28 protein-coding genes and 1 pseudogene are annotated in these 57,671 nt (G+C 64.5%); 13 read left to right on the top strand and 16 right to left on the bottom strand.

What is annotated here, in order from left to right; all coding sequences use genetic code 11:
* Positions 1 to 30 precede the first annotated feature (30 nt).
* Positions 31 to 543 carry a type VI secretion system contractile sheath small subunit gene (gene tssB / locus AC07WS_RS10340; RefSeq protein WP_494728970.1) on the bottom strand — a complete coding sequence of 171 codons (513 nt, stop codon included), beginning with the start codon at positions 541 to 543 and terminating at the stop codon, positions 31 to 33.
* Between the two features lie 90 nt (positions 544 to 633).
* On the bottom strand, positions 634 to 1,611 hold the full coding sequence (locus AC07WS_RS10335) for a type VI secretion system protein TssA (RefSeq protein WP_494728969.1): 978 nt from the start codon (positions 1,609 to 1,611) through the stop codon (positions 634 to 636).
* Positions 1,612 to 1,958: 347 nt separating this feature from the next.
* Here AC07WS_RS10335 and AC07WS_RS10330 point away from each other — a divergent pair, with 347 nt between their 5' ends.
* From AC07WS_RS10330 to AC07WS_RS10315, 4 genes are all read left to right on the top strand, one after another.
* On the top strand, positions 1,959 to 4,022 hold the full coding sequence (locus AC07WS_RS10330; RefSeq protein ID WP_494728968.1) for an SUMF1/EgtB/PvdO family nonheme iron enzyme: 2,064 nt from the start codon (positions 1,959 to 1,961) through the stop codon (positions 4,020 to 4,022).
* Between the two features lie 30 nt (positions 4,023 to 4,052).
* A complete protein-coding gene (locus AC07WS_RS10325) occupies positions 4,053 to 4,697 on the top strand; it encodes a hypothetical protein (protein ID WP_494728967.1) in 645 nt (214 codons plus the stop codon).
* A gap of 145 nt (positions 4,698 to 4,842) precedes the next feature.
* On the top strand, positions 4,843 to 6,180 hold the full coding sequence (locus tag AC07WS_RS10320) for an MFS transporter (protein WP_494728966.1): 1,338 nt from the start codon (positions 4,843 to 4,845) through the stop codon (positions 6,178 to 6,180).
* A gap of 13 nt (positions 6,181 to 6,193) precedes the next feature.
* A complete protein-coding gene (locus AC07WS_RS10315) occupies positions 6,194 to 8,557 on the top strand; it encodes a GH36-type glycosyl hydrolase domain-containing protein (RefSeq protein WP_494728965.1) in 2,364 nt (787 codons plus the stop codon).
* A gap of 30 nt (positions 8,558 to 8,587) precedes the next feature.
* On the opposite strand, the gene AC07WS_RS10310 is transcribed toward AC07WS_RS10315, so the two are convergent.
* From AC07WS_RS10310 to AC07WS_RS10295, 4 genes are all read right to left on the bottom strand, one after another.
* On the bottom strand, positions 8,588 to 9,472 hold the full coding sequence (locus AC07WS_RS10310; protein WP_494728964.1) for an alpha/beta hydrolase: 885 nt from the start codon (positions 9,470 to 9,472) through the stop codon (positions 8,588 to 8,590).
* Positions 9,462 to 12,503, bottom strand: coding sequence for a glycosyl hydrolase family 28-related protein (locus AC07WS_RS10305; RefSeq protein ID WP_494728963.1), 3,042 nt, complete (start codon positions 12,501 to 12,503; stop codon positions 9,462 to 9,464). Before AC07WS_RS10305 ends, AC07WS_RS10310 begins: the two co-directional genes overlap by 11 nt.
* A 34-nt stretch (positions 12,504 to 12,537) precedes the next feature.
* Positions 12,538 to 15,513: a TonB-dependent receptor plug domain-containing protein gene (locus AC07WS_RS10300; RefSeq protein WP_494728962.1), complete on the bottom strand. Its 2,976-nt coding sequence runs from the start codon at positions 15,511 to 15,513 to the stop codon at positions 12,538 to 12,540.
* Positions 15,514 to 15,632: 119 nt separating this feature from the next.
* The gene (locus tag AC07WS_RS10295) at positions 15,633 to 16,139 is read right to left on the bottom strand and encodes a gluconokinase (RefSeq protein WP_494728961.1); all 507 of its coding nucleotides are present in this window, start codon (positions 16,137 to 16,139) and stop codon (positions 15,633 to 15,635) included.
* A 538-nt stretch (positions 16,140 to 16,677) separates the two neighbouring features.
* On the opposite strand from AC07WS_RS10295, the gene AC07WS_RS10290 reads away from it, so the two are divergent.
* Complete coding sequence (locus AC07WS_RS10290; protein WP_494728960.1) at positions 16,678 to 17,898, top strand: FAD-dependent oxidoreductase; 1,221 nt, start codon at positions 16,678 to 16,680, stop codon at positions 17,896 to 17,898.
* Positions 17,899 to 17,929: 31 nt separating this feature from the next.
* Positions 17,930 to 19,651: a flavin monoamine oxidase family protein gene (locus AC07WS_RS10285; RefSeq protein ID WP_494728959.1), complete on the top strand. Its 1,722-nt coding sequence runs from the start codon at positions 17,930 to 17,932 to the stop codon at positions 19,649 to 19,651.
* A 298-nt stretch (positions 19,652 to 19,949) separates the two neighbouring features.
* Here the strand turns inward: AC07WS_RS10285 and AC07WS_RS10280 are convergent, their stop codons facing one another.
* Positions 19,950 to 20,756 (bottom strand): DUF4118 domain-containing protein, encoded by an 807-nt coding sequence (locus tag AC07WS_RS10280; RefSeq protein WP_494728958.1) that lies wholly within the window; start codon positions 20,754 to 20,756, stop codon positions 19,950 to 19,952.
* Here AC07WS_RS10280 and AC07WS_RS10275 point away from each other — a divergent pair.
* Positions 20,755 to 21,633 (top strand): alpha/beta hydrolase, encoded by an 879-nt coding sequence (locus AC07WS_RS10275; protein WP_494728957.1) that lies wholly within the window; start codon positions 20,755 to 20,757, stop codon positions 21,631 to 21,633. The genes AC07WS_RS10280 and AC07WS_RS10275 overlap by 2 nt on opposite strands.
* A gap of 79 nt (positions 21,634 to 21,712) precedes the next feature.
* Here AC07WS_RS10275 and AC07WS_RS10270 read toward each other — a convergent pair whose 3' ends face one another.
* From AC07WS_RS10270 to AC07WS_RS10255, 4 genes are read right to left on the bottom strand one after another with little or no spacing between them, the layout of a single operon-like run.
* Positions 21,713 to 24,802, bottom strand: a complete 3,090-nt coding sequence (locus tag AC07WS_RS10270) for an efflux RND transporter permease subunit (protein ID WP_494728956.1) — start codon at positions 24,800 to 24,802, stop codon at positions 21,713 to 21,715.
* A complete protein-coding gene (locus tag AC07WS_RS10265; RefSeq protein WP_494728955.1) occupies positions 24,792 to 25,949 on the bottom strand; it encodes an efflux RND transporter periplasmic adaptor subunit in 1,158 nt (385 codons plus the stop codon). The genes AC07WS_RS10270 and AC07WS_RS10265 overlap by 11 nt, the downstream gene beginning before the upstream one ends.
* Entirely contained in the window at positions 25,946 to 27,223 is a 1,278-nt protein-coding gene (locus AC07WS_RS10260) for a TolC family protein (protein WP_494728954.1), read from the bottom strand. Before AC07WS_RS10260 ends, AC07WS_RS10265 begins: the two co-directional genes overlap by 4 nt.
* Before the next feature lie 35 nt (positions 27,224 to 27,258).
* Complete coding sequence (locus AC07WS_RS10255) at positions 27,259 to 27,624, bottom strand: hypothetical protein (RefSeq protein ID WP_494728953.1); 366 nt, start codon at positions 27,622 to 27,624, stop codon at positions 27,259 to 27,261.
* A gap of 204 nt (positions 27,625 to 27,828) precedes the next feature.
* Between AC07WS_RS10255 and AC07WS_RS10250 the strand changes: the two genes are divergently transcribed.
* Positions 27,829 to 29,346, top strand: coding sequence for an alkaline phosphatase family protein (locus AC07WS_RS10250; protein ID WP_494728952.1), 1,518 nt, complete (start codon positions 27,829 to 27,831; stop codon positions 29,344 to 29,346).
* Between the two features lie 22 nt (positions 29,347 to 29,368).
* On the opposite strand, the gene AC07WS_RS10245 is transcribed toward AC07WS_RS10250, so the two are convergent.
* Genes AC07WS_RS10245 through AC07WS_RS10235 form a run of 3 tightly spaced genes read right to left on the bottom strand, consistent with a single transcriptional unit; the run spans position 29,369 to position 34,838 of the window.
* Positions 29,369 to 32,410 carry an efflux RND transporter permease subunit gene (locus AC07WS_RS10245; RefSeq protein WP_494728951.1) on the bottom strand — a complete coding sequence of 1,014 codons (3,042 nt, stop codon included), beginning with the start codon at positions 32,408 to 32,410 and terminating at the stop codon, positions 29,369 to 29,371.
* The gene (locus tag AC07WS_RS10240; protein ID WP_494728950.1) at positions 32,407 to 33,480 is read right to left on the bottom strand and encodes an efflux RND transporter periplasmic adaptor subunit; all 1,074 of its coding nucleotides are present in this window, start codon (positions 33,478 to 33,480) and stop codon (positions 32,407 to 32,409) included. The genes AC07WS_RS10245 and AC07WS_RS10240 overlap by 4 nt, the downstream gene beginning before the upstream one ends.
* Positions 33,477 to 34,838, bottom strand: a complete 1,362-nt coding sequence (locus AC07WS_RS10235) for a TolC family protein (protein ID WP_494728949.1) — start codon at positions 34,836 to 34,838, stop codon at positions 33,477 to 33,479. Before AC07WS_RS10235 ends, AC07WS_RS10240 begins: the two co-directional genes overlap by 4 nt.
* 247 nt (positions 34,839 to 35,085) lie before the next feature.
* On the opposite strand from AC07WS_RS10235, the gene AC07WS_RS10230 reads away from it, so the two are divergent.
* Both AC07WS_RS10230 and AC07WS_RS10225 read left to right on the top strand, forming a co-directional pair.
* Positions 35,086 to 35,613 carry a glycine zipper 2TM domain-containing protein gene (locus tag AC07WS_RS10230; protein WP_494728948.1) on the top strand — a complete coding sequence of 176 codons (528 nt, stop codon included), beginning with the start codon at positions 35,086 to 35,088 and terminating at the stop codon, positions 35,611 to 35,613.
* Positions 35,614 to 35,658: 45 nt separating this feature from the next.
* Positions 35,659 to 36,027 carry a YXWGXW repeat-containing protein gene (locus AC07WS_RS10225; RefSeq protein ID WP_494728947.1) on the top strand — a complete coding sequence of 123 codons (369 nt, stop codon included), beginning with the start codon at positions 35,659 to 35,661 and terminating at the stop codon, positions 36,025 to 36,027.
* Between the two features lie 86 nt (positions 36,028 to 36,113).
* On the opposite strand, the gene AC07WS_RS10220 is transcribed toward AC07WS_RS10225, so the two are convergent.
* Positions 36,114 to 38,477 (bottom strand): S53 family peptidase, encoded by a 2,364-nt coding sequence (locus AC07WS_RS10220; protein WP_494728946.1) that lies wholly within the window; start codon positions 38,475 to 38,477, stop codon positions 36,114 to 36,116.
* Positions 38,478 to 38,722: 245 nt separating this feature from the next.
* Between AC07WS_RS10220 and AC07WS_RS10215 the strand changes: the two genes are divergently transcribed.
* Complete coding sequence (locus AC07WS_RS10215; protein ID WP_494728945.1) at positions 38,723 to 55,927, top strand: DUF4214 domain-containing protein; 17,205 nt, start codon at positions 38,723 to 38,725, stop codon at positions 55,925 to 55,927.
* Complete coding sequence (locus AC07WS_RS10210) at positions 55,917 to 56,525, top strand: immunity protein Imm33 domain-containing protein (protein ID WP_494728944.1); 609 nt, start codon at positions 55,917 to 55,919, stop codon at positions 56,523 to 56,525. Before AC07WS_RS10215 ends, AC07WS_RS10210 begins: the two co-directional genes overlap by 11 nt.
* 388 nt (positions 56,526 to 56,913) lie before the next feature.
* Here AC07WS_RS10210 and AC07WS_RS10205 read toward each other — a convergent pair.
* Positions 56,914 to 57,051: pseudogene (locus tag AC07WS_RS10205) on the bottom strand (helix-turn-helix domain-containing protein); the annotation flags it as partial.
* Between the two features lie 266 nt (positions 57,052 to 57,317).
* Here AC07WS_RS10205 and AC07WS_RS10200 point away from each other — a divergent pair.
* The coding region (locus tag AC07WS_RS10200; protein ID WP_494728943.1) for a transposase at positions 57,318 to 57,671 on the top strand (354 nt) is incomplete at its 3' end.

Genomic DNA, 57,671 nt, shown 5'->3' with positions numbered 1-57,671 from the left:
CGGTAAATGATGGCGTGATTGATGGCGTGTTCAGCTTGCCCTGTCCTCGTCTGGCTTGGCACTGGCGGCCAGCGACTTGAGCAAGGCCGGATCGCTCAACACCTTCGCGATCAGTTCCTCGGCGCCGGACTTCCCGTCCATATAGGTCATCAGGTTGGACAGTTGCTGGCGCGCCTGCAGCAGCTTGTTGAGCGCATCCGTGTTGCGCGCCACCGCGCCCGGCGAAAAGTCGTCCATTTTGTCGAAGCTGATATCGACGCTGATGTTGCCTTCCCCGGTCAGGGTGTTGGGCACCTGGAAGGCCACGCGCGGCTTGATGGCCTTCATCCGGCTGTTGAAGTTGTCCGCGTCGATGTCGAGGAACTTGCGTTCATCCACCGGTGCCAGCGGCTCCACCGGCTTGCCGGACAAGTCTGCAAGCACGCCCATTACGAACGGCAACTGTATCTTCTTCTCGGCACCATACAGTTCCACGTCGTACTCGATCTGCACGCGCGGCGCGCGGTTACGGGCGATGAATTTCTGACTGCTGTCTTTTGCCATGACCTACTCCCACAAAGAAAGCCTACACACCGGGTGCCCGCGAAGCACTCCGCCGATTTTCTGTCAGTCCGATAGCCGCTTCTCTCCCGGCTAGCTGTGCTTGACGCCTGCTATATCCTGTATCCGGCCCAGGCTGTCTGGAGCGAGGTCCTGGATGATTTCTACAAAGCTCTTGTTCATGAGCCGCTGTGCGCGGCGTATCAGCAGCGGCGCCGGGTTTCCCGGTTCCGTTCTTTCAAAGAATACGCAGATCTTTTCCAGCTGCCGGATGGCATCCTCGCGATCGCGGATTTCGCCCGCCACGGCGGCCGCTTCCGCCGTGGGCTCGCCGGCGGCCGGCGCGCCGCCTCCCATGGCCTCGTCGTGAGCCTGGAGCACGGATTTCAGCATCTCCCGCAAGCCGGCCAGGTCCACGGCAAGGCCCTGTCCAACCTTATCCAGCAGCAGCGAGCGGATGGCATCGATGCACTCGATGCCGGATCGGGCGGCATCGAACACGCCGCCTTCTTTCGATGCCGAGATGGCGATCGCCGCCGATATCTGTGCCAACGACGGCGTCGTTTCGCCGCTCACCGCCTTGTACTTCCCCATGCCGATCATCAGGTCGCGCACGCTGACCCGCCCCATCGGGCCAGCCGGTACGATCAGGGCATTGCGCACATCCGCCAGCAGCGCCCCGCTGTCGCCCAGCGCCGCGAGTGTGTTCATGCGCACGGCGGGATCGTGCTCGCCTTCGATTTCAAGCCGCGGATGCACTTCATTCCAATAGCGTTCAAGCATGGCGCGCACCAGGGACAGCCCCGCGTTCAGGCCGACAATGCCTTCGGTGCGGACCAGGGCGCGCGTCAGCAATGCTGCGACGCGCAGGTCCTTCGTGCGCGAAAAGAGGCTCAGTGACTTGTGTTTGAGTTCCGGCCAATCGGGCGCTTCGGCAGGCACCACCTGGTCGCCTAGCCTTTGTTCTGCCTTGCCCGCTGCAATGCGCTCGAGTTCCTGGTATAGGGGATCGTATTCAAGGTATGGTCCGCACGGAGGACGTTCCGGCACTTCAGCCAGCAACTCATTCATATCAAGCACGCAGCAACCCTCCACGTTCAATCGATACGACCCCGATGATTCGGTGCTGTCACGATGCGTAGTTCTGCGCGCAACAGGCATGACGTCTTCCACAATTTTATCTCCAGAATATCAGTCAAATCTCTCGCATTGTAACCGTGCGCGGGGTTGAAATTTCCTCCGGAAAAAATCTTGGTGACTTTCAATACGCCCTTATAGATACTACGTTCCTGCCACGCACCGCTTGAATATTTTCCCGCACGAGATGCGCCACGAATCGTTATACTTCGGCATACAGAGCATGAGTCAATCGACAGCAGGCGATACCTGTTAAGTTTACTTTCCCAGCCAGAACACACATGAGCGCCCCGTCCTTCAGCGACAACGACCAGACCGTGCTAAGGCCCGGCCGCGCTTCACCGCACGCACTCGCTGCGGGCACACTGCTGGCGGAATTCGAAATCAGAAGTGTGGTTGGCCAAGGCGGCTTTGGCATCGTCTACCGGGCCTACGACCACTCGCTGGGGCGCGAGGTCGCACTGAAGGAATACATGCCGGTATCCTTTGCCGGCCGCCAACACGACACCCACGTGACTCTCCTGTCCGAGCACTACGCCGAGGCATTCAGGATCGGCCTGCAAAGCTTTGTCAAAGAGGCGCAGCTGCTCGCCAAATTCGATCATCCATCGCTGGTCAAGGTGTACCGCTTCTGGGAAGCCAATGGCACCGCCTACATGGCCATGCCTTTCTACGACGCGCCGACTTTCAAGCAGCTGCTCAAACGCGAGCGCGCCGCGTTCGCCGAGGAGGCATGGCTGAAACGATTTCTCGGCCAGATACTGGACGCCTTGCAGGTGCTGCACGACAAGCGCTGCTATCACCGCGACATCGCCCCGGACAATATCCTGATGCTCGAAGGCCGCACGCCCTTGCTGCTCGATTTTGGCGCCGCGCGCCACATCATCGGCGACGTGACGCAAACCCTGACCGTCATCCTCAAGCCCGGCTACGCGCCCATAGAGCAGTATGGCGACATGAACCACATCAGCCACGGCCCGTGGACCGATTTGTATGCCTTGGCGGCGGTGACGTATTACATCATCACCGACTCCGTGCCGCCGGCCGCCATGGCCCGCGTCATCTCCGATTCGCTGGTTCCGCTGGCGGTGAGCGCCAAGGACCGCTATAGCGCGCCGTTTCTGGAAGCGCTCGACGCGGCGCTGAACCTGAAGCCCGAACACCGGCCGCAGAGCATCAGCCAGTTCCGCGCCATGCTGGGACTGGAAGCTCCGCCCCCGGACGGCCCGGTGACGACGCCATTGGTCCGCCCGCCGATTGCCGATGCAACGCAAGCCGCCGTAAATAGAACGCTGCAAGTTTCCGGCCGCGCGACGCAGCCAGGGCCTGGCGCACACGTCACCGATTCCGAAGTTACCATCCCCCTGATGGCGCAGCCAACGGCGGCGGCGACGCCAGACGGCACCGGCATCCCCCCCGTTGCGGCGGAAAGAAGGTCACCGGACTGGCGGCGCCTGGCGAAGATTTCGGTTGCCGCCACGGTACTGGCATTGATGGCGGCGGCGCTGCTCTGGCCATCGTCCAAGCCGCGGCCGGTGCCGCAAGTTGCGGTCAATGAGCTGCCGCCGGCCAGGCCCGCCCACGTCCCCTTGCCCGCGGCCGTCGTCCCTGCGCCGGCTGCATGTCCGATTAAATCTGGCGATGGCAGGCCAGCCTGTCCGGTCATGGTGGACATCCCGGCCGGCAGTTACCGCATGGGCGCGATGCCCGGCGATACCCGCGCCGCCAGCGAGGAGTTCGGTGCGGTCACCGAAAAAATCGCCGCGTTCAGCATAGCCGCACACGAAGTCACGGTCGAACAATGGCAGTTATGTGTTGCCGATGGCGCCTGCCCGACCGTCAAAAAAGCGCCCGCAACCGCGTCAGGCAAGCTGCCGGTCACGCAGGTAAACTGGGATGCCGCCCAACAATTCGTCAAATGGCTTTCCGCAAAGACCGGTGTGCGCTACCGCCTTCCTACCGAGGCCGAGTGGGAATACGCCGCGCGCGGAGCCGCAGGGACGGCCTATCCGTGGGGCGATGCCATCGGACAGGATCACGCGCACTGCGGGCAATGCGGCAGCCATCTCCCGATCGCCGGGCCCGCGCCTGTCGGCAGTTTCAAGGACAACCAAGGCTTGTACGATATGGTGGGCAACGTCTATGAATGGGTCGACGACTGCTGGTATGGCAGCCACGCCGACGCGCCCACGAAGCGCGACGCGAACGAGAACGCCGCCTGCAGGAAGAAGGTGCAGAAGGGAGGAGCTTACGATTCGACCGAAGCGGACGTGCGCCCCTCCGCCCGCACCTGGGACGACCGCGCCAATGCCGATGCACGCGTCGGTTTCCGGGTCGCGCGCTAACACTGGAAATCCGTTTCAGAAAGGCCCCGCATGAAACGCAGATATGACACCCTCGCCAGCTTGCTGATTGCAGCCCTCGCTGCCTGCTCGCATATGGAGCCCGCCCCTCCGGCTACGCCCGCACAGCCTGCAGGCGCCGTGCAGACGACGCCGGCAGCCGCGCCATCCACGCTTGAACCCAAGCCGGAGCCCAGCGCCAGGGAGCTGGAAGAGGAATCCCAGCGCCTGCTGTCCCTGCAAAAGAGCTACTTCAACATCTTCCGCATCGACGAAGCCAATATCGGCCTCACTCCCAGGCCAAATGCGATCGGGGTCTTCGACTTGCAGAGGCCGCCGCACGGCGCGCGGATACGGCTGACGGTTTCCCTGCAACCGAAGAAGCCTGTGCGCTTATCGGTCGGAACCTATATGGTGACGCTGGATACGGTCGTGGATTACATCGAAGTCCAGGTCTGCCAGTCGGCCTCATGTGCCGGCAAGCGGCAACGCATCGTTCGCTCGCTGCCAAAAGTACTCCCGGTTCAAATCTCCCCGCAGAACCAGTACTTCGGCGGCAAGGACTTTTCACTGGCGGAGCCGACGAGCGCCGAAGGCAAGGACAAGAGCTACAAGAGCCTGTACCAGGATGTGGTCATTACCGTGAAGCGGATCTCTGTCACGCCAGGTCCGGCATAGTGCGGGCCTGTCTGCATTGGCCTGCTGCTGCGGCGCAACATCAAATCTTGTTTACAAATCCCGCCAAAAGTCTACACTGTGGCCAATCTTGGTAGCGCTAACATCGGCTGGGTAATATGGGCACACACAGGTGGCAGATACGACCGTGAACAAACAACTGACCTGGCGCGAAAAGATCAGCTATGGCATTGCCGATATGGGCTTCAATTTCTATTGGACCAATATCGCCACCTTCCTGCTGATTTTCTACACCGACGTCTTCGGCATCTCGGCCGCCGCCGCCGCGTCGATGGTGTTCACGATTAAAATCGTCAACGCTTTCACCGACCCGCTGATTGGCGCTATAGCCGACCGCACCAACACCCGCTTCGGCAAGTTCCGCCCCTACCTGATATGGCTACCGCTGCCGCTGGCCGGCGCCGCCTTCCTGACCTACACCACGCCCGACCTGTCCGAGGGCGGCAAGATCGTCTGGGCCTACGGCACCTATCTGCTGATGATGGTCTGCTACACCTGCATCAACATTCCGTACAACGCCTTGTCCGGTGTGCTGTCGGCCGATCCGCAGGAGCGCTCAACCGTCAACGGGCTGCGCTTCATCTTCGCCTTTGCCGGCGGCACCTTGGTGACGGCGGCCACGCCGGCGCTGGTACGCTGGCTGGGCCACGGCGACGACAAACTGGGCTGGCAGCTGACGATGCTGGTGTGGGGCGCGCTGGCGTCCGCGCTGTTTGTGACGACCTTCCTCAACACGCGCGAACGCGTGGCGCCCGCGCCCACGCAGCAGTCCAACGTCTGGCAGGACATCCGCGACCTGTCGCGCAACCGGCCATGGGTGGCGCTGTTCTTCCTGGCGCTGATCATCATGATCACCATCACGCTGCGCACCACCAGCGCGGCCTACTACTTCAAGTACGTGGTCGGCCGGCCGGAGCTGATGCAGGGCTTCATCCCCGCCTACATGATCTCGGCGGCTGTCGGCGCCTCGCTGACGCCGTTCCTGACGCGCTTCATCGACAAGCGCAAGCTGATGATGATTTTGATGAGCACCACCGCCCTGCTGTCGCTGGCCTTCTTCTTCGTTCAGAAGGACCAGGTCACGCTGATGTTCGCGCTGCAGATCGCGACGGGCCTGGTGCTGGGGCCGAAATCGCCGCTGGCGTTCTCCATGTATGCCGACACCGCCGACTACAACGAATGGCGCACCGGCCGCCGCGCCACCGCGATGACCTTCGCCGCCGCCACCTTCTCGCAAAAGCTGGGCACCGCCGTGGCGGTGGCCGTCATCGGCTGGTTGTTCACCCGGCTGGGCTACGTGGCCAACGTGGCGCAGACGTCCGGCTCGCAGGCCGGCATCGTGTGGTTGATGTCCTTCATTCCGGCGGCGTTCGCGGTGTGCGCGGTGGCCGTCATGTTCTTCTATAACCTCGACAACACCAAGCTGGCTCAGATCCAGGCGGATCTGGATGCGCGCAAATCTTAAACGGAGAGTTTCAATGTTAGGCCCTACCCACGACGGCGACCGCTACGAACTGACCAGCCCGACGGCGATGCCGCGCGCGGCCGGCTTCCTGTGGAACCAGAAGATGATGATACAAGTGACCTGCCGCGGCTACGCCACCGCGCAGTTCATGCAGCCGGAGCCGGCCAAGTATGCCTACGCGCCCAACCTGGAGGCCAAGACCTTCATGCAGCCGGAGCAGAACTACTACGCCCATCATCCGGGCCGCTTCTTCTACATCAAGGACGAGGAAACCGGCCAACTGTTCTCGGCGCCGTACGAGCCGGTGCGCGCGCCGGTGGACCGCTACAATTTCTCGGTCGGCAAGAGCGACCTGTCGTGGACCATCGAGCACCTGGGCGTGCGGGTCGAGCTCAATCTGAGCCTGCCGGTGGAGGACGTGGTGGAACTGTGGTCGCTGCGCGTGACCAACCTGTCAGGCCGGCCGCGCAGGCTGAGCGTCTACCCCTACTTCCCGATCGGCTACATGTCGTGGATGAACCAGTCCGGCGAATACCGTGCGGACCTGGGCGGCGTGGTGGCCAGCTGCGTCACGCCGTATCAAAAGGTGGCCGACTACTTCAAGCAGAAGGACTTCAAGGACAAGACCTACTTCCTGTGCGAGGAAGCGCCGGTGGCGTGGGAAGTCCGGCAGATGGCGTTCGAGGGCGAAGGCGGCCTGCACCATCCAAGCGCGCTGCAGGATGAACAGCTGGGCAACAGCGACGCCCGCTACGAAACGCCGACCGCCGTGGTGCAGTACCGCCTGGCGTTGGCCGACACGGAGGCGCACGACTACCGCTTCATCTTCGGCCCGGCATTCGACGACGCCGAGATCCGCGCCGTGCGCGAAAAATATCTCGGCGCCGCCGCCTTCGCCACCGCCCGCGCCGACTACGCCCGCTACATCGCTGGCGGACGCGGATGCCTGCGGATCGAAACGCCGGACAAGGAACTGGACAACTTCGTCAACCACTGGCTGCCGCGCCAGGTGTTCTACCACGGCGACGTCAATCGCCTGAGTACCGATCCGCAAACCCGCAACTACCTGCAGGACAACATGGGCATGAGCTTCATCAAGCCCGGCGTCATGCGCAACGCCTTCCTTCACGCGCTGTCGCAGCAGGAAGCCAGCGGCGCCATGCCGGACGGGATACTGCTGGCCGAGGGGGCGGAGCTCAAATACATCAACCAGGTGCCGCACACCGACCATTGCGTGTGGCTGCCGGTCGCGCTGAAGGTCTACCTCGACGAAACCAACGACTATGACATTCTTGACGTGGTCGTGGCCGGCCACGAGGACGGCATCGCCCTCACCGTCGCCGAACGCGTGAGCAGCGCCATGGACTGGCTGCTGCAGGCGCGCGACCATCGCGGCCTGAGCTACATCGCCCAGGGAGACTGGTGCGATCCGATGAACATGGTCGGCTACAAGGGACGCGGCGTGTCCGGCTGGTTGACCGTGGCCACCGCCTACGCGCTGAACTTGTGGGCGGAGATTTGCGAGCAGCGCGGCGACGCCAGCCGTTTCCGCGCCGGCGCCAAGGCCGTCAACCTCGCCGCCAACGAGCACCTGTGGGACGGCGACTGGTACGCGCGCGGCATCACCGACGACGATGTCCGCTTCGGCATCCGCCAGGATGCGGAGGGCCGCATCTGGCTCAATCCGCAGGCGTGGGCTATCCTCGGCGGCACGGCCAGCGGGGAGCAGCGCGCATCGATGCTGGCGCAGGTGGAGCAGCAGTTGGCTACGCCGTACGGCGTGGCCATGTTCGCGCCGCCGTACAGCGCCATGCGCGACGACGTGGGGCGCGTCACGCAGAAGCATCCCGGTTCGGCGGAGAACGGCGCGGTGTACAACCACGCCGCCGTGTTCTACATCTACAGCCTGTACACCATCGGCGAGAGCGACCGCGCCTACCAGCTGCTGCGCCAGATGATACCCGGCCCGAGCGAAGCCGATTACCTGCAGCGCGGCCAGCTGCCGGTGTTCATTCCGAATTACTATCGCGGCGCCTACCACCAGTACCCGCGTACCGCAGGCCGTTCCAGCCAGTTGTTCAACACCGGCACCGTGTCGTGGGCCTACCGCTGCTTCATCGAAGGCCTGTGCGGCCTGCGCGGCGACGGCGACGCCTTGCTGGTGCGTCCGCAGCTGCCGCGGGAATGGGACGGCATCAAGGTCACGCGTGAATTTCGCGGCGCGACGTTCAAGGTGTCCATACAACGCTCCGACGTCGAGGAAATTCAGGTCTGGCGGGAAGGCCAGCGTTTGCCGGATGGCCGCGTGACCGGTATCGTTGCGGGCGGAGTGTATGCGTTGCAGGTATTGATTCCGCGCCGCGGGGCCGCAACGTAGGCGAAGTCCGCAAGCGCTTCGAACGGCGAGCTATCGCGCCGGCGACGGCACGCCCTGCGGCGCCTGGCCGCCGTGCGGTATCAGCCAACCGCCATCGGCCAGCCAGTCGGCCAGGCGATCCGGCCAGTGCACGTCGGACAGGCGCTCCGAACGCTGGCCCATGTTGAAGGCGTGGTCGGTCTCCGCATACATGTGCAGCTCGGCCGACACGCCCGCCGCCACCAGTTGCTGATACAGGGCGATGGCCGGCGGCGCGCAGCACTTGTCCAACGATCCCGCAACGATGAAGGCCGGCGGCGCGTTCTGCACGGCCTTGGCCGGCACGCCCAGCGGGCCGGGATAGACCAGCACCTGGAAGTCCGGCCGAGCGCTCAGTTTATCGACCTCGTCCGCAGTGCCCGCCGGCGCGGGCACCGGATTGTCGGCCACCAGCGACACCAGTTCGCCACCGGCCGAGAAACCCATGATGCCGAGCCGGTTCGGATCGATCCTGTACTCCGCCGCATGCGCCCTCACCCAGCGCACCGCGCGCCGCAGGTCGGCAGCCGCATCGTTCTCGATGCTGTAGGTCGAACCCTGATCGCGCGCGAGCCGATACTTCAACACGAAGGCGGTGACGCCGGAACGGTTCAGCGACCTGGCCGCCACCAGTCCTTCGTTATTCCACACCAGCATGCGATGGCCGCCGCCAGGCACCACGATCACGGCGGCACCGTTGGCGTGGCGCGGATCGGCCTCGACCACGGTCAGCGACGGATCGTGGATGTTGCTGATATAGGTGTTCTGCACGGTCTCGGCTTCGTTGCGACGCTGCTCCGAGCCCGGCGCGCCATGGGGCCACAGTTGAACGGTCTGCTGCGCCCCCGCCTGCGCGCACAGCAACAGCAGCCCCAGGCCGAATTTGTTAATGCCCATTGAAGCCTCCCGCTGCGTAAAGGGTATGGTGAGTCAGGATGAACAGCGTGCCATCGCCGTCGCCGCCGAAGATCAATTGCAGTGGACGTTCCGGCACATCGATGCGGCCGACTTCCTTGCCGTCCGGCGCGTAGACGAACACCTGGCCATTGGCGACATAGACGTTGCCGGCCTTGTCCACGGCGACGCTCTCGCCGCCCCGATTGGCCACCTGTTTCAAGTCGCCGATGCCGCCGCCCTGCCCGATCACGCCGCTGTAGGTGCGGTTCTCGGAGCCGTTGGTGAACACCACGCGGCCGTTGGCGCCGGCCGCCACCAGGCCGTGCGTGTCGAGCGTGTCGGAGAAGCGGTGGCCGAGGTGATTGGCCGGACCTTGCTGGAACACGCGGTAGGCCGGCATCACCAGGCTGCCGTCCGGCGACACGTACTCGCGCTGCTTCGGCAGCGCGACATCGCGGGCGAACATTTCAGCCAGCGTGGTGAACTCGTAGCTGTCCGGGTTCAGCTGGTCGCGGAACTCGCCGTTCCGCCAGAAGTTGACCGGCACCACGGTTCGGGCGCCGGCGTGGGCGGCGACCGGCGTCGGCTTGACCAGTGTCAGCGCGCCGGCCGGCTGATCCGGGTGGAACGAGTAGACCGTGCCTTCCGCGCCGTGCGAGGACAGCACCATCAGCGCGCCGCTCCGGTCGAAGGCCAGGTTGACGGCGTCCAGCGGCACGTCGCGCACCACCATCAGGCCCTCGGCCTTGGACCAGCTGTAGATGCGCTGGAAACGGCGATCGACAAAATAGAGTTTGCCTTGGGCGTCAACCGCCGCGCCGGCGATCGAATAGAAATCGCCTTCAAGCTTGCCGATCTTGACGCCGGCGCCGACGCCCGCATCGGCAGCGGCTGCGGGACCGGCGGCGTCGACATCGAGCGCAGCGAACTCGCGCTCGCGCACCTCCAGCTTGCGGGTGACGTCCCGCAGCGCGTTCTCATACGGGTACTTGGTGGCGCGCAGATAGGTGTCGCAGCCGTTGTCGTCGCAGGTGGCGTAGCCGCTCTCGCCGTTGACGTGCACGTTGCGGAAGCGGATGCCGCTGGAATTACTCAACTTGACCGCCGATGGCGCAGGCTTGATGGAGCGCGTGACGCGGTAGGCATGGTAATTGGCGAACAGCAGATTCTTCGAATTGCGGATCTCCAGCGACACCGAGTCCATGCCATCGCGCACTTCCTCTTCGGTTTGCGGCGCCAGGAATTCCCAGTTCTCCACGCCATCGAGCACGATCTCGGCGCGGATGTGGTGTTCGGCCGACAGTTCGTAGACCTTGCCCGGCGTCCTGGTGTTCGACACGTAGAAGCCCGCCTGTGCGAAGGTGCTTGGCGTCCAGCAGGCGACGAAGGTGCCGCCGCCGCCGTCGGTCACCCAGATGCTGGGGTACTGGCGGTCCCAGTGCGCGGTGGGGTCGAAATCGGCGCGCTTCTGGTAGGGATCGCGCCGCGTGCCGTCGTACAGCCGCGTGCCGTGGCCGCCCTGGATGCGGATGTCGTCGACCAGCGAATCGGCGCCCGCCTTCCACAGCAGCGCCGTCGCGCGCGGGTTGACTTCGCCGGTGGCCAGGCCGAAGCCGGTGACCATGGCGTCGCCGCCCCTGGCGCTTTCCAGCAGCGCCTTCGGGCCGTCGACGCCGGCGTACAGCGGCGAGCCGTTCGGCAGCACCAGCTGCGTCAGGCCTGGGTGCAGTCCGACGAGCACCGTGTCCGGCTTCATGCGGATGGTGTCGTTGACGATGTAGAAGCCCAGCGGCAGGTACACCACGCGCTTGCTGTCGATGGCCTTCTGGATCGCGGCCGTATCGTCGGCCTGGCCGTCGCCGAGCGCGCCGAAGCCGTGCACGTTGGCCCATTCGGTACTTGGCGGCAGCGCACGCATGACCTGGCGCGGCGCGGCCGGCAAGGCCTTCAGCGCTTCCATCCTGATGCTGGTGGCGAACTGGCCGGTGCTGCCCAGGCCGGGCAACGCCAGGCCGTAGCTGAATTCCCTGACCGCGTAGGCGCCGTCGGCGCCGGCGATGGTCTTGCCGCTGTCGCGGAAGCGCGCGAACACCGGCGTGTTGCGGGCCACTGCGTGGTCGAAGCCGACCTGCGTGTAGACGTTGCCCTCGTTGCTGATGACCACCGCCGCCTTCGACACATTCTCGAAGCGCACGTCCTTGCCCCACAGCCAGTCGCCGTAGCCGCGGTCGATCTCGATGCCCACCGGCGTGTTGCGGATGCTGGTGTTAATCAGCGTGAGTCCCGCTTCGTGCTCGCGGATGGCGGCATCGCGCTGGCCTTCGAAGCTCGAATCCATCAACGTGTATGGCCACGCCGGCGAAGTCTTCTCGGACAGGATGCCGTAGCGTCCGCCGTAGAACTTCAGGTCGAAACTCTCGTTGCCGACCTGGTAGATGCCGGCCAGGCCGGAGCCGATATGAAAGTCGATGTGGCTCAGGTAGGAATGCTGCGCCGTGCGCAACCGCACCGCCGCCGCGGCGGGATTGCCGTCGCCGATCTCGAAATCGACGTTGCTGAGCGCCGAATAAAACGTCGACGAATTGGCGTCGCGCACCTGGTCGCTGTACGGCACGGCGCCGGCCACCGGCACCGGCACCTTGCCCACCGTGTACTGGTCGCCGCCGGTGAACACGATCATGTTGGCGACGCCCTGCTGGAAGCCCGGCGTGCGCGCGCCGAGCACGAACACCGGCCGCGTCCGGCCGACGCCGTACAGGCGCACTGCCGGCGGCACCAAAATTGAACGGGAAATGCGATAGCGGCCCGATGGCAGGAACACCACGCCGCCCTCGCCCTTGTTGGCGGCGCTGGTGACGGCCTGCTGGATGGCGTCGGTGTCGTCGGCCACGCCGTCGCCCTTGGCCCGCACTTTCACGGCGCGCGGGTCGTCCGGCATGGTCTGGTAGGCGGACGCCGACGCGGCTTGTGCGGCATGCGCGACCGGCTGCGCGCACAGAACCGCAGCCGCCGCCACGAGGACGCGACTCATAGTTAGACTAGTCATGCGCATCGCCCAGTATGGTTTAGAAGCTGTAACGCACGCCGGCGCGGTACACGCGGCCCAACACATCGTACAGCGTCGGGTTGATGGCAAAGCTCAGGTTGGCCTGGGGCGCCGCCACCGGATCGACGTTGCCGATGTTGTCGATCTTGAAGTAGGCGGTGGTCTTCGCGTTGACCTTGTAGGTGCCGCCGAGGTCGACGTAGAACGCGCCCTTCATCTGGTTGTTGTAGATGGTCGGGTGTATCGTGGTCGACACCGGGCAATTGGTCTGGCACTCGATGAACTCGTTGCTGTAGACGCCCTTGCTGATCCAGCGTTCGGTCAGCATCAGGCCGAACTTGTCGGTGTCCCACGCTTGCGATGCCAGGCCCTTCCACTTCGGCGTGCCGCCCAGATTGTTGCCGGCGCCTTCAGACGGAATCGTGCCCACCACGCCAGGATCGGTCAGGAAGCTGATGGTGCGGGTGGCCAAGGCGCGGAAGGTCAGGCGGCCCGGCAGGCCGAAGTCCTTCAGATTCATGCGGTAGGCCGCCTCGATGTCGTAGCCCTTGTTGCGCAGCGAGGCCAGGTTGAACGCCTGCACCGTCACGTAGTTGTTGGTGGTGTTGGCGCTGTTGAGCACCATCGCCGAGCAGATTTCCTGGTTGCCGGCCACGCACAGGTCGACCTCCTGCTGCGCCGACAGGGTCGAGATCACGCCGTTGACCTTGATGTCGAAGTAGTCGACCGAGGCGCTGAAGCCAGGCAGCCACTTTGGCTGGTTCAGCACCGCGCCGAACACGGTGTTGCGGGCGATCTCGGGACGCAGTTTAGTGTTGCCGACCGTGCGCTGCTGGACCGTGATGGTGTTGCCCTGGTAGCTGACCACGTTGTTCACCACCACGGCGGCCGCGTACAGTTCGCTCAAGTTCGGTGCGCGCACATCCTTCGAGGTCACCGCGCGGAAGCTCAGGCCGTCAACCGGGGTCTTCCAGCTGCCACCGATCTTCCAGCTTTCCACGCTGCCCGAGGTGCTGTACCTGGTGCGGCGGTCGGCCACGTTCAGGTTGGCCTCGCCGAAGGTGGCGGACTTGAGCATCGGAACGTTCAGCTCGACGTAGGCTTCCTTGACGTCGTAGGTGCCCGAGGCGTTGTGGTAATTGCCGGCGTACCAGTTGTTGCCCACCGCCGTGTTCAGCAGCGGGTCGGCCGGATAGTCCGGCGTGTTCGGGCTGCCGGCGGAGACGCCGTTGCCGTATGGGTCGCCGGTCACGCTGTAGTGTTCGCGGCGGTACTCGGCGCCGGTCGCCACGGCGATAGGACCGGCCCACGATTCAAACGGTTCGCCGTGCAAGTTAAAGCTGGCGACCTGCTGCGTTTGCTTGGTGTGCTGTTGCGGGCCCATGCCCGGTTCGATGTAGGCCATCGCCGCCGGATCGGCCGGAACGTCGCCGATGATGTTCAGCGGCACGCAGCCGGAAGCCGCCGCCACCGGGTTGCGGCAGACGATGTTGCCGTTCGGGCCGCGCACCGCGTCGATGGCGGCGTTGTAGCGCGCGTTGAGCGAGATGTCGTGGACGATGATGTCGGTCTTGTTCTGGCCATATTCGGCGTAGCCGTCGTACGACCATTCCTTGCCGGCCAGCTGGAAGCGGCCTTCGGCGCCAAGCACCACGCGTTCCATCTGGCGGGTCGGATGGACGTTGATGTTGCGCGGGAATTCGGCGTTGGCCGTGCCGTACTGGAAGCTGGTGATCCTGTTGGCCGCGCAGGCGGCCACGATGGACGCCGGCAGGAACGGGTTGTCGCACTGGATCGTCAGGTTGGCGTTCTTGGCCGCGCCCGGGTTCGGCGAGAACGCCGATTCGACTTTGCCGAAGTTGGTGGTCAGGTAGATCTCATGGTCGGGATTGATGTCGAAGCCGACGCGGGTGTACGCCACCTGGCGCTTCAGGTCCATCGCCAGGTTGGTGCCGGCGCCGACGCTGCCGCTCAGGTCGCCGCCGACGCAGAAGGGATTGACGCAGCCGGTCACCGCGCCGGTGCCGGTCGGCTTGCCGCCGCCACCGTAGTTGAACTGGTAGGGTGCGCCGCCGGGACCGAAGGCCGTGCCCTGCAGCGGGCCGTTGGTGATCAGGCCGTACTTGGCGTACTGGTATTGCTGGGCGTGGTCGATGACGGTGTATTGCGGCTTGCCGTCGTTGGTCTGCGCCAGCGGGCGGATCTGGTAGGCGGTGTTCTTGTACCAGCTGCGGCCGTTGGGGCCGACTTCGCCGAATCCGGGCGAGTCGATGCCCTTCTCGCGGCCGAACTCGCCGCTGACTTCGACGTGCAGGCGGTCGTCCATGAAGCCCTTGCCCCAGGCCGCCTGCACGGTGCCGTTGCGGTCGTCGTGGTAGCTGGTCTGGCCGCCTTCGACGTTGGCCTTGAAGCCTTCGAACTTCTTGTCGGTGACGAAGTTGACCACGCCGCCGATCGCGTCCGAACCGTAGGACGCCGACGCGCCACCGGTGACCACGTCGACGCGCTTGACCAGCAGTTGCGGGAACTGGCTGACGTCGGTCACGCCGGTGACGTTGGCGCCCACCACGCGCTGGCCGTCGAGCAGGGTCAGCGTGCGGATCGGGCCCAGGCCGCGCAGGCTCAGCGAGCTCAAGCCCTGGATGCCGCTGGAGGTGCTGTTGGTGCTGGTGGTGCGGCCGGTGCTCCCCTGCAGCGCAGGCAGTTCGGCGATGGTGTTGAAGATGTTCGGCTGAGCGTTCTTGGCCAGGTCGTCCGCGTTCAGCACGGTGGTCGGCGTCGGCTGGGTGAAACCGCGCGAGGCGATGCGCGAGCCGGACACGGTCACCACCGTCTGCACCGGCGCGGCCTCGGCATCCGCGCCGGCGTTGGGCGGGTTCCGGTCGCCGGTGGCGGCGGGCGTGGCGGCAGCGGCTTGCTGCGCGTAAGCTGGCATGGCGATCCAGCAGCAAGCGCTGGCCACGGCCAGGCTCATGATGTTGTTACGTGTACGCATTGTAGTCTCCTGCACTATTTTTATGAGGTAATGGTCAACGCGCGGAATTTCTGACGGCTCCGCTACGCACTGCATGCAACGCTGCCCGGCCCGTCAAGCCAGGCGGTATTCGGTCACTGTCAAGTACTGATTTTGCTGGCGAGGATAGTTCCCACAAGCGTCTCCGGCGCATCGGCGATGTCCAGCGTGACGCCGGCCTCGTCCTCCTGCAGCGGTTCCAGGTCATGCAATTGGCTGTCCAGCAGCGACAGCGGCATGTAGTGGCCTACCCGCGCCTGCAAGCGGGCGGCGATCAGTTCGCGCTTACCGTTAAGGTGGGCGAAGCGCAGCGCCGGATCGGCCTGGCGCAGCTGGTCGCGGTATTTGCGCTTCAGCGCCGAGCAGCCCAGCACCAGGCCGATGTTCAGCAGCCGCGCGCTGTGCACCTGCCCGGCCAGGGTCTGCAGCCAGTCGTGGCGGTCGGCGTCGTCCAGGGCGATGCCGGCCGACATCTTGGCCACGTTCGCCGGCGGGTGGAACAGGTCGCCCTCGACGTAGGACACGGCAAGCGCGCCGGCCAGCGCCTGGCCCACCGTGCTCTTGCCGCAGCCACTGACACCCATCACTACCCAGCGGGTACTTTTCATCCATATCTCCAAATAAGTTAGCGCTAACATCACAGTAAGAACAAATTGCGCCAACCACAGCGCAATAGACATCGTATTTGAGGGACACCGCTTAACGCCTGCAAGATAGCGTTATCATTTACGCAGACTTTAGACTAATGCGGAAATTTGTAAAGAAGTATTCATGCTGCGGCGCGCCAAATACCACGCCTGCCTTCGGCGGCTGCCGACGCCCCGCTCCACCGAGCGGGTCAAGTTGACACTGGCTGTCGCCACCTTTCCGCCTATCACATCTTTCTTCAAGCTAGTCGTTCATTACGACTGTTTTGCATGTCGCGCAGCGCTGTTAAAGCCAATGACTAAATGTATGCCACGCTAAAAATAACAAGCGAATTAATAGCCACATCCGGCGTCAAGTTAATAACAAATATATACAAATATCCGTCGGAATAAGCCAACACAGGCATTATTTTTTTAAAAATAAATGCAATACTAAACAGCCGCTTCCCTCCAAGAGTTATTACCATCCGCCACTTGTCACTATTGGAAAGGTAGTATTATGCCTGTCGATAACGTCAATAAGTCCTCGCCCGGTTTTCAGCAAACATACGAGGTGATAGTCATAGGCGGTGGCCCGATGGGGCTCGCCACCGCGTATTACAACAGCAAACGTTCGGCCTCCACGCTGGTGTTGGAACAGTTTACCTTCATCAACCAGCAAGGCAGCTCAGCCGGTGTCTCGCGCCAGTTCCGCATCCCCTATCCGGACGAATACATGGTGAAGATGGCCGAAGATGCGCTGCCCTACTGGGCCGAACTGCAAACCCACAGCAAGGAACAACTGCTGACAACGGTCGGCACCCTGTGGTTTGGCGACCCGACCGTCCAGTCGACGGAAGGCAACATCGCCGCCGCGGAACTGGCCATGCAGGCGCAGGACGTGGCCTACACCTCCTTGACCGTGGCGGAAATCGAAGAGCGATATCACTTTAAAGACTTGCCAGGCAATTACCGGGGCCTGTTCCAGGCCGACGGCGCCAGCATCGACTTGCGCGCCACCCAACGCACCCTGTACGACTGCAATCTCGCCAGTCCGCATGTGACGATGCTTGAGCAGTCGCCGGTCATCGGCATTCAGCAATCCGACCAGTTGTTCATGGTGACGACCCCTGGTGGCACTTATGTCGGCAAGAAACTGGTGGTCGTGCCCGGGCCTTATATCAACGACGTCATTAATCTGCTCAATTTCCGGATTGAGGCGACGTATTGGAATATGGCCTCGGCCTATTTCAAAAAAACCGACCCCGCCATTCAATACCCGACCTGGTTTGTTTTCCAGCAACCGGAAGGCAAGAGCGGCAATCAGTTCTACGGCTTTCCCGAAGTCGATTGGGACCACCCCGACTATATCCGGGTTGCGCCGGACTTCGTGATGACGCCCTTGTCCGATCCCAATCTGGCCAGCTTTGTCCCAAATCCCGAGGAATTGGCGTACACGTCCGAATGGGTGCGCAAACATATGACCGGACTCGACCCGACCCCGCATTACAAGTCCACCTGCCTGGTGGCGCTGAGCACGATCGCAGGCAAGGAAATGCTGATCGACTTTGCCCCAAGCTATGTGCCCAACCACCAAAACATCGTCATGTATGCAACCGGCTGGGCCGCCAAGTTCGTGCCGCTGCTGGGCAGCATCCTGTCGGAAATGGCGCTCGACGGCAAGAGCTCGTACGACATCTCGCACTTCCAGACCGGCCAACGCTACTTCAGGGCCATGTAAATAATTTAGCTACTTATATCGGGAGTCCAAAATGGTTGACAAAAATACGGCATTGAACACAGGCATGCAGGATGGATTGAAACTCGACGTGGCCATCGTGGGCGCCGGCATTTCCGGCATCTACACCGCCTACCGCCTGACCACGGCAGGCGCCAGCACCGGCAGTCAGGTACAGGTCTTCGACATGAACACGCGCATTGCCGGACGGCTCGAATCGGTACGCCTGCCCGGCATGCCGACGGTACAGGGCGAACTGGGCGGCATGCGCTACCTGACCTCACAAAAAATCGTCACGACGCTGATCGAGGAGGTCTTCGCCGATCAGATGGAAGCGGTTGAATTCCCGATGGGCGATCCGGCAGATCTGTACATCTACTTGCGCAAAGACCGCTGCATGCAAAACGCCTGGAATGCAGCGCAGGACAAGGGCGAGAAGCTGGCTACCCGCTACTACCTGGACGATGAAGACATCGGTTTCAGCGCCGATCAGCTATTCAGCAAAGTGATTTACAACGTACTGATGGCAGATCCATGGTTCAGGGAGCGTTACAGCGAATACGTCAGCCAGGACGGCGAGTACACCTACACCATCAAACTGACGCTGCGCCAGTGGGACCAGATCAAACCCAACCTGACCTACCGCTTCGAAGGCTCGCCGTACGACAAGCGCCTCGTCAATGACATCGGCTTCTGGAACCTGCTCAAGGACCAGGTATCGCAGGAGGGCTACACCTTCCTGTCGACCGCCGGCGGCTACTACTCCAACACCATCAACTGGAACGCGGCGGAAGCCTTCCCCTACATGATCGGCGACTTCTCGGCCGGCGCGACGTACAAGACCATCGCCGAGGGTTTTGACAGCACGGTCTATGCGATGGCGAACGACTATATGCGTCACGAAGGCGCATGCATCTGGTCCGAAAACAAGCTGCTGACCTTTAACCGGCAACACCCGCACAGCGCCACCCATCGCTATGAACTCGTGTTCCTCAACCTGAGCTCGAACGAGCAATGGCGGGTTTACGCCAATCGTCTGGTGCTGGCGATGCCGCGCCGCTCGCTGGAGCTTCTGGACCAGGACAACTTCTTCTTCAACATCAACGAGAACGCCGAACTGAACAACAACATCCGCTCGGTCATCAAGGAACCCGCGTTCAAGATCCTGATGGGATTTGAAACGCCGTGGTGGAAGGAGCTGGGCATTAACGCCGGCCATTCCATCACCGACTTGCCGATGCGTCAGTGCTACTACTTCGGCACAGCGAAAGTGACCGAGCATTCGATGCTGCTCGGCAGCTACGGGGACATGGAGACGGAGACGTTCTGGAAGGCGCTGTCCGACGATCCGGTGAAGTTCCGGCCGCGCGCGACCAAGCTGGCCTCGCAGTTTGAAGTCGAAAAATTGAACGACGTCGCAGCGAGCGACATGATGGTCAAGGAGGTGGTCAAGGAGCTGCGCGAACTGCACGGCGTGGGCATCCCCATGCCCTACGTCACCTGGTTCAAGGACTGGGGCGACGACCCGTTTGGCGCCGGCTATCATGCCTGGAAGGCCGGCTACAAGGTGCAGGACGTGATGCCCTACATGCGCAAGCCCATGCCGTCAGAGGACATACACATCTGCGGCGAAGCCTATTCGGACCAGCAGGGTTGGGTTGAAGGCGCGTTCTGCGAGGCGGAAAAGATGCTGCAGTCCTATTTCGGCCTGCCCCGCCCGAGCTGGCTGCCAGCCGACTATTACCTCGGCTGGTAGAGCGCCGCGCCGCTATGCGCGGTTCCGGTTGCGCGTTACATGGGCCCGCACCGATCTCGGCAGCGGGACCAGCGGAAGCACGCGCCCCACTCGCACGCAAGCTGCCGACCTGGCTTCCAGACAATTGGAGAAACCAGCGCCGCCTCGAATCGCATCCACCCACTGATGGCCGCCGCCGCAGTCTCCCTGACCCTGGTCAGTCTGGCCGGCGCCGCCGCAACTACCGGGCTGCTGCCCAACTATTGTTGAATGACGTCAGTGCCACTGGAGGAAGACCAGACGTCGACCAACAGTCCATTTACCCAACATTATTTGCGACTAGTACAGTCATTCGCCAGTGTTGTCGGTAGTGAATAGTCCACAATATACCGTCAACCCATTGATAATCATTCGATGCGGTTTTAACACGAAAACGAAGTGATTTCTTGTTGCCGACCGGCAAATATTCTGCCTGATCAAACTCACGCTGCATCATTGCATCCTCATCAGGGTGGATCATTGTATGCCATTCCAAATTCTTGTCTTCTCCGTCTTCCCCGCCAGTAATGCGATGCCATGCCGGCATACGATACGGTGGATGCCCAAATGGCATTAATAAAAGGATCTGGTCCATCGCAGCAAAGGAGGATGTGACTTCCTTGACAAAAGCATGACTTTTGCGTTGCTGAAACAATAGTTGGTTGTAGACTTCCAATAAGGATCGCCGTTGCGAGTTAACTACACTGAGCATCAATTTTGTTGAGTAGTGCGAACGTCGAAGATACTCAAGCAAAAGTATGGTGATTATTGCTATGATGAGGTTACTAGCCATGGCAATGAAATCGTCGCCTGTTGGGATCGATAGCGTGCCGTAAGGTTCCATAAAAAAATACAACCCCAAAGACATCCCGATGATTAGGCTCACAAACGCTGCGGCAACACCAAAAAAAAATTCCGTGATGATGCTGGCAATAACAAAAAAGAGAAACGGCACATGCGGTTCAATAACGGGATGAAGTATCTTTCTAATAGCAAGAGCGGCCAAGGTCAATAGCAAACCGATACCCAGCCGAAAAACGGGTGTTCCTGTGGTCCATTTTTTAGAATTTTTGTTTAGGTAAGGCATGTCATTCACTCCAATCGAAACCAATAATCGTCGGGCAGGCCATGTGGTCATATTGCTTCATGGGCTAGCCAGCAGCGCTCTTGAAGTAGCCCGTTTGGGAAAATATCTGACCAACAATGGACTCGCGACGTACGAGCCAAATATAACAGGATTTTGCTACGGCCAACCATGTAGTAAGTGGCGGGAGTGGATCGATGAAATTCGCCATGAGTATCGTCGCCTGTCAAAAATCTACCAAACCGTCTCTATTGTCGGAGTTTCCATGGGAGCGACTTTGGCGCTGGCGGTGGCGGCAGAGGAAGATGGTATAGCTGCATTGGTGCTACTGTCGGCCGCGATTGCATATGACGGCTGGGCCATTCCTTGGTACCGTTCCTTTCTGTCAATCGCTCGCCATTTTTCCTGGGCCAAAAATTATAAGTACCGCGAACGAGAGCCCTTCGGGGTTAAAAATCCTGAGATGAGAGCTAGAATAAAAAAGGCCATCCTATCCAGCGAAACTTCGGAGGCGGGAGGGGCGTACATTGGTTTTGATCATGTAAATCAAGCGGATGAATTGATTGTTCATGTACGAAAGAACGTTGATCTTGTGACCTGTCCGACCTTGATTATTCATGCAACCGAAGATGAAACGGTTAGTCCACGTAACGCTGACTGGCTGATGGAAAATATCGGCGCAAAAAGAAAAAAATTGATCTTTCTTGGCCAGAGTTATCATATGATTACCATTGATAATGAATATGAATTTGTTTTCCATGAATCCGAATCGTTTATTAAATCAGCTATCAATGCTATAGCTCCAAAGATGGCATTTGAACAACCCGATGTTATAAGCAAGGCTCTTCAGCGTGCACTTAGGCGGAGGGGAGATCGTTAACTATTAATGTGATTCAAGATTAGGTAAGTTGGGAGCGCCCTGACCTCTGGCGCCCCCCTCCCGGATCAAGCCCCGGCTTTCAATCGGCCTCCGCACGATCGCCAAAATACGGGAACGCCAGCGGCAACAGCAGCAAAGTAAAGAATGTCGCCGTGACTATGCCGCCGACGATCACCACCGCGAACGGCCGCTGGGTTTCCGATCCGATCCCGTGCGACAGCGCCGCCGGCAGCAGCCCCAGGCCCGCCATCAGCGCCGTCATCAGGATAGGCCGCAGCCGCGCCAGCGCGCCCTGCACCGCGCTGTCGGCCAGCGAGGCGTTGCCGCGCGCGATCTCGATGTTCTGTTCGACCATGATCACGCCGTTCTGCACCGAGATGCCGGCCACCGCGATAAAGCCCACCGCCGCCGACACCGAGAAGTGCAGCCCGGCCAGCGCCAGCCCGGCGATGCCGCCGATCAGCGCAAACGGCACGATGGCCAGCACCAGCAAGGCCCGCCGCACCGAGCGGAACGCCCAGAACAACAGCGAAAAGATCAGCAGCACGGTGATCGGCACGATCACCGCCAGGCGCTTGACGGCGCGCTGCTGGTTTTCAAATTGCCCGCCCCAGCTCAGCGTGTAGCCCGGCGGCAGGCTCACCTGCTGCGCCACCAGCTGCTGCGCCTCGGCCACGAAGCTGCCCTGGTCCCGCCCCAGCAGGTTGGCCTTGACCGAGGCGTTGCGCGAGCCGCCCTCGCGGCTGATGCGCGCCGCCCCCTGGCGCACGCCGATGCGCGCCAGCGAACCGAGCGGCACGGTGCCGGCGCCGCCCGGCAGGGGCACCGGCAGCGCCGCGATGTCGTCGACCGAGGCGCGGTATTCCGGCTTCAGGCCGACCACGATGTCGAAGCGCCGGTCGCCCTCGAAGAAGGTGTTGACCGCGTTGCCCGCCAGCGCGGCCTGCAGCGCGGTGTTGACGTCGGCGATGTTGATGCCGAGCCGGGCGATGCGCTCGCGGTCGGTCACCACGTCCAGCTCGCTTTGGCCGCCGATGCGCACCGCCGCCACGTCGGCCGCGCCGGGAATGCGGCTCAGGATGGCGGCCACCTGCTCGCTCTTCTGCGTCAACACGTCCAGGTCGGGGCCGGCGATCTTGACGGCGATCTCGCCCTTGACGCCCGACAGCGCCTCCTCCACGTTGTCCTCGATCACCTGCGAGAAGTTGGTCGGCACGCCCGGCAGGCGGCGGATGCGGGCCGAGATGTCGGCGATCAGGCTGTCCTTGTCGGCGAAGCGCCATTGGTCGCGCGGCCGCAGGTCGGCCAGGATCTCCATGTTGTTCGGCCCCTTGGGGTCGGTGCCGTCGTCCGGCCGGCCCACGTGCGAGATCACGTTGCCCACCTCCGGATAGCCGCGCAGGATGGCGCGCACCTGGCGCTCGACCTGCTCGGTCTTCTCCAGCGCGGCCGAGGTCGGCAGGCTGACGGTCAGCCAGATGTTGCCCTCGTCCAGCTTGGGCAGGAACTCGCTGCCCAGCAGCGGCGCCAGCGCCAGCGTGGCCAGCAGCAGCGCGCCGGAGCCCGCCATCACCGCGCCCTGGCGGCGCTGGGCCGCCGTCAGCACCCGGCGGTACAGTTCCGTGGCGCGCGCCATCCAGGCGCTGTGGCGCTCCTCCATCGGATGGCGGCGGATGGTCCAGGCCAGCAGCGTCGGCACCAGCGTCATGGTCAGCACGATGGCGCCCAGCATGGCGAAGCTGAGCGTGAACGCCACCGGCGAGAAGATCTTGCCCTCGACCCGCTGGAAGGTGTAGATCGGCAGGAAGGCGACGATGATGATGGCCTTGGCGAACAGGATGGGATGGCCCAGCTCGACCACGGTCTGCTTGAGCGTGCGCTTGCGCCACGCGGCCGGCGCCAAGCCGCTGGCGGCCTGCTGCCCGTGCAGCGCCAGGCGCACCATCAGCGCCTCCACCAGCACCACCGCGCTGTCGATGATGATGCCGAAGTCCACCGCGCCGAGCGAGATCAGGTTGGCAGGGATGCCGCGCGCGTCGAGCATGATGAAGGCGCACAGCAGCGACAGCGGGATCACGGTGGCGACGATCAGCGCCGCCCGCCAGTTGCCGAGGAAGACGATCAGGATGGCGATCACCAGCGCCGCGCCCACCAGCAGGTTTTCACCGACGGTGCGCACGGTGTGGTCGATCAGCTCGGTGCGGTCGTAGATCATCTTGAGCCGCACGCCCTTCGGCAGCGCGGCGTTGATGCGCTCGACCTCCAGCTTGAGCGCGCCGACCACCTTGGCCGCGTTGCTGCCCTTGCTCATCTGGACGATGCCCTCGACCACGTTGTCGTTGCCGTTGTAGGCCACCACGCCCGAGCGCGGCTGCGAGCCGGCCTGCACCGTGCCCAGGTCCGACACCAGCACGGTCTTGCCGCCGCGCGCGCTGACGATGATGCGGCCGATGTCGTCCAGGCTGGCGACGATGCCGATGCCGCGCACGCTCAGGCCCTCGTCGCCGCGGCGCACCGTGCCGCCGCCGACGTTGGCGCTGTTGGCCGCCAGCGCCGCGCCGACCTGGTCCATCGTCACGCCGTAGCGCTGCAGCGCGGCCGGCTCGACCAGCACCTGATACTGCTTGACGGTGCCGCCGAAGCTGACCACGTCGGCCACGCCGGAGACGATGCGCAGGCGCGGGCGGATCACCCAGTCCTGCAGCGCGCGCACCTCGTTCATCGGCATGCCGGCCGGGGCCTCGACGATGTAGCGGTAGATCTCGCCGACGGCCGTGGTCAGCGGCGCCAGCGACGGCTGCACGCCGGGCGGCAGGCTGACGTTGCCGAGCTTTTCCAGCACCTGCTGGCGGGCGAAGTAGTCGTCGGTGCCGTCGGCGAAGGTCAGCGTGACCACCGACAGCGCGCCGATGGTCACCGAGCGCAGCTGCGTCTGCTGCGGCACGCCGCTCATCTCGCGCTCGATCGGCAGCGTGACGGCGCGCTCGACCTCCTCCGGCGCCTGGCCCGGATACTGGGTCACGATCTGCACCTGCACGTCCTGGACGTCGGGGAAGGCCTCGATCGGCAGGTTGCTGAAGGCGCGGTAGCCGAAGCCGAGCAGCGCCAGGGTCAGGATCAGCACGAACACGCGCTGCTTGAGCGCGAAATCGATCAGCTTAGCGAGCATGGTCGCCGGCCTCCGCGTTGAGCAGGAAGGCGCCCTCGGTCACCACCCGTTCGCCGGCGCGCAGGCCTCTGTCGATGTAGCTGTCCTGGTGGCCGCGCAGCGCCACGTGCACGCGCCGCTTGGCAAAGGTGTTGGCGCTGGTCTCGACGAACACCGATTCGTACATGCCCTCCATGAACAGGCTGGTGTTCGGCAGCGGCACGGCGCTGGCGCCGGCGCGCTCGGTCTCGAAGCTCACGCGCGCGAACATCTCCGGCTTGAGCGCCAGGTCGGCGTTGTCGACCGCGCAGCGCACCTGGATGCGGCGCGTGGCCGGGTCCAGCGTCAGGCCGACGCGCTGCACCACGGCGGCGAAGCGGCGGCCCGGATAGGCGTCGGTCTCCAGGCCGACCGCCTGCCCCGCGTGCACCGCCGCGGCGTTGCGCTCGGGCAGGTCAACCAGCAGCCACAGGCGGTGCAAATCGGTCACCACGAACAGCGGCGCCGCCAAGTCCGGCCGCACCTCCAGGCCGGGGCTGATCTGGCGCTCGGCGATCACGCCGGCCACCGGGCTGCGCAGGCTGAAGCTGCCGTCGGCGGCGCCGCCGCTGGCGTGCAGGTTCTTCAACCTGGCGGCGGCGCGCTGGGTCTCGGCGCGGGCCTGCTCGAAGTCGGCCTCGGCCGTCTCGTCGTCCTTGCGGGCCAGCACGCCGGCCTGGAACAGGTCGCGCGCGCGCTCCAGCGCCAGGCGCTTGCGCTGCTCGTCGGCGCGCGCCTTGGCCCAGTCGGCCTGCGCCGTGCCCAGGTCGGGCGCGTCGATCACGGCCAGCACCGCGCCGCCGCGCACCGGCTCGCCGAGCTCGCCGTGCAGCGCCGTGACGCGGCCGGCGATGGGCGAGCTGATGCGCGCGGTCAGGTTGTCGTCGTAGGCCAGGCGGCCGTTGACCGGCTCCGACACCGGCAGCGGCGCGACCGTGGCCACGCCGATCTTCAGCGCCGACAGCTGCGGCGCGCCGGCCTCGAAGCGCACCAGACCGGATGGGGCTGGGGCCGGCGCGGCGGGCGCCGGCCGCGCTTGCGAGGCGTAGACAAAATGCAGGGAGGCGGCCAGCGCGCCGCCCAGCAGCAGCGCGAGGACCAGCTTGCGCAGGGTCAGGTGTATCGTCATGGCGGGGAACTTTCGGTCAGGGCGGCGCGCCAGGCCGCCAGGGATTTGGCGTAGTCGTTGCGGGCGGCCAGCGTGTCGAGCTGGGCCGCGCGTTCGTTGCGGCGCACGTCGAGCACGTCCATGATGCCCATCGCGCCGCGCTGGAAGGCGTACTCGGCGGCGGCGGCCGACTGGCGCGCGGCCGGCAGCAGCTCGTCCTCGCTGCGGCGCAGCCGGCGCCACGCGCCCTGCGCCTGCTCGGCGCCCAGCAGCAGCTCGGCGCGCGCCTGGCGCCTGGCCTTGTCGAGATTCTCGCCGGCGATGTCCAGCGCCGCCTCGGCCGCGCGGATCTCGCCCTGGTAGGCGTAGCGCCATTGCAGCGGGATCTGCAGCGCGACGCCGTAGCTGTTGCCGCCGCCCTGGGGATTGGCGGCGCTGGCCGGATAGTGTTCGAACTGCAGGCCGACCGTGACGTCGCCGCTGCGCTGGGCCAGCGCCAGCTGGCGCGCGGCGCGGGCAGCGTCGAGCCGGTCCTGCGCCGCCTGGACATCGGGACGGCGCGCCAGCGCAGGGTCGTCCGACACCAGCGCGGGCGGCGCGGCCAGCGTTTCGACGGGCGCCGGCTCAACCCCGGCGCGCTCGGGCTCGCCGAGCAGCGACATCAGCGCGATGCGTGCGGCCGCCACGTCGGTCTCGGCCAGCTGCGCGTCGTTGCGGGCGCGCAGCGCGTCGACCGTGGCGCGCGCGACGTCGGCGGCCGCCAGGTCGCCGGCCTGCAGGCGGCGCCGGGCGGCGGCGACCGTGGTGTCGGACAGCGAGGCGCTGTCGCGCAGCACGGCCAGACGCGCGGTGGCGGCCTGCCAGTCGTAGTAGGCCAGGCTGACCTGCAGGCGCAACTGGCGCTGGCTGTCGCGCAGGTCATCGCGGGCAGCGCGCTCCAGGTGGCCGGCGTTGGCCACGCGCAGCTCGCGCTTGCCGCCGCGTTCGATCAACTGGTCGATGCGCACGGCGCTGTCTACGGTCTTGTCGCGCAGCTTGCCGCTGCCGACGCCGAGGCCACGGTTGATGTTAAAGCTCTGCAGCGTCAGCGTGGGATTGGGTGGCGCGGCCGCGCTCAGGCCGGCGGCCTGCGCGCTGTCGACCGCCAACGCAGCCAGGCGGGCGTCGCTGTTGTGCTCGGCGGCGCGGGCGATCGCCTGCGCCAGCGTCAGCACCTCGGCGTGGACGCCGGCGCACGCCAGCGCCAGCCATGCGGCGGCGCAGCCGCGCGCGCGCCGTGAAAAAAATCGGCTCATCTTTACATCCGGGAAAGGAAGGTCGGTTGCCGGGCTCAGGGCGCCGACGGCATGACGCGGGTGATGCGCGACAACGCGCCGGTGGCGCAATCGGCCGGCCACAGCTCGACCATTTCCCCCATTTGCACGGTCACGCCGGGCGGCAGCTCGGCCACCTCGGTGTGCATCACGCGCACGTGGCGGTAGCTCAGGCGCACGTAGTGGTGCTGGGTCAGGTCGGCGGGCGACATGCCGGTCAGGCAGGCCGGGATGCGCTCGGGCGGCGTGCTGGCGTCATAGAATTCCGCCACCCAGCCGCGCTTGGCGCCGTGCTGCCAATCGACCGGCGCCGCCGCGTGAGTGGCGCAAGCGGCCAGAGCGAAACAGACGAGCAATGCCAGAAGTGTGTGGACTGATTTCAAAAGTGCCTCGTGATGTCGGTAACAGGAGTGGCCGAATTCTAGCGACCTTGAGCTAACGACAAGATGAACACTTTATTACGGATCGGTTAGGCGGCATGACGCCGGGGCAGGCCCCACCAAACAATCCACGCCACCACGGAACGCAGCGGGGCCGCAGCCGGTCCAAATGAAAGCGCCCTCCCTCATCCAAGCAAGGAGTTCATCATGGAATCTCGGTTTGATCACGTTGTCGTGCTAATGCTAGAAAATCGCTCGTTCGATCACTTGCTCGGATATCTCGGCAAAGGCGACGGCCTGACCGATGGCGAACGGACCAACTACCTGACGCCGTGCGATCCGACGTCGCCAGCCTTCTCGACCCGCAAGGGCGGCGATTTCGTCGCCGTTGGGCAGGGCCCCTCCCACTCGACCAAGCAAACCAATGAGCAACTGTTCGGCAAAACCGCGGTCGGCAAAAACGTCGATCCCGCCAGCGCAACGCTTGATGGTTTCGTCGCTTCGTTTGCGACGTCCCTGAAATACGACCTCAAACGCGAACCGACCGACAGCGAGCTCCAGCAAGTGATGAACTGCTTCGATCCCATCCAGCTACCTGTACTGTCCACGCTCGCCCGTGAATTCATCTTGTGCGACCGCTGGTTCGCCGATGTGCCGGGGCCAACCATGCCGAACCGCGCCTTCGTCCACGCCGCCACGTCACAGGGCTACACATACAATGCCAACTGGAAGCCCCACTTCGAGTGCGATACGATCTACGACCGTATCAATGCCAAGGACGGCAGTTCATGGCGGGTCTACTATCATGACAACAATGATGTGGTCGAGCTTTACCCCAAAGTGCAAAGAACCGCCGCAAACAACGTATTATTCGAAGAAAATTTCCTCAGCGACGTGGCCGGCGACAAACTCGCGACCTACAGTTTCATCACGCCGGCCTTCATGGGAACGCCAGAGCATCCCACCAACAGCATGCACGCGCCAGCCGACGTGCGTCCCGCTGAAAAACTGGTCGCCGATGTCTACACCGCGTTCAAGTCCCACGAAGACGTCTGGAAGAAGACCCTGCTCATCGTCGTCTTCGACGAGCATGGCGGGTACTACGACCACGTGCAACCGCCGAGAGCGGTTTCGCCGGACGGAATCGACGGCCGCATGGACGAACCGTATCTGGTTCCCTTCGGCTTTGACCGCTATGGCCTGCGCGTACCCTGCATATTGGTCTCGCCATGGTTCCCGCCTGCGGTCGACTCCAGAGTCTACAGTCATGCGACGATACCCGGATCGGTCATCGAGGCGTACTGCCTGGGCAAGTTCCTCACCGAACGCGATGCCCAGTCCAACAAGCTGTCCAGGTATTTCGACCAGGCGACTCCCGCCGTCTGGCGAGACAAAACCCCGGAAGTGGAGGTGCCGGTACAACCCCAGGGGCTCGATGCCATGCAGCGCGAAATGCTGGATGGCTCGGTGCACCTCGACCCGCATCCGGAAAACAGGAACAACTTGCGGACCAGGGATATCGTGGATCCTCAACAAGCCAAACAGTTCGTCCGCATCCAGGTGGCCAAGCATCTGGAACACTATCTGGCCGCCGGCGGCGACGCAAAGAAATCCGCGGCCCTGTCCGCCGACATCCAGTCCCCATCCACGTCCGTCAGCGCATCAAGGATAGCCGAACTCAAAGCATCTTCCGGCAAGACCGGCGTAGCACGGCCAAGACCCTAGTCGGGGCGGCGACCGATAGCCGTTACACCCTGTTCCTGCTGCGGACCACATAGGCCAGCACCGGCATCAGCAACAGCACCAGCGGCAACTGCACCACCAGACCGGAGATGATGGCGATGGCCAGCGGTTGCTGCATCTCCGAGCCCTTGCCGATGGCGAAAGCCAGCGGCAGCAAGGTCAGGATGGCCGCCAGCGTGGTCATCGCGATCGGCCGCATGCGGTTGATGCCGGCTTCGACCAGCGCCTGTTCCATCGGCATGGTGCGCAACAGGTCCTGCTGTTCCGAGTAGTAGAAGATCGCCACCTCGGTGGCCATGCCGATGATCATGGTCATGCCCATCATCGCGGATATATTCAGCTCCGTGCGGCCGATCCACAGGCCCGCGAACACCGCCGACACCGCCAGCAGCGCCGTCGCCAGGATGGCCAGCGCGATGCGGAAGCTCTCGTACATAAACAGCAGCAGCAGGAACACCAGCGCGGCCGCGGCGGCAAACACCATCAGCAAGCCCTGGAAGGCGATCTGCTGCTGCTCGTACAGCCCGCCCAGCGCGAAATACGCGCCGGCCGGCAGGGCGTCGGACTGCGCCATCGCCTGTTTGACGTCGGCGATCACCGAGCCCAGGTCGCGCCCGCTGATGCGGGCGGTCACCGCCACCATGCGCTTGAGGTTTTCGCGGGCGATCTGCGGCTGGCCGGTGAGCGCCTGCACCGTCGCCACCCTTTGCAAGGGGAACAGGTGGCCGTCCGGCGCGCGGATGGGCAACTGCAGCAACGCCGTATCCGTGCCGCGCAGGGCCTTGGGTATCCACAGGCGCAGGCCCACCATTTTCGAACCGACGGCGACCCGCGTCGCCACCACGCCGTTGAGCATCGCGTCGACCGACTTACTGACCGCATCGACATCGCTGCCCTCCTGCGCCGCCTTGGCCGGGTCGATGTGGATCAGCAGCGCGTCGCCGGCCGGATTGATGCCGTTGCGGACATCAACCACGCCGCTAATTTTCGCGATGCGCGCGGCCACCTTCTGCGCCGCGCGGTTCAGCTGCTCGGGCGTGTCGGCGAAAATCTTGATTTCGACCGGCTGCGGCACCGCCGTCAGGTCGCCGATCAAGTCCTCCATCAGCTGTGCCATTTCGATCGTCAGGCCGGGCACGTCGCGTTCGACGCGGCCGCGGATATCGTCCATCACCGCCTCCACCGGACGGCGCTCACCAGCTTTGAGGCGGATGAAGAAGTCGCCGCTGTTCGCCTCGCTCAGCCCCCCGCCCAGGCCGGTGCCGGTGCGGCGCGAATAGCTTTCCACATCGGGGGTGTTGCGCACGATCTGCTCGACCTGGCGCAGCAGCCGGTCGGTTTCCGACAGCGCGGTGCCGGGCGGGCTGCGGTAATCCAGCACGAAGCCGCCCTCGTCCATCGCCGGCATGAAGCCCGAACCGACCGCCCTGAACGCCAGCACGCCGATCAGCACCAGCGCCACCACCGCCGGCAGCACCAGCAGCGGCCGCCGGAACAGCGCCGTCAGCGTCCGGCGATAATGGCCTTGCAGCCAGAGCAGCAGGCGCGACGCTGGCTGCGGCTCGGCATCGCGCGCCTTGAGGAAGCGCTCCGCCAGCAGCGGCACGGCCAGCCATGTCAGCAGGAAGGAAATGAACAGGGCCGCCGCCATGGTCAGCGACAAGGCCTTGAAGAAGGCGCCGGTCACGCCGCTGAGGAAGGCCAACGGGGCGAAGATCACCAGCGTGGAAGCGCTGGAGCCGGCCAGCGGACGGGTGAATTCGATCGCCGCGGAAATCACGCGTTCGTGCATCGCCCCCTGCCCGCCCTGCAAGCGGCGCACGATATGCTCGATCATGACGATGGCGTCGTCGATGATCAGCCCGACCGCCGCCGCCATGCCGCCCAGCGTCATGATGTTGAAGCTCATGCCCAGCACCGACAGCAGCAGCACCGTGCTGGCCAGCACGGCCGGCACCACCAGCACCGCGATCAGCGTCACCTTGACGTTGCGCAGGAACACCAGCAGCACCAGGGCGGACAGGCCGATGCCGATCAGCACGGCGTCGCGCACGCTGGCCGCCGATTCCGTCACCAGCTCGCTCTGGTCGTACCAGCTGGCGATCTGCACGCCGGCCGGGATATTGTGGCGGTACTCCGCCAGCTTGGCCTTGACGTCGGCGGCGATCTGCACGCTGTTGCTGCCCGGCTGCTGGTACACCGAGAACAGCACGGCGTCGCGGCCGTCGGCGGTCACGCGCGTCCACTCCGGCACCACCGCCTGCTCCACCGTGCCGACGTCGGCCAGCCGCACCATGGCGCCGGCGGCGTTGCGCAGCACGGTCTGGCGGATCTGCGCCAGGCTTTGCAGCCGGGTGTCGGACATCACCAGATACAGCTTGTAGTGATCCTCCAGCCGGCCCACCGCCGACAGGACGTTGGCGGCCGCCAGGGCGCGCGCCACCTCGTCCAGCGTCAGGTCGTGCGCGCGCAGCCGAAGCGGGTCGACCGTCACGCGGTATTCCTCCAGCGCGCCGCCCATGGTTTGCACGCTGGACACGCCGTTCACGCTGGACAGCAAGGGCCGCAGCTGGTACTCGGCCAGGTCGCGCAGCTGCACCGGCGACAAGGTGCCCGACACCAGGCTGTAGGCAACGATGGGGAACACGGTCGGGTCCATGCGCCGCGTGGTCATCTGCGTCCCGGCGGGCAGTTGGCCGAGCACCTGGGCGATGGCGGCGTTGACCTCCAGCGTGGCGCCGGCCATGTCGCGGCCCCAGTCGAAATTGATCGACACTTCCGCCGAGCCGCGGCTGGTGGTCGAGCGCAGGTTGCGCACGCCCGGCACGCGCCGCACCGCCTCCTCCACCGGCCGCGTCACCAGCATTTCCATCTGTTCGGCCGGCTGGTCGCCGGCGTCGAGCGACACCACCGCGCGCGGGAACGGGATGGTCGGGAACAGCGACACCGGCAGGTGGAAGGCCGCCACCATGCCCGCCATGGCCAGCATCAGCAGCAGGAACAGGATAGAGCGGCGGTGCGACTGGGCCCAGGCCGCGACACTCATGGCTGGCTCCCGCGCACGGCGTCGCCGTCGTGCAATTCGTAATTGCCCAGCACCACCACCGGCAGCGCCGCATCGAGCGTCCCGTCGACGCCCACCACACGCTCGCCCTCCAGCAGCTTGCGCACCGCCACGCGGCGCGCCTTGCCCTGCGCCACCTGGAACAGATAGGCGCCCTGGTCGTCCACCAGCACCGCCTGGCGCGGCACCGACCATGCCGAACGGCTGCCCAGCTCGATCAAGCCCTGCACATGGCTGCCGACCGGCATCCGCGCCTGGGCGGCGGCCGGCAGCAAGGCGATCGCGCCGGCCATCTGCGTCTTGGGATCGATCATATTCTGTATCGAAGCGATGCTGCTGGCGACTGCCGGCGCGTCCTCCTGCAGCGGCGCCAGCGTCACCCTCATGCCGGCCCTCAGTTCGGCGACGCGCGCAGGTTCGACCGCCAGCAGCACCTTCAGCGCATCGGTGCGTCCGAGCTGGACGATGGTGGCGCCGGCCGCCAGGCGGTCGCCCTGGGCGACCGGGATGGCGGCGACCACGCCGGCGAACGGCGCCCTCAGCTCGACCTCGCCGTGGGCGCCGTTCAGGCGCGCCTGCGCCGCCAGCACGGTCTGCGCATCGGCCGCGGCCTTGGCGGCGGCATCGACCTGGGACTGCGTGGCCAGCTGCAAGGCCAGCAACGCCTGCTGCCGCTTCAGCTCGCGGCGGGCGAATTCCAGCGCGCTGGCCGCCTGTGCATAGGCCACCAAACCGTTCGGATCGCTGGACAGGACGGCCAGCAGGTCGCCGCGCCGCACGGACTGTCCGGCAACCACGGCCATCCGGGTCAGCTGCCCGGCCTGGGGCAGGCTTTGCGACTCGACTTTGCCGGCCGCGATCTCGCCAAACACGCTCAGTGTCATCGGCATGGGCTGCATGCTGGCCCTGACTGTCTGCACCAGCACGCTGCCGCCGCCGGCCGCGTCGCCGTCGGCCGCCGCGCTCGCGCCGCCCGAACGGGAATACCACCAGGCGGCGCCGGCGGCCAGGGCCAGCAGCAGCGCCGCGCCGATCAATTTCATTCGGGTCATGGTTTAACACTTTCAAGGTTGGTCATATCGATGCCGAGCACGGTGCGCAAGCCGACCCGTTGTTCCAGCATTGCCTGTTCCAGCGCGATGCGCTCCAGTCGCCTGGCCAGGAGCGCCGATTGCGCCTGGGCGTGGGCCAGCAGGTCGGCATCGCCGGCGCGGAAGGCTAGCTCGCTGCGCGCCAGCACGCTGGCCAAGTCCTGCAAATCGGCGTCCAGCCTGGCGGCCTGCGCGAGGTTCAGCGCCTGTTCGTCCAGGATGCGCTGGACGTCGTTGCGCGCGGCCTGCACCCGCACCTGGTATTCGTCGTACGCCTTTTGGCGGCTGGCCTGCCCGATCGCGATAGCACCGCGATTGCGGTTCAGGAAGGGCAACGACAGCGTGACGCCGATGCCGCTCGAATAGACGTTGCTGGAATCGCGTGCGCGGGTAAAGCCCAGGGTCAAGGCAGGGAACTGCGCCAGCAGCGCGCCCCGATAGCGCTGGTCTTCGGCCTGGTACGCGGCCTGCAGCGCACGCAGGTCGGGCCGCCGTTGGGCGATATCGGCCAACGCCGACCGCGCCAGCGTCGCATCGACCGCGCCCGCCTCGCTGTCCGGCCGCAGCACCAGGACCGCTTCGGGCGCGAGCCCCAGCAAGGCGTTCAGTTCATGGGAGTACTGGTTCAGCAGCTTCTTCAGGTCGAACACCTGACGGTCCACGTCTTGTAGCGCGGCCAGATTGGGGGTGACCGCGTCGCTGCTCACCAGGCCGCTGTCGAGCGCACCGCGCGTGCGCGCATAGCGGTCGGCGAACAGCCGGCGCGTGTCGTTCAACACCGCCATCTGCTTGCGCCCCTGCGCCAGCCTGACGAACAGCAGCTGCGCCTGCGCGGCCACCTGCCATTCCTGCCACAGCAGCGCGAGATCGGTCTTGGCGGCCTCGTACCCGCTGGCACGCTGCAGCGCGCCATGTGTCAGCAAGCCGGCGATGTCATAGCTCACTCCGGCGCCGAAGGCCCTGGTGGCGCCTGGGCCCGCGCTGTTGGACAGGTCGCCGCTGAAGGATAGCTGCGGATCAGGCAGCAAGCCGGCGGAGAACGATTGCGCGTGCGCGATCGCCGCATCGTCGCGCACCAGCCGCAAATCAGGATTGTTGACCACGGCCAGCATCGCCACTTCGACGATATCAAGGCCGTCGTCCGGCGCGAAGCGATGCGCGGCCATTGGCGGAAACGGCAGGCTGCGCGTATCGACCACCAGCCTGCCCGGCTGGCCCTCCTGCAGCGGCAGCGGCTGGTAGCTTGCGCAGGCCGACACGCAGGCGCAGGCCAGCAGCAGGCCGCGCCGCAGCAGCGGGGTGTTCAGTGCCAAAAACATAGTGGAATCCAAGCAGGGCTTAACAATGCGTGCAGAATACTTGCGACAGAATTAAGTCCGTGTTAAACCAGGCCAGATAGCTGGCCGCCGTCTTTCGGCTCAAGCAGCCGTCCCGGACCAACCGCCGCTGGCTCGCCGGTGCTGGTTACACTTGCTTACCCAGGAAACGTCTGCCATACATCCCGTTTGCCGGTTCAGCCGTTAATGGCCTATCAGCGCGACATCTGCGCCATACCGGAGAACGAAAATGGAAACCACCGCCGCCTCGAATCGCATCCACCCACTGATGGCCGCCGCCGCAGTCTCCCTGACCCTGGTCAGTCTGGCCGGCGCCGCCGCAATTACCGGGCTGCTGCCCAACTCACATGGTGCGGCCGTATCCAATCCAACCGCCGACATGACGAACAACGCCGGCGCTCCGCTGGCGCAGCAGGCGGCGCCTGCCCCCATCGTGCGCGAGGTGGTTCGCTACAAGACCATCGTGCACCATGAATACCCGCGTCGCCAGCAAATCGCCTACGACAGCGACCGTGCCCAACCGTCACAAGCCGGGCAAGCCCGGGACTACCAACCAGCTTCCGCCTATCAGCAGCCCACACCGGTCGCACAGAACAGCCCGCTCGGCATAGGCATAGGCGCCCTGCTCGGCGGCCTGGTGGGAAGTCATGTGGGCGGCGGTAATGGCCGCACCCTGGCAGCCATCGCGGGCGCCGTCGGCGGCGGTTACGTGGGCAATGAAATCGCCAAACGCAATCAGCCCGTTGGCCAACCATAGTCCCGGCCCGGCTTCATTCCCCAACGAGAAACAAGGACATTAAAAATGACTGGAAAATTATTTTATGCGGCGGCACTGGCCGTCGCGCTGAGCGCCTGCACAACCGTCGTCAAAGAGCGCGTCGTGGTCCACGAGCAGCCCGCCGTTGTGCGCCTAGCCCCGGCGCCTATCCAGGAAGTGATTCCGCCGCCACCAGCGTCGGGTTACGCCTGGGTTCAAGGCCACTGGGCATGGCGTGACCACGGCTGGCGATGGCAGCCAGGACACTGGTATCAAGGCTCCGTGCGTCCGATGCCGACTGTAATTGTTGAGCAGATGACGGTCGCTCCCAGCCCTGCCCATTACTGGATTCCAGGCCATTGGAGTTGGCACCACAACGAATGGGAATGGTCGCGCGGCCACTGGGAGCGATAAAGCCTACACATCCCTGAAATTAAAAAGGCCGTTGATGATCGCATTCGTATCATCAACGGCCGTCATTTTAGCGTCCTCAATTTCTATCAGCGCGCCGTCACCGTCACCGGGATCGTCAGCTGGGCGCTGCCTCCAGCGTTATCGGTCACCACCACCTTCATTTGGTAGCTGCCGGCCACCGGCGCGTTCCAGTACGGCATGACGCTCAGGCCGCTGGACTGGAACATCATGCCCAGCGGTACCCCGGAGATCGTGATCGACACCGAACTGACGCCATTATCGACGATGGTGATCAGGCCCGTCATCGGCTTGCCCGCCACGCCCGTCATGGCCGCGGCCGTGATCAGCGGGCCGCCGCCACTGATTTGCACCGTGTACCTGGCCTGGCCGCTCAAGCCGGTCTTGCTGTCCCTGGCGGTGACGGTGACGGCGTAGACGCCGGCCACCGGCTTGGCCCAGCTGACCAGGCCCGCCGTGCTGATCGCCATGCCGGACGGCGCGCCGCTCAGTGCATAGGTGACCGGATTGGCACTGCTGGCCGCCGCCGAGAACGACAACGCCACGCCCGCCTTGCCGTAGATGGTGCCCGAGCCCAGCACCGGCGCCGACAACGGCGCGACGACGACGGTGTACACGCCCTGCCCGCTGAGGCCGGTCTTGCTGTCCTTGGCGGTCACGGTGACGGCGTAGGTCCCGGCCACCGGCGCCGCCCAGCTGACCACGCCGGCGCTGCTGATGCTCATGCCGGACGGCGCCCCGCCCAGCGTGTAGCTGACCGGATTGGCCGCCACGGTGGAAATCGTGAACGTCAAAGCGGTCCCGACCGTGCCCTTGATGCTGGCCGAGGCCACCTGCGGCGCGGCCGCGATCGTCAGGCCCGACAGCGTCGACAACAGGCTGGACACGTTCGGCGTGCCCAGGCCAGTCAGCTGATCGTAGCCGGTCTTGGCGGTGCAAGCGGCGCAGCTGCCGTCGCTGCCGGCGGTGATGTCGGCAAAGGCCGACGCATAGGTGCCCGGCACGGTGGCGATTCCGCCGTACAGGGCCGCGTGCGGCGCGCCCAGTGCCGCCTTGCCGTTCAGCGCGCGGGTGGCGTTGGCCACCGCGATCAGGCCGGCCCACTGCGGCGTCGACAGGCTGGTGCCGCCCACGCTGCCCCAGCGCACCGTGCTGCTGCCGGGCGCGATCATCGCCACGTACTGGCCGGACGAGGGGTCGGCATTGAAGGCGACATCGGCCACCGTGCGGCGCGCGGGCGTCCCCATGCCCGGCACGGCGCTGCTCTGGTAGCTTGGCGCGGCCGTGTACAGGCTGACGCCGCCGCCGGTGCCGGACCAGGCCGTTTCGGAACGCAGCCCGCTGCCACTGTAGCTGAGCGTGGTGCCGCCGACCGCCAGCACATGCGGCGCGACCGCCGGCCACGACACGCCCGCGCCGGAGTCGCCGGTGGCGGCCAGATAGGTCATGCCGGCGGCGGCGAACACGCTGTCGGAGGAGACGGCACCGCTGCTTTCGGCGCCGCCAAAACTCATCGAGACGATGCCCGGCCCCATCGCGTTGGCCAGCCTGGCGCCGCCCAGCAGATTGTTGTAGCTGGCATCGGCGGTTTCGATCAGCACGATGCGGGCCAGCGGCGCGGTGGCGTGCGCCCACTGCACGTCGAGGGTGATCTCGCTGGCCCAGCCGGCGTCGTACGCGGGCTGGGTCGCGGTCATGGCGCCGCCGGCGGTGCTGTACACCACGGCCAGTTCGCAGCCGCCGGTGGAGGCGGCGGCCAGAGGCAGGCTGGCCGTGGGAGCGATGGTCTTGGTGGTGCAGGCCGGCAGGCTGAATTTGGTGTTGAACGCGGCCAGTTCGGCGGCCACGTTCGGGTCGTGCTGGGCGTCGAGGATGTAGATGGTCTGGCCGGCGCCCAGCTGGGCCGCCTGGGCCGCCGTCAACACGCTGCCGGCCGCCGGCAGCGCCGGCAAGCCATAGGCGGCGCGGATCTGGGCCGGCGTGTAAGTCGCCACCGCGCTGCCGGAGGCGGCCGGCGCGGCGGCCGCTGCCGGGCTCAGGCTGCGCATGGCTTCCAGGTGTCGGCTGTGCAGCGCCTGCATGGTCAGGCGGCGAGTCGAAAGGTGCTGGAATTCGGTCGGGACGGCCTGCGCGTGCACCGGCGCGGCGGCGCTGTCGGCATGGTCGTCCGGCGCCTCCAGTTCGACCGGCGCCATGTGGAACGACGGCAGCGCCATGCGCCGCGCATCTTCGGCCGGCAGCGTGCCGGCATCCAGTATCAGCGTGGTCGAGCCGGTTGCCAGCGGAGCTGCGCCCTGGACCAGGCGCGGCTCCGCGGCGTTGTCCGCACCGCCCGCGCCGCATGCGCTCAACAGGGCAGCCGCACACAGCGAGAGCGCCGGCAGCGCAAGCGCCGATGCGTTAAATTTTGTTAAATGTTGATCTTTCATCATCCGCCTTGGTGCCGCCATTTTGTATCCACGTGGAAATTATCGCACACTATTTATGCATTGCAAGTTTGGGAACGTATCCACGGGCACGGCCCTGCCCAGCAATCTTCCTTTTTAGAAATATAAATCCATATTTCACTAAACATTTCTCAATTGGAATGGATACCTTGCCCAGGAAGCGCCGCATCAGCGGGGTTGCAACATAAATCCACGCGGTCGAGGCCGCGCCCAAGTAAAGAAGAGTAAAGATGGTAGCTATCATTGGCGGCAACGGTCTCGGCACCCAGAACACCTCCAAAGCGGTGCTCGGTCAACAAGGTACTTTCGGAAACGCGGCCACCGGCAGCAACAAGGAAGGCGCCTACCTCAATGTCATGACTGGCAATCTGTCACTGCAGGACAGCGACGATTTCCTGGCCTCGCACGGCATCAACGTCGAACTCACACGGATGTACAACTCGCAGGGCTCGATCAGCAACGATTTCGGCGCCAGCGGGACCGGCGGCGGCAGCAGCTGGCAATACGGCATGAGCCGCAGAGTGTCCCTGCTCAATCCGACTATGGTGCCAAACGGAGCCGGCAGTGTGCTTACCCGTACTGCGGCGGACGGCACCGTCAGCACCTTCTCGCTCATTAGTACGGTCACACCACCCGTCTATCTGACACATGAGGGCGCAGGCGCCTACCAGCGCATTAGCTGGGTGGCCGCGACCAATGAATGGATATGCCGTGACGACAATGCCGTCGACAAGAATTTCTATGAGGTATACGACGGCGCTCACGGCGGGCGCCTGGTACGCACATTTGAACGCAGCGCCGCGGGCACCGAAATCGTGCGCCAGCGCTACCTCTACGACGACACAAACGGCGTCAACAAAGGACGGCTTATCCAGGTCACCGACGCGAGCGGTGCCCTCGCCATCGCCGACAGCAGCGCCGACTCCACCGGGCTGAAAAATGACCACGATGTCTATATCGCCAACGATCAAACCCATTTCGACTACGATCCGGCGACCGGCGACCTGCTGCAAATCCGCAGCGTGCTAGCCAACGGCTCGACCTTCATCCGCACCCGCTACGGCTACGACGATCAGCACCGGCTGACCAGCGTCACTGTGGATTTGACGCCGGAAAACGGCAGCATCGCCGACAAGAATGTCTATACCACCAGCTATGAATACGACCCGGTCAGCAAGGGCGTCTCCCGGGTCACGCAGTCCGACGGCAGCGACTTGCACTTCACCTATGCACTGGTCGGCGGCAACTACCGGGTGGACAGCTTCACGGATGCGTTGAATCGCCAGACCACCATCAACTACAAGGTCCCGAACAAGCCGGTGGTGACCGATCCGCTGGGCACCAGGACTACCTACACCTTCGATGCCGCAGGCAATCTGACCCAGATCGACGCGCTGCCGTCCGGCGCTCCCGTCCAGACTACCAAGCTCGTCTACGACGGCGATAACAACCTGAGCCAGATCACCTACCCGGACGGAGCGAACAAATGGTTCTTCTCCAATCAGCAGGGGAACTTCAAGGTGATCCTGGACCAGGCCGGCAACCAAATCTCGGACCTGTATGACAACAATATCAACAACGGCACCTATAACAAGCTGCTGAACCATGTCGAGTTCACCGGCAAGGATACCGATGGCATCGGCACCGCGGTGACAGCCAGCGGCCCGGCCACCACGCGCTATGTCTACGATGCTGCGGCCAAGGTGCACTACAAGCTGTCTCCGCAAGGCGGCGTCACCGAATACCTCTACTACGCCAACGGCGACCTGATGTCCGAGTTGCATTACAACGGCAGCCTGCTGACCTTGGGCACCGAGAACATGCCCGCTGGCGAGGCGGCCGTGACGGCAGCCCTGGCCGCAGCGGGCTTTGACAAGAGCAATATAAGCCGCATCGACTATGCCTACGACGCCCGCGGCTTGCTGGCCACGTCCACCCGCTACCCAACGGTCGACGGCAACCGCGCCGGCGTGGTCGACGGCACCGAGAGTATCAGCTACTACACTTACGACCAGGCAGGCCAGTTGCTGCTGACCAGGGACGGTCTCGGCAACGAGACCCGCTATACCTACGATGGTCTGGGACGACTGCTGACCCGCACCGACGCCAATAAGACCTTGTTCCAATCCATCTACGACGCAAAGTCCAATCTGACCGTCACCACCACCGTCAAAGACGGAGCGGCGCCGAGCAGCACGGCTAGCTACGTCCGCAACGGCGCCGGCCAGCTGCTGTCCGTGCAGCGGCAATCCGGTCCTCAAATCGGCACCACCACCTACACCTACGACGCCGCCGGCCAACTGCGCAGCAGCACCGATCCTGCTGGGACGAACACCTACTGGCTATACGACCTGCAGGGCCGCAAGGCCGCCCAGATCGAGCACAACGGCGTAATGACCGAGTACACGTATAACAAGCTGAACCTTCTTACCAAGACCACCCGCTATGCCACAGCGGTGAATACCGCCAGCCTCACCGACGCCCAAGGCAGGCCAGCCGACGTGACTGCGGCGAGTCTGCGCCCTGCCGCCAACGCCGCAGACCGTAGTACCTGGACCGATTACGATGCCATCGGCACCATCATCGCAACCGTGGATGCCAACGGCTACCTGACGCGCTACACGTACGACGGAATGCAGCACTTGACGCAAACCGTCGCCCGCACCAAGCCGCTCGACACGACCAAATTGGACGGCCTGGATATCGCCGCCGCCTATGCAGGCGAGGCCACCCCGGGCGAGGACCGCGTGAGCCGCGTGCTGTATCTGGGCGACCAGATGCTCGGCAAGCTCGACCCGCTGGGATTCCTGACCGAATACAAGTACGACGCCGCCGGCCGCCTGATCGACACCATCAGCTACGACACCGCCAGCCCCGCCGCGGCGCTGGCGGCCGGCGACCTGACGGCGCTGCGCCCTGCGCTCAATCCCGCGAGCGACCGCCACGAACGCAAGCTCTACAACGGCCGCGACCAGCTGATCGCCACCATCGACGCCGACAACTATGTGACCGAATTCCGCTACGACAGCGCGGGCAACCTGAGCTATCGCCGCGCCTACGCGACCGCCACCGCCGTACCGACCGGCAAGAACCTGGCCGCGCTGGGCCTGAAGACCAGCCCGCAGGACCAGTTCAGCAGCTACACCTACACCGCGCTCAACAAGCTCGACACCGAGACCTCGGCCACCGGCGCCTACACCAGGTACCGCTACGACGCCGACGGCAACGTCACCTCGGTCGAGCGCGGCAACGCCGGCCTGGCGGAAATGACCAGCGCCTCGCGCTACGACAACGCCGGCCACCTGGTCGGCCAACTCAACGACGAGGGCGTGGCCAGATTGACGGCGCTGGGCGCGGCGCCGTCCCCGGCCGCCGTGGCGGCGCTGTGGGCCACCTATGCCCAAACCTACAGCTACAACAGCATCGGCCAGCGGGTGGGCATGACCGACGTCGCCGGCAACCGCACGCTGTACTATTACGACGCCATGGGCCGCCTGACCCACACCGTCAATCCGCTGGGCGAGGTGCAGGAGCAGCGCTACGACAACTTCGGCCAGCTGGCCAAGACCATCCAGTACGGCAAGCGCCTGTCCGCCACGCTGCTGTCCAGACTGGCCGGCGGCAAAGCCGACATGCTGTTCGCCAACGCCATGCTGACGCTGGCAGACATCAGCCAGGACCGCCAGGCGGTGTTCTACTACGACGACGGCGGCCGCCTCAGCTACGCCATCGACGGCGCCGGCGGCGTCAAGGGCTACAGCTACAACGCCTTTGGCCAGGTGCAGACCAAGATGCTGTATGCCGGCGCGCTCAACGCCGCCGCGCTGGCGGCGCTGAGCGGCGGCGCCATCGACAACCAGCTGACGGGCCAGGGCGGCGCCGGCGACAGCGCGGCCAAGGCGCTCGACGCCATCATCGCCAGCACGGCCAACAGCCAGCGCAACGTCTTTTACTACGACGCCGCCGGCCACCTGACCTACAGCGTCGACGCGCTTGGCCAGGTCAGCGGCCATGTCTACAACAGCAACGGCAAACTCAGCTCGGACAGCGCCACCCAATACGCGCAACGCCTGGCGCCGGCCGGCCTGACCGGCGCGGCGGCGGAACTGAAAACCTTCATCACCGCCAACGCGACCAATGCCGGCAACAGCGTCCAGCTGTACACCTACAACCGGCGCGGCCTGGTCGCGGACGTGGCCGACGCCCTCACCGGCGGCAACCATACGCTCACCGGCTACGACGCCTTCGGCGGCGTGATCAAGAAGAACCAGCTGGGCAGCGCCAACAGCGTCACGCCCGCGCTCTTCCTCGACGTGACCGTGCAAACCTCCTACGACGCCAACGGCCGCGTGCGCGCCACGGTCGACGGCACCGGCGCCGTCACCGCCTACCAATACGACGGCAGCGGCCATGTGACCGACCAGGTCGCGTACGCCAACCTCCTAAGCGACTTCCGTACCACGACCGACGTCGGCGCCTCGATCGACGCCGCCCTGGCTGCGGGCAAGCTGAGCGATCCGACCCGCGACCGCCACCAGCGCTTCGTCTATATCAACGGCAAGCTGACGCTGTCGCTGAGCGCGCAACAGGTCAGCGCCACCATCAATGCCCAGGGCGCCACTGTCTACGCCAGCACCTGGTCCGTCAGCAAGCTGAGCTACGACAGCAACGGCCGCCAGGCCGGCAGCGCCGCCTATGCCAGCCTGATGAGCGTGGATGGCCGCGCACCCGACGATGCCAAGGCGCTGGCCTGGGCCGACGCCGCCGCCGCGCTCAACGCTGCCGCGCCGGACAATGCCGCCGTCGTCCACGACGCCGGCACGCGCATGGTCTACGATGGCGCCGGCCGCCTGATCGCCACCGCCACCGCCCAGCGCCACGAGGACGGCACCATCAAGTGGAGCGTGGTCAAGCAGGAATACGACAGCGCCGGCAACGTGCTGGCGCGCACCGCCTACGTCAACACCGTGCGCGGCATCGTTCCCACCGACGAGGCCATCCTGGCCGTCGCCGCGTCACCGGCCGACGCCATCACCCGCTACAACTACGACGCCCTGAACCGCGTGGTCATGAGCGCCACCGCGCAAGGCCCAGACAGCAATGCGGTCCAGCAATGGGCGCTGACCCGCCTGGCCTATGACTACGCCGGCAACCTGGTCAGCCGCATCCAGTACGCCACGCTGTTGCAAACCAATACGCCGCCCGCCGACTTGGGTGCCGCCGTCACGGCCAATGCCGCGCTGGACCGCGCCAGCTACTTCACCTACGATGCGCTGAACCGTCTCAGCCTCAGCATCGACGCCGCCGGCGCCGTCACCCAGCTGCAGTACGACGCCCAGGGCAATGTTGCCCAGCGTACGGCCTACGCCACGCTCGCCCCCCGTCCGTCCGAAACCAGCACCGCCAACTTCGGCCTGACGCCGCTGCCCGACGACCGCATCACCCGCACCGTCTACGACCTGCAGCACCGGCCGGTGTACCAGATCGATGCGCTGCGCCACGCGACCGAATATCGTTACGACGTCATCGGCAACAAGATCGCCAGCATCCGCTATGCCGCCGCGCTGCCCGACAGCGCCGCGCTGAGCACCGCCAGCACGCCGGCCGACCTGAGAAAGCTGCTGCCGTCCGCGCCGGGCGCGGCCGACCGCGCCGAGTACTACGGCTACGACCAGAACCAGCGCCTGCGCTCGACCATCGACGCCGGCGGCTATATGACCGAGCGGGTCTACAACACCCTCGGCCAGCTGAGCGAAATCCGGGCCTACCTGCAGCCGGCCCATTTCGCCGATCCGACCGCGACCGCCGCGGTGGCGGCCGAGCAACTGCGCCAGCTGCAGGCGGGATCGGCGACCCTCACCATCATGACGTACGACGCCAGCGGCAATCTGTCCAGCTCCGCCGACAGTACCGGCGCCACCGAGTACTACCGGTATGACGGCCTGGGCCGCAAGACCAGCTACACCAACAAGCTCGGCAGCACCTGGACCTACGAGTACGATGCCGCCGGCCATCTGGTGCTGGAGACCAGCCCGCCCGTGCCGAGCTACGCCGCCAACCTCAATCTGCCGATGGGCGGTTGGGGCGACGGCAATCTGCTGTCCCTGATGACGCGCATGGAATACGACGCGCTGGGCAACCTGACCAAGCGCACCGAGGGCGTCGGCAGCGGCGCCGAACGCGTCACCGAGTACCGCTACGACAACCTGGGGCGCCAGGTGCAAACGATACGTCCGCCGATCGATGTCTACGACGATGCGGCCGATCCCAAGCTGAGCGCCGGCGCCGGCGCGGCCGACGCCCATCTCCAGTCCAGCGGACTGCGCATCGTCACGGTCGGCTATAACGCCTTCGGCGACGCCGTGTCCAACCAGGACGTCGGCGGCAAACTGAGCTATAAGGTCTACGACAAGCGCGGCCAGGTCAGCTATGAAATCGACGCGCTCGGCTACGTGACCGGCTACGGCCGCGACATCTTCGGCAACGCCACTTGGCTGACCCGCTACAACCTCAAGCCGCAGCCGCTGGCCGGCGGCAAGACGCCGGCCCAGGTGGACGAGGCCACGTTCAGCGCCGCCGTCTTGCACGACTACGGCAGCGACCGCACCATCGGCACCAGCTACGACGCCCTGGACCGGGTGACCAAGGTGGTCGAGACGCTCACCGCGCTGTACGATCCGCACAGCACCGACGCCTCGCCCAAGCTGTACGCGGCCAAGACCACGGAAACCGTTTATACCGATTTCGGCGAGACGGCCGAGCAGTTCAGCTACGGCGCCGACCTCCAGGGCCGGCGCGTCACCGACGCCGCCGACACCCGCTACGCCTACGATGCGCTGGGCCGCAAGAGCCAGCAGCTGCAGCTGATCTCGGGCGCCCGCACGGCCAGCGGCAGCGCCTACCTGACCACCTACAGCTACGACTACGACGCCAGCAGCAACACCAGCAAGGTCACCCGGCTCGAGTTCTCCAAAGCGGTCGGCTGGAGCGGCCCTGGCCCGGTCGCCGCGCCGGCCGAGGCCGCCGGCGACTACAACCGCAAGACCGTGTCCGCCTACGACCGCAACCAGCGCCTGGTCAGCGAGACCCGCGTCCAGGCTTCCTTCATCCGCAACGGCGCAGCGGTCACCGACGACATCGTCACCAGCTACGGCTACGACCTGCTCGGCCGCCAGACCACGGTCACCGACGCGCTGGGCGGCACCAGCTACACCTACTTCGACGCGCTGGGGCATACCATCGGCGTGGCCAAGGTCCAGACCGGCAACAATGCCGAGATCGCCAAGGCGGAGTCGCCGCTGACCGAGTTCAAGCTCGACATCTTCGGCAACATCGTGCTGCGGGTCGACTACGCCAAGGGCGCGGCCGCAACGCCGGATGCCAGGACAGCGACGCCGGTCGACCGCAACGATGCCGACAACCGCGTCACCGCCATGGCCTACGACGTTGACGGCCGCGTCACCCAGATGCTGGACGCGGAACAGTTCGCCAAGGGCGCAGCCGGTTCGGTGGCGCGCACCGCCTACGACCGCTACGGCCGCGTCGCCAAGCAGTGGCGCACCGTCACCAGCGCAGGCGCCCAGCAGACGGCATTCCAGATCAAGCGCTACGACGACCTCGGGCGCCTCATCGAGGTCGAAACACCGGGCAACGAGAATCTGACCGACAGCAACAAGCCGGTTCTGCGCAACCACCAGACCAGCGTCTACAACGCCTTCGGCGAAGTGACGGCGACCTACGCCTACGCCTACAACGGCACCCTCGACGCGACCGCCGGCGTCCAGACCAGCTATACCCGCTACGACCAGGCCGGCCGGGCCTGGCTGAGCAACGCCGGCGACGGCATCGACCGCGTCACGCTGTTCGACGCCCAGGGCAACGCCACCGCGCAAGTGGTCAGCAGCGGCAGCGCGGAGCACGCGCTGCAAGGCTTGCTCAACAGCGACGGCCTGGACGGCATGCACAAGCTGCTGCGCACCGACCTGCGCTACGACATGCTCGGCCATCTGGTCGACCGCAGCACGCCGTACGACCTCGACGCCACGGCCGCCGCCAGCACCACCGTGCTGCAGATGAACGGCGACGCCTGGGAAACGGTCAAGCTGGCGTCCGACCAGCTGCTGGCCGGACAACGCATCGTCCTCGGCACCAGGGACGACGCCCAGCAAGCCTTCCTGATCAAGGTGCGCAAGCCAGGCGGCGACTGGACCGCACAAGCGAACCCGGTACAGCTGATCAACGGCCTGCCGACCTTCGACCCGTCGGTGGTCGGCGGCCCGTTCGAATACCAGGTCTTTATCCAAGGTCCCGCCGGCACGTTCCAGACCGGCGCCGGCAAGGTGACCATCGCCGGCACGCCGAGCATCGACCTGAACCGCAAGATCATCGGCATGTACCTGATGCTCATGAACCGCGCACCCGGCGCCAACGAGCTGAACCGGTTGATCGACCAGTACAACGCGGGCGCCGACCTGGCCGGCATCGCCCTCACGCTGCTGGGCACGGCCGACGGCCAGGCGCTGCTGCGCAACGGCAGCGCCGCCTTCCTGGCCAATTTGCACGACAACATCCTGGGCCTGGCGCCCGACCCCGACCAGGTGGAAGCCTGGCGGCAGCAGTTCGACCGCGCCGGCGACGACCATCGCGGCCAGGCGCTGGTCGACATCCTGAACGCCGGCAGCAGCCGGCTGGTGCGCCGTACCGCGGCGCTGTACAACTACCTGAGCGTCAACGGCGGCAGCAACAGCGCCACCGCCGCCAGCATCCTGTCGCACGCCGAGTACGTGACCGACGGCGCGATCGGCGAAGGCACGTCCGCCGCGACCATCGAACGCTACCAGGCCCAGATTGCCAAGCTCTATGTGACGATACTGGGGCGGGCGCCGGAACCGGCCGGCCTGAATTTCTGGGTCAACTCGCGCGTCGCCGGCAACAGCCTGGCGGCGATCGCCGATGCCTTCTTCAACGACGTCGAAGCCCGTCGGCTGTATCCGGCACCGGCCATCCCGCCGACCGGCGATGCGCAGGTGGCCGCCAACAAACAATTCATCGGCACCTTGTTCAGGAACCTGCTGCACCGCGAACCGCGCTCCTTCGAATTCGAGCGCAACTGCCTGCAGCTGGGCATAGGCCAAATCACCCGTGGCGGGCTGGCCAGCGCGCTGGCGGAAAACACCCTGGCCGACCCGCTCACCGCAGACGACCTGCAGGCGATCCGCGACAAGGTCGCGCTCAGCCTGGCCTACGTGGCTTTGCCACCGCCCGACGGCGACCTGATGACCAGGATCAGCATCTCGCGCTCCATCATCAGCGCCGTCAACGATGCCAAGGATCCGGCCCAGGCCATCGCTCAGGCGCTGACCCGCCTGCAAGACCAGGCCCAGGCCATCAAGGACACCCTGGCCAGTGCCCAGTTGGCGGCCGCCTCGACACCGCTGGAAGACCTGCGCCTGGGCCTGTCCCGCCTGTACGCGACGCTGCTGGGCCGCGCGCCCGACCACGACAGCTTCCAGGCCTGCCTGGCCAGGCTGACCGCCTCCCCGCCACTGTCGCTGGCGGACGTCGCCGCCACCATGCTGACCGGCGCGGAAGCGAGCGGCAATGCCGCGCTCTATCCCAAAGGCTTGTCGGACACCGACTTTGTCAACCGCCTCTACAGCGTCGGCTTCGGCGGCAGGCCGGACAAGATCGCGCTGCAGAACTGGCTCAATCAACTGGCCAATGGCGCCACGCGCGGCCAGGTGGCCGTCGCTGTGATCAAGGCGCTGGTTTCCGGCATCTACAGCGCCGGCGACAACACGCTGTCCCTGTTCAACAACCGCGCCGCGGTCGGGGTCAACGTTGCGCTCAACCTGGCCAGCAACAACCTGGCCGATGTCACCAAGATCTACAGCCTGGTGACCGCGACCGACGTCAGCGCCGCCATCAACTATGGGCTCAGCGTCACGACGGTGACCGCCGCGGCCGCATTGGCCGCCACGGCCCGCAATCTGACCGACGCTGCCGCCCTGAACACCGCCGCGATTGCCTCGCTGCAGGCCAGCACCGCCGCCGCCGGCGCCGCAGCCAGCGCCGCCAGCGCATCGGCCGCCAACGCGCTGGCCGGCGCGACGCTGCGCGCGGCGCGCATCTACGCCGCCTACCTCAACCTGGGCCGCAGCGGCTTCCCGGCGCCGCTGGACATGAACAAGGTGCTCACCCTGGCGCGCGCCATGGTGGCCGGCCTGAGCGATATCGGCGCGGTATCGAGCCTGCTGGCCTCGCCAGACGGCCAACTGCTCTACCCCACCGCCGACTTCAACTCCGCTGCTTTCGTCAACCGCATGTACCGCCAGGTGCTGGGCATCGAGCCGCCGGCCGCCAAGCTGGCCTACTGGTCCGGGCAAGTCTCGGCCGCGACCATGGACATCGAGTCGGTGTTGATGATCGCCGACATGTTGTACGGTGCCATCGACAACAACGATCCGCAGGCCGAGGCGGTCTGGACCGGCAGGATGGCGTTTGAAAAGGATCTCAACCAAGGGTTGACCAACATGGCCGCGCAGGCGCAGGCGGCCGAAGCCACGGCCACCCAGGCCAAGACCAGCTTCACCACGGCCGACGCCGCAGGCAAGAGCGCCATCGCCGACACCGCGGCGCAGGCCCTGCAAACCGCAATGAAAGGCCTGCCCTTCAACACCAGCGCTTTATTCGAAATCGCGCGCCTGTTTGTCGGCGTGCTCAACCGCGGGCCGGCCGCCGGCCAGAAGCCGATCGACGCCGCCGCCATGAACAACTACCTGCTGGCGCACTACCAGGGCACCAGCCTGTCCGACATCGCCGAGCAGATGCTCAACACGCCTGACGGCAAAGCCATGTATAGCGGCTTGTCCGACAGCGACTTCATCAATCAAATCTTCTTGCAAACGCTGGGGCGCCCGGTTGCCGCCACCGCGCCCTTCTGGCTTGACACTCTGGCCAGCTCCAGCCGCGGCAAGACGGCGGCCGCCATCATCGACAGCCTGATCGAGCACACCCAGCCGGTGGCGTCGGAATACACGAGCAAGGGCTGGTTTGATCAGAAAGTGGGAACCGCGCTGGCGCCGGTGGTCAACACTGCCGCGGCGGTGGCGACGGCCGCGCAAAAGAACGTCACCGACACCCTCAATCTGAAAAACACCGCCATCGACGTCGCGGCGCAAAAGGCCACCGCGCTCGACAACGCGAAAAATTCCCCGCAAGGCAACGATGCCGCGATCGCGGCCGCGCAGCAAGCCGCCGTGCCGGGGCAATACTACCTGCAAGCCCCGCCGTCGCTGGTGAGCCAGGTCATGGAGGTGCTGGTGGCGTTCAACCTGCCGACCGATCTGGCCTACGTCAATAGCCAGATCGCCAGCCTGGTGGCCGATCCCGCATATCTGAACAAGCTGGCCGCCCTGGGTGCCGGCGCCACCGCCAGTTCCCTGAGCGACCTTGGCGCCTATGTCAAAAGCTTGTTCAACACCATTCTGCGCCGCGACCCTGTGTCGAAAGGCTATAACTTCTGGCTAGCTGCATTTGCCGGCAACACCGACGCCGGCGCCGTCGCCTATCAATTCATGCTCGGATGCCGCGACGAGCTGTACCATCGTCCAGACGAAAATGTCGACCCCGCACTGGTGATGCGCAATGCCTTCGAGCAGGAACTGAGCGCGGCCACGGGCGCCAGCCAAACCAGGGCCCAAGCGCTGGTCGACAGCTACAATGCTGCCGTGCAGGCGGCCGCCGACGGGCGCACCCAGGCCATCGCGCAGGCCCAGCTGCAGTACGACAACGCCGTCGCCGACCGCGACAAGAAGACCGCAGACTGGGACGCAGCCGTCAGATTGGCGCCGATCGCGCAAGGCACGCTGGCCGCCGCCAACGCGGCCGTCACCGTGCTAGGCAAGGCCGCCACCGCCGATAACGCCAAGGCAGCGGCGCTGGCCGCCAGCGTGGCCTCGGCCGCCGCCGCCGCCTCGGTCGGCTTGGCGCCGACCGCGGTACTAGCGGATTTCAACACGGTGCTGGCCAACGCCACCGCCTTTAAGAACGCGCTGGCGCTGGAAGTGACGGAGTCCGCCAAGCTGGCCGATGTCGACACCGCCGGCCTGGGGGCCGTGCGCCTGGCGGTTCGCTATGGCGCAGCCACGCCGGCCACACAGCAAGCAATCCAGCTGACCCAGATGTACGTGGCGCTGTTCGCCCGCGCGCCCACACTGCTGGAATTCAACCAGGGCATGGCCTACTTCCAGAACGGCCGCAGCCTGGCCGACCAGGCTAACGTCCTGATCGCCGGCGCCCCCACCCTGTTCCCCGCACCCAGCCCGGCGAACAACGACGCCTACGTGAGCAAACTGTTCACCAACGCCGCCGGCCACGCGCCGGCGGCCGCCACGCTGCGTCGGTGGAGCGACCAACTGAGCGCCGCCAGCGGCATGAGCAAGGGCAAGCTGCTGAGCGACCTGCTGGCCGAGTGGAACCGCAACTCCGGCAGCACCGACGCCTTGGCACTGGACAACAAGATCGGGCCGATGCTCACCGCGCTGAACACGGCGGCCAGCGCCGCCAGCGCCACACCGAACGTCGCCGACTTTTTGACGGCCAACGCCGCCGCCAGCCGCGACGCCGCCGCACTGGCCGACGCCAGCGCCGTGGCCGCGCTAACGCCGGACGCCGTCTCGCTGCGCGACATCGTCCAGCTGTACGTGATCCTGCTGGGACACGCACCGGACACCCCGACGCTCATGGATAACCTGGCCTCGCGCAAGAGCGGCACCCCGCTGCTGAATATCGCAAAAACGCTGCTGGCGCTGCCGGAGGCGCAGAACCGCTTCCCGTCCACGCTGACCAACGCCGACTACGTCAAAGCCCTGTTCCAGACCGGCCTGGGCCGCGCAGCCGACGCCGCCGAGGTGACCGCCTGGAGCGGCAAGCTCACCGCCGATCCGGCCACCCGCGCCCAGTTGGCCATTAGCCTGGTCGCCGACCTGTACGCCTATGCCGGCATCGACGGCGTCAAGCTCAGCGGAAAGACCGCCTTCATGGGGCGCGTCAGCGAAGCGCTGGCCCATCCCGGCAGCGACGCGCAGGCGGCCAACAGCGCAGCGCAGACCCTGCAGGCGATGCAGCAGCAGGCCGTCTTCACCGACTATGCGCCGGTGGCCGCGATCGCCCTGACCAAGGAGACCAACCTGACGCCGGTGCGCTTCGCCGCCACCGAGCACCTGACGGTCGACCGCTGGGGCAACGTGCTCAGCATCGCCGACGCGCGCAACCCCAACTACAAGGTCAGCTACACCTACAACTACGACAACCAGCAACTGAGCCAGACCCTCAACGCGCTGGCCGGCAGCGCCGCGCCGGCCAACAGCACCGGCTACGACGCGCTGGGCCGCCAGGTGCGCGCGGCCGATTTCGTCGGCAACGCCAAGGGCCAGTTCAGCCGCCTGGCCTACGACAGCAACGGCAAGGTGGTCGCGGAAACCCACGCCGACGGCGGCAAGGTCAGCTACACCTACAACCTGTTCGGCGACCGCACGGCGATTGTCACCCAACGCGGCAAGGGTGCGGATGGCGCGCAGCAAACCGACCTGCAGACCAATTATCGGTTCGACCACCTGGGCCACTTGACCAGTACCCGGACGGCAGGAGCGGTCGACGTCTGGGTCGGCTACGACCAGGGCTCGGCAATGCAGGTGAGCTACAAAGGCCTCCACCAGCTGGAAGAACACTACGAGTACGACGAGCTGGGTCGCAAGACGCGCGGCATCGATGCGGCAGGCGTGAGCACCTACAGTGAGTACGATCTGGATGGCAACGTCATCTCGACCATGTTGCAGGGGGGACTGTACCGTGCCCGCACCGCCTATGACGCCTTCCACCACCGTATCGCCACGCTCGACGCCCTGGACCACGAGCTGCGATGGGACGTGGACAGTTTCGGCCGGATCCGCAAGCTTACCGACTACAGCTATACCGACAGCACGTACAAATACGACGGCGCAGGCCACCTCACGCAGACCAGCGTCAAGGGCAGCACACTCACGCAGACCTACGCCAACGGCCTGCTGGTACGCGTCGACAATAGCGAAAGCGGTTTAAGCACCAGCTACACCTACGACGCCGTCGGCAACCGGCTGACCGAGAAGCAGTCCTATGGCACCGGCAATCCCAATGCGCCGGCACGCGTGCAGAACAACCGCCTCACCTACGACATGCAGAACCGCCTGAAGGTGGTGGAGGACGATCTGTATCAACTGGACTATGCCTACGACGACAACGGCAACCGCACCCGGATCACCACGACCATCAACCAGGTTATAAAATCCGACAAGTACAACGCCTACGACGAGATGAACCGTCAGATCGTGGTCAACGCCGACTCCTGGGACGCGGTGAACAAGGTCGCGGGGCTGGGCCAGACCGGCCATGAGATCAAGTACGACATGGCCGGCAACCGCATCAGCGACAGCTATATCGGCGTCTTCATCAACAAAGAAGACCTGTCCACCGAGGCCGGTAAAAAGACCACCGAAACGTATGCCTACGACGACGTCGGCCGCCTGCAATACGGCGCCCGCGACGGCGTGCGCTTCGACACCCGCCGCTACGACGAGGGGGGCCGGCTCTACCTGGCGGGCATGCTGAGGCAGGACGGCGCCAATGCCTCCCTGGTGGCCGCCGCCACCGCGGCCGGCATCGCCACCCAGGAACGCACCTACACCTACGATATCGGCGGACACGTCCTGCACCAGTGCGACGAAAACTTCGACAAGGTGTCTCAGGACATCTACTTCCACGACGACACGCCCAATAATATTTATGGCGGCTATGACGACATGGGTAACATGTACGGTTATACCGTCACGACACGGGGTTACGATAAAGACGACTACGGCCACTACAAAGTCGAATACGAATGGACCAATGCCGCACGCGAGCACATCGTCACGCAATCCACCAACCCTGCCGGCCGCTCGGAAAGCAAATACGACAACTTCGGCAACCGGATCAGTGTGGAAGGCAGCGAAGCTGCGCTGAATAAAAAATTCTGGTACGACGCCGACGGCCACGTGCAAAGCAGGCAGACCGACAAGGACACGACCTTCTCGTTGATCGTCAACGGCCAGGTGCTGGGCGAGGAAAACGCGCAGGACGACAACATCCTTGGCTCGACCTACCAGCCGCTCAGCGCCCCGGCGCTGACGGCCCCGCCAAGCGCCTACAGCGTGCAGAGCAACTCCGAGACGCTGCAAAGCATCGCCCAGTCGATCTGGGGCGATGCCAAGCTGTGGTATCTGATCGCCGACGCCAATAACAAGAGCGCCGGGCAGGCCCTGAAGGCCGGCGAGATCCTGCGCATCCCGACCCGCGTCAACACGGTGCACAACGACTACGCGACCTTCAAGCCGTACAACGCCTCCGACGCCATCGGCAACACGGCGCCGGCGCTGCCGCCGCCCAGCCATGGGGGCGGCTGTGGCGGCGTGGGACAACTGATCATGGTGGCGGTCGCGGTCGCGGTGACGATCTACACCGCCGGAGCCATGTCGGGCGTGACCGGCGGCTTCCTCAACACGATGGCGGCCGGCGCATCGGCCCTGACCGGAGGAGGAGCCGTGATCGGCAGCACCATGATAGAAACAGCCGGCTTCGTCGGCGGCGCGATCGCCGGCGCAGTCGGCTCGATCGCCAGCCAGGTAGTGGGCAACGCCATCGGCGCCCAAGACGGCTTCAGCTGGAAAGGCGTGGCGCTGAGCGCGATCGGGGCAGGCGCCTCGGCCGGCATCGGCGGCCTGGCCAACGGAGGCGCATTTGGCTCAGCGCTCACAGATGCAAGCTCCTTACCCAGCCTGGCCGCGCGCGCCGCGCTCTCCAATGTCGTCACACAGGGCATTGGCATAGCCACCGGCTTGCAGAACGGCTTCAGCTGGAGCAACGTGGCAGCCTCCGCCGCCGGTGCCGCTGCCGGCGCGGCAGCCGGCACCGCGTTCGGCGACGCGCTGGCCGACAAAGGCGTGCTGTCCATGATCTTCGGCCAGACCAACGACTTGGCCGTGCGCACCCTCAGCGGCTTCGCAGCCGGCGCGACCACCTCGATTCTGCGCGGTGGTAAGATCAACGTGGCGCAAATTGCTACAGATGCGTTCGGCAATGCGCTGGGCAGCAGCCTGGCTTCGCGCAGCAGCGGCACGCCGGACTTGAGCGCCGACGAATGGAGCAAGCTTAAGCAAGACAGCTTCTCTGGCCCTCGACTGGCATCCATGCTCGGTGGAGAGCCAAATACACAGGGCGACGTAGCAACGCTCGGCGACATGACTTATGCCTCGGCAAGAGCAGCCGAGCGATCTGCGTATGTCGCTACGGTTATCGGCGCTTCGGACATTGACGACGGTATCCCGCGCGTAATCATCCCTCGGCCAGGACCAAGCTGGATACAACGGAATATTCTCACTCCTGCAGGACAGTTGATCTCCCAGGTTGGAGACGTTCTTTCAGATGCTGGACAGGGTCTTTTGAGCTGGGCGAACGATACATTTGTTAGACCAAGCGGTTCAACAGATGAAATGCCATGGTATGGCTCATATAGCCGGCCATCAGCGGCTGACGTCGACGCTACTCAACGGGCAGTCAACTCATACAACTCATATCGTCCATCCGGCCCAGCTTTTGTAGCGGTCGATCCAGCACGAGAAGCCAGCGCTCGAGCACAAGCACAGAGAAATGGCAATAATCTCGCTATGGGGTATGGTGGCGCTTTTGTCGCTGTACCTATGCTAATGGCTAGGGGCGCAGGGTTCAATGAGAACAAGGTCAGTGATGCCGGCGTGCTGGGATGGGCGGGCATGGAACTCTTTGGAGCCAGAGGTGGTGGTCCACGCCCACCTGCATTCCCGATTTCCGTAGGAACAAGAATTGGCAATACGTCGCTTGACGTTAATGCATTCCGTTCAACGGGACCAACCACATCGAATAGAATACCGATAACTGGTGATCCTGACTTTTTGGGGCCTGTGCAGCCATCCAGCATTTCGCAGCAGGCTTACGCTGCACTTAGGAGGCAAACTCCAACACAAGAAATTCGGGATATGGTCAATCCAGGTAAAGGACCATTTTTTGATCCGGTATATGGGTATCAGGTTAATCGTCTTCAAGCCGACCATATTGTACCGATGAAGATTATCACCGAGATGCCAAACTTTGATATTCTGAGTCCAGCAGGTCAACTTAGTGTATTGAATAATCCTGATAACTTCATGGGTCTTGGAGGCCGTACTAACGCCTCGAAAGGGGCTTTAATGTGGTCAGAGTGGAAGGGGCATTCTGAGCTCGGCCCTGTGCCTACAGAACTCCAACAACAAATGATTGACAGGCAAAATCAGCTAAGGTCTATCTTGCAGCAACAAATTAACAATGGGGTTAGAAATGGAATGTAGTAAGCGCCAAATAGGTCGATGGACCTTTAAAGTTTTCCATTTAGCAGGTATGGAGCGTCAAGCCGATTGGTTGCTATCGTACTTTGAGAAAATGCGCCAAGAAGGCTTTTCTTTTTCAGATCGAATGAGGATAAGGCTAGGCTGGTCAGTCTTAGAGTTGCGAATTGAAGATGAGAATACGTTTGTGGTGTACGAACCGGACTTTTCAAGCGATCCTCATAGCAATGTTCGCCCTGATATAAGTGTAACGCTGCAGGTCCATGCTTCGCAGATCGCTCTTGTGGGGCAGCTTGGCATTTCGCCATTGGAGGTTTCGTTTCAGGATAAGATCATCTTCGCCAAAGGCTGCATGGATGCTAAAAAGATTTACCTAGAACGAATTCCACCGCAGCCGGATAAAGGCGACTCTGGATGGTTTATTGGGTTTGTTGAGGGAAACAATGATCGAGAGAATTTGCAATTCGGATTTGTGCATCAACTTTTAAATTTACGGCCCATGCTGCTTCAATTCCTGATGCTACCTTCAGGATACATGGTGGTCTTGGATGAGGACAGAGTTGAGGCTATCCTAGACCAAGAGGGGAAAACAGTCGCGTAGCTACAGATGCGTTCGGCAATGCGCTGGGCAGCAGCCCGGCGTACAGCAGCAGCGGAACTCCTGACTGCCCTGTCCACTGTCCACAACATCACCAGCGTAGCGTTATCCGTATAAAAAAACGGTACAAACGCTCCGCCACGACCTCCCGAGTAATGATTTTAACAATATAAACCGTTTACATTTTTCTCAACCGCTCAAAAATTATGCACGGGTTTTTCATAAGGCGAGTTCAGTCGTGGACAGTCCTGGTTGTCCATGCGCTCGCCTTTTTTGCGCTCAGTGCAGCCGCTAATGTTCGATCCGGACTCCCCTAAGCAAACCGTTCCAGCCCTCATACCACCGCGCCACCCTGGGTGCCGTCGTATAAGGATCGATGCCACGCCAGGGAGGGCTCAGTGGTTTCCGATCGCAGGTAGCGTCGGACGGTATTGCGAGAGATATCCAGTCGCCTGGCGATTTCTCGAATTGGGATCTGGTCACGAAGTTCCCAGCGTCGAATGATACCGAGTAAAGCCACGTTGATCACTCCGAACTCCTGCCGATGAGACAGGTGGAATTGTGCTACTAACGTGGGTCAGATTCCGTTGCAAATTCTTGGGGAAGATGGGTGAATTTTCAGTGCAACTCAACACAAACAATCATCTCTCCGACAAAGCGCCACCATCACGCGCACCATCAAATTGCGCTGCTTGTCGTTGCGCGCGTCTGCCAGACAACGCGCGCCCAAAAAGAAAAAGCCCCTGAAAATGAACTGAACCCCTAAAGTTGGACGCCAACTTTAGGGGTTTTTCATTGGCGAAGTACACGACGCAATTCAAGCTGGAGGTAGTTCAGCGATACTTGGCCGGCACTGCCGGTTTCAAATCATTAGGACGGCTGTACAGTTTGGACTACGCAATGGTCAAGCGATGGGTGTACTTGTATCAGGGCCATGGCGAAGCTGGGCTGGTGAAAAAATTCACGGCCTATAGCGCGGAACAGAAGCTAGCGATTCTGCAGCATATGTGGAGCAAAGAGCTTTCATATAGCCAGACAGCGGCCCTGTTTAACATCCGTAGCCCGACAAGCATTCCTTCCTGGGAGCGCTGTTATCATATCGGGGGTCTAGATGCCCTGATGCCACGACCGCGTGGTAGACCTAAGAAA

This window comes from Duganella sp. GW821-FHT01E12 (assembly GCF_059422325.1).
The sequence above is the reverse complement of the archived record's forward strand: the minus strand, read 5'-3'. Positions and strand labels throughout refer to the sequence as shown.

What these genes read in the sequence shown, in the direction of transcription:
- tssB (WP_494728970.1), bottom strand. Translation starts at nt 543, where the DNA reads ATGGCAAAAGACAGCAGTCAGAAATTCATCGCCCGTAACCGCGCGCCG.
- AC07WS_RS10335 (WP_494728969.1), bottom strand. Translation starts at nt 1,611, where the DNA reads ATGAATGAGTTGCTGGCTGAAGTGCCGGAACGTCCTCCGTGCGGACCA.
- AC07WS_RS10330 (WP_494728968.1), top strand. Translation starts at nt 1,959, where the DNA reads ATGAGCGCCCCGTCCTTCAGCGACAACGACCAGACCGTGCTAAGGCCC.
- AC07WS_RS10325 (WP_494728967.1), top strand. Translation starts at nt 4,053, where the DNA reads ATGAAACGCAGATATGACACCCTCGCCAGCTTGCTGATTGCAGCCCTC.
- AC07WS_RS10315 (WP_494728965.1), top strand. Translation starts at nt 6,194, where the DNA reads ATGTTAGGCCCTACCCACGACGGCGACCGCTACGAACTGACCAGCCCG.
- AC07WS_RS10310 (WP_494728964.1), bottom strand. Translation starts at nt 9,472, where the DNA reads ATGGGCATTAACAAATTCGGCCTGGGGCTGCTGTTGCTGTGCGCGCAG.
- AC07WS_RS10305 (WP_494728963.1), bottom strand. Translation starts at nt 12,503, where the DNA reads ATGAGTCGCGTCCTCGTGGCGGCGGCTGCGGTTCTGTGCGCGCAGCCG.
- AC07WS_RS10300 (WP_494728962.1), bottom strand. Translation starts at nt 15,513, where the DNA reads ATGCGTACACGTAACAACATCATGAGCCTGGCCGTGGCCAGCGCTTGC.
- AC07WS_RS10295 (WP_494728961.1), bottom strand. Translation starts at nt 16,139, where the DNA reads ATGAAAAGTACCCGCTGGGTAGTGATGGGTGTCAGTGGCTGCGGCAAG.
- AC07WS_RS10290 (WP_494728960.1), top strand. Translation starts at nt 16,678, where the DNA reads ATGCCTGTCGATAACGTCAATAAGTCCTCGCCCGGTTTTCAGCAAACA.
- AC07WS_RS10285 (WP_494728959.1), top strand. Translation starts at nt 17,930, where the DNA reads ATGGTTGACAAAAATACGGCATTGAACACAGGCATGCAGGATGGATTG.
- AC07WS_RS10275 (WP_494728957.1), top strand. Translation starts at nt 20,755, where the DNA reads ATGTCATTCACTCCAATCGAAACCAATAATCGTCGGGCAGGCCATGTG.
- AC07WS_RS10280 (WP_494728958.1), bottom strand. Translation starts at nt 20,756, where the DNA reads ATGCCTTACCTAAACAAAAATTCTAAAAAATGGACCACAGGAACACCC.
- AC07WS_RS10270 (WP_494728956.1), bottom strand. Translation starts at nt 24,802, where the DNA reads ATGCTCGCTAAGCTGATCGATTTCGCGCTCAAGCAGCGCGTGTTCGTG.
- AC07WS_RS10265 (WP_494728955.1), bottom strand. Translation starts at nt 25,949, where the DNA reads ATGACGATACACCTGACCCTGCGCAAGCTGGTCCTCGCGCTGCTGCTG.
- AC07WS_RS10260 (WP_494728954.1), bottom strand. Translation starts at nt 27,223, where the DNA reads ATGAGCCGATTTTTTTCACGGCGCGCGCGCGGCTGCGCCGCCGCATGG.
- AC07WS_RS10250 (WP_494728952.1), top strand. Translation starts at nt 27,829, where the DNA reads ATGGAATCTCGGTTTGATCACGTTGTCGTGCTAATGCTAGAAAATCGC.
- AC07WS_RS10245 (WP_494728951.1), bottom strand. Translation starts at nt 32,410, where the DNA reads ATGAGTGTCGCGGCCTGGGCCCAGTCGCACCGCCGCTCTATCCTGTTC.
- AC07WS_RS10240 (WP_494728950.1), bottom strand. Translation starts at nt 33,480, where the DNA reads ATGACCCGAATGAAATTGATCGGCGCGGCGCTGCTGCTGGCCCTGGCC.
- AC07WS_RS10235 (WP_494728949.1), bottom strand. Translation starts at nt 34,838, where the DNA reads ATGTTTTTGGCACTGAACACCCCGCTGCTGCGGCGCGGCCTGCTGCTG.
- AC07WS_RS10230 (WP_494728948.1), top strand. Translation starts at nt 35,086, where the DNA reads ATGGAAACCACCGCCGCCTCGAATCGCATCCACCCACTGATGGCCGCC.
- AC07WS_RS10225 (WP_494728947.1), top strand. Translation starts at nt 35,659, where the DNA reads ATGACTGGAAAATTATTTTATGCGGCGGCACTGGCCGTCGCGCTGAGC.
- AC07WS_RS10220 (WP_494728946.1), bottom strand. Translation starts at nt 38,477, where the DNA reads ATGATGAAAGATCAACATTTAACAAAATTTAACGCATCGGCGCTTGCG.
- AC07WS_RS10215 (WP_494728945.1), top strand. Translation starts at nt 38,723, where the DNA reads ATGGTAGCTATCATTGGCGGCAACGGTCTCGGCACCCAGAACACCTCC.
- AC07WS_RS10210 (WP_494728944.1), top strand. Translation starts at nt 55,917, where the DNA reads ATGGAATGTAGTAAGCGCCAAATAGGTCGATGGACCTTTAAAGTTTTC.